Raw genomic sequence first — 43579 nt, 5'->3', positions numbered from 1 at the left:
GCCGCGACGGGCGCGACCGGCTCGGCGCCTGGCGCGTGCCCGCCGGGCGGCGGCGCTGCCGCTGGCGGCGCCTCAGTAGCGGTCAGCGCCGCGACCGGCTGTGCGCCGCCAGGCGCCTGGGGCTCGCGGGTGCCGCAACCCGCGAGCAACGTCGCGCTCGCGAGCGCTGCCGCGAGCCAGCGTGCGGCGGTCGTTAGTCGCCGCACTGGGTCCGCGGTGGCTGCACCGTTAGGCGAAACCGTTGGCCTGCAGCCACTGGAAGCTCTCCGCCACGCTGTCGAGCGGATTCTGATTGCAGCGGTCCTGCTCCACGATCAGCCAATCGACCTTGGCTTCACGTGAGGCGGTAATAACCGCAGGAATGTTGAGATCGCCCTTGCCGATCTCAACCGTATCGATAGCACCTCCGCCAGCGGCTTGCCGGAAGTCCTTCAGATGCAGCAGCGGCAATCGTCCGCTGTACTTCGCGATATAATCAAGCGGGGACAGACCCGCATACTGCACCCAACCCAAGTCCAGCTCAACTTGTAGAGCGCTTGGGCTCGTCTGTGAGAATAGCGCGTCGAACAAATACTCCCCGCCGAGCTTGGATTCGAATTCGAACGCATGATTGTGATAAGCGAAGATCATGCCGTTCTCATTGATTTGACGACCGATTTCCTCGAATTCCGGAATGAGCTTGGCGAACGCTTCGCTGCTGCGGTCGCTGTCGCCCAAGTAAGGACAAATGATATACTTGCTGCCCAAGATCCGGTTGATCTCAATTTCCTCAGCCAGATTGTCCCGCAGTCGTCCCATACCAACATGGCTACCGATTGAGATCATACCAAGCTCGTCCAGCAATCCCTTCAACTCTTCTGCAGCAATGCCGCCATAACCCGCGAACTCCACACCATGATAGCCGATCTCTGCCACACGACGCAGCGATCCCTGGAAATCTTGTGCCATGTTCTCCCGAATCGTATACAGCTGTAATCCAATTTTATCTTGTTTCATTGAAATCCCTCCAAATAGGCTAGTTTTTTCTCCGCTTAAAATTATACAGGGGAGCAAATGGCTAGCAAATGAACCTCTATGAGGAAACCTTGCTTATTTGGCTATCATTTCGCAAACGTTACTTAATCATTCCCTGGCGCTTCAACCAGCGCTCGCAGAGCTGTGTCCACTCGCCTACATCCGGCTGACCTTCGGACAGCCCCAACCCGTGCTTGCCGCTCTCGAACATGTGCAACTCGTGAGATACGCGCTTCGCGGACAGGGCCAACGACATCAACATAGCATTCTCCATCGGGACAGCCTCATCGTCAGCCGTATGCCAGATGAACGCCGGAGGTGTATTCGACGAAACCTGCTTATCAGTTGACAGCCATTCCACAAGCGCTTCGTCTGGTTCCGAACCAAGTAGATTGTGCAATGAACCGCTATGACCTAATTCACCCATCGTGATGACCGGGTAACAGAGCACTTGCGCATCCGGACGGCTGCTGTGGCGATCAATCGGATCGGCCGCTTCCAGCTCCCCGCTGTCATAGTGAACGGCTGTCGTGGAAGCCAGGTGGCCGCCCGCCGAGAAGCCTAATATTCCGACCCGATTCGGGTCGATATTCCATGCACCGGCGTGATGCCGTACGTAACGAATGGCACGCTGTGCATCAAGCAACGCGCATGGATGCTGGTAGGGCGAGACCCGATATCGCAATACGACAGCACTGAGTCCAATCCGGTTCAACCAGCGAGCAATCGGATCAGCCTCATGATCAGCCCGCATCCCGTAGGCCCCACCGGGACAGACGACAACGCAACCCGATGGCTGCTCGTCGGGACGATCCAATAGAAACAACTTCAAGGCCGGACAATCCTCCGCTCCTCCATCACCCTTGCTGAACGGAGCGCCTTGTTCCCATAATGCCAGCCAACTCGTATGTGTCTGTGTAACCAACTTCTCTATACCCCTCTCCAGCATGTTCGCAAACCCACCCTATCTAGCCTCGTCTATAAGGCTGTCGATTAACTGTGGATGGAGGCTAAGACGGCCGTTCCAAGTGAAAAAGGACCCTTAGTCATCCCCTCAAAGTGAAGGAAAGCTCTGTAGTATTTCCGAGTACTTTGTGGGGGCCCCGGGTTTCAAACATCTTGTTTGAACCTCCCTTGATTATATAAGAGATTCCGCGGTATGGAGGTTCAAGCCAAAACTCGCCAGGGTCCTCTTTTTCACTCTCCACTCCTCTTGTTCACAGTTAATCGACAGCCTCGTTTACGTTAGATGCATACACCCTAGTACAATTCGCTTCAGCCTGCGATTCTCCTCCTAGGAGTCTGTCCGACGAAAGCAAATCCGTGAACATAAATTCATTAATAGGGTTATCAACGCCGGACTTTCCGCTCTCCCGCCCGAACAGAAGCTGCTGGCGTGTGTAAGTAAGGATACAACAATATTAACCCGGCCACATACAAAGCGAAGGCGAAATAAGCAGGCAGCAAATGAATGAAATCCGTGTAACCGATAGCCATATGCACACTGAAGCCCGCGGCGAATCCAGGCAATCCGCCGATGAGGAACGTCCACCATAACCACCGCTGTCCTTGCTGGATTCCCCACAGGGCTGCGGCCAATATTGCGATGGCATCCGAGAACAGCGCTCCGCCAAAGCCCGCACGGTCATGCGCAATCAATGAAATCAACTTGGGATTCACTTGATCCAGTTGCTCATGATGCGTGCCCATGAATGTCAAATCTTGCGGAACGAACACCTGCGTGACCCCAACGGTAGCAATCACTATGCCACCAATAGCCAAGGCAAATCCGAGCAGAACGAACATAAGTTGGCCCCATTGCGCGCGGTACCACAATCGGTCATTGCGCAGATTGGGCTGATCCTGCTGCAGTGGACGATTGTCCCGGATGCCGCGCAGAGAGAGCAGAAACATGGGAAATAGAATAATGGCGGCCAATGCGTGCAGTGGATCGAAATACCCGTACCCCAAATATAAGAAAAAGCTGAGAAACCCAACAACTGCTGAAGCAATGACTGCGGTTCTCGCCCAGTGCAAGTTGTACTGCATTCCGTAGGTCGCCAGTTGGGAGTACAGCACACCGATCGAGATCATCGTGCCGGCGAGCGTAATGCGGTCGTGCGACATGAACGGCAGCAGGTGCCCATTATGGCTAGACAGCACTTCGCGCCCCATGTCCAGATATTGCTCATCATAAGGAAGCAGCACGGACGTCGCCGCGATGATCCAGGCAATGATACCACCCACAATCATCCCCATTCCGAGCAAGTGCATCCAACCCCAATTGCGCCAGAACGAATGCGGGGGAGGTTCAGCAACATAACTTAATCGCTCGTGCAAGATCGCTTCGTTGACCCGCTTCGGCAGTCCAGGACCGGCGTACACCAGTCCACTGTGCAATTGTACATAGTTTGCTCCACCATCTCCCATCAACTCCAATGCATCCACCGGCTGATGGACGCCGCCCTTGGCGATAATGCCCAACTCTGCATCATATTCATCACGCAGCCAGCTAATTTTCTCCTTGCATAAGGCCAGGCTATCCCGTCCTACCGTTACCCCGTCTCCTGTACGAACTGAGTCACCTACCACAATGCCCTCGATCTCTTCCACGATCAAATGTAATACCGACTGCATCCACTCGATCGGATAGTCGGCTGGAATGTAGACGAACAAGGGCTTGTCATCACCGCAGATGAATCTGGCCTCTCGTACAACTTGTTCGATATGGGCAGCAGATGCTTCAACCGTCCACAAGTCATCGACGCCATCTATGTAAAATCCGGCCGCATACGGGTTCAATCTCGTGATCAAATCGACCTGTTCCACCAACGCTTGCTCACTATGGGAGCCCGGCATATGCCGGGTGCGGAACAGAAGCGGCAATTCCGAAGAACGTCCGCTACGGTCAGCTTCACTCAACCTAAGCAAATGTCGCTCCACTCCATCGTTGGCATAGGCATCCGGATAAACAATCGATTCTGTCTCGAGATGGCGTACGATCGGCCGCCCTTCCACGATTTCATGAACCGTAACAGGACCGACCTCGATGAACCCGAATCCGATCTGCGACAAAGCTGCTCGACCTGTACCATGGACGTCCAACCCTCCGCTCAATCCGACCGGATATTTGAACCGCACACCCCATCTGGTCGTGTCGAGAGCCGGGAACAGCTCCATATGGCCCATCGTACGGATGATCAACTTTCCTCCAGGAAGCTTGCACAGAGCGCCCATCGCTCCCAATGTCACATCTCTTGCCAGCTTCGCCGGCAGACGGAACAAGATCGGACGAAACAGGCCGTGATACGACCAATCCGGCATATTCGCGCCCCCTTTCATCAATACCGTTATCCACAGATTGGAATACCGTTCCTTCAGTATACCATGACGGATCGCCTCATAAATAAGATTCACACAGCATTCAACCCACAAGAAATAGAGCCTTTGATGAAGGCGGCTAACTAGTACCGCTGCTCCATTCAAAGGCCCTGCCGGGATTACACTATACCCTTACTTCTTGGTCTTGAACAAGGTATACGCTTGCTGATAAATTTCCAGATAGCGCTTGATGTTCATTTTGTCCAACGTGCTCAAGTAGTTGTTCCATTCCTTCTCAACATCGAGATTGCCCRTAACAGCCTTCGCGAAAAATTCAGTTCTATAGTCGGTAATCGTCTTCTCCAGGGTTGCAAGCTCCTCCGCTTGCTCATTGGTGAAGAACAACGGGGGTACGAGTTTGCTTGTGTCCAGCTTGTAAGGCTCATAGTTCCGTTTCGTTTCATCATATAACAGGAATTCAAGTGGATTCTTCGGATCGTTCGCGACGCTCAGACGCCATTCGTTCGTTCGGAGCGATGGACCGGCTTGTGCCCAGTGAATGTTCTGGAGCTTGCCGAATGTCACAATCGGCTTCCATATCGCTTGCTTACCATTGACGCCAAGCTCTCCTTGTGCCGGACGTACCCACTCTAGATCCGGTCGGCCTTGTGTACTGCGCAGCGTAGCCTCTTCCGAGAGCAGCAGATCCGCCATTCGGAACGCCGCAGCCGGGTTCTTCGCCTTGTTCGTGATGACGAATTGGCCATTGGACACCGCATACGGGTTATACGCCGTAGAACGCACTCCCTTAGGTCCTTTGAGCGGTGGCAAAGATACGAAATCCTTGAACCTTGGGTTATCCACATCGACGAATACAGTCTGATTCTGCGACGCTACGACTCCTACGATTGGAATGTCCGGATTCATGCCCATCTGCTTCAATTGGTTTCTATCCTGCGTGAACGTTTGCGGAGCGATCAAGCCATCGGCATACAACTTGTTCATATACTTCAGGGCATCTTTCCACTCCGGTTGGTTGTATGCGACTTGAACCTTGCCGTCCTTCACGAATTTCAAGGCAAAATCCTTCTCCAGGAACGAGCCCGTCAGAAACAGATCAAGCGTGGAGGACGGACCGTTCGTTGCGCCAACAAGCGGGATCTCGTCTGCCTTGCCATTCCCGTTCGGATCCTTCTCCTTAAACGCCTTGAGTACTTCATAGAATTCGTCCGTCGTAGTAGGTACTTTCAAGCCGAGCTTATCCAACCATGGCTTGTATATCCACATTTTTTGGCCGAGCGAGCAGTGATAGCAGTCATTCACCTGAGGGACAGAATAGATCTTGCCATCCGGCAGCGTAATCAAGTCTTTCACATAGCTGACCTGCTGGAACATCTTCTTCATCTCAACGCCGTACTTATCGATATACGAGTTCAGCGGAATGAACACACCATCCTTACCGTAGATCGACTGCTGAATCGGAGAGACACTCATGCTGAGCAATACATCCGGATAGTCGCCACTGGCGAGTGATACGTTGAGCTTCTCCTGGAAAGTCTTCTCCGGAGCGACTTCCCATTCAATATGAATGTTCGTTTTCTCCTCCAGCCATTTCGTGAATTCGTTGGTAGCGAAGTTCTCGACGATGCTGGAGCCTTTGACCATCACTTTGAGCGTCGTCTTTTCTTTCGTAATTGGGAATACGCCGGCTTCCGTCACATTGTCCGTATTACTCGATTCCTTCTTGGCGTCCGTGGCCTGCGGACTGTCCGTTTTACTGCAAGCGCTTGCAAATAAGGCAAGTGAAGTGGTTAGCGCGACTAACACGAGCAAGCTTTTTTTCATGGACGAATTTCCCCTTTATCCCTTTAATGAGCCGATCATCATGCCTTTGACAAAATGCCTTTGTATGAATGGGTAGATGATGAGTACGGGTAATGTGGAAACAACGATCAGCGAAAATTTGAGTAATTCACGTAAGCCGTCTCTCGCCGCTTGATCTGCTACATCGGTAATCATGGACGCGTCGATCTCGTTCTGCACCAGAATATCCCTAAGCACCAGTTGGATCGGATACAGCTCCTGATGTTTCAAATACAGCAGAGCGTTAAAATATTGGTTCCAGTGACCAACAGCATAGAACAAGGCGATCACCGCAATAATCGGCCCTGATAACGGAATGACGATCTTGCGCACAAAGGTAAAGTCGCTGCACCCATCCATCTGCGCAGCTTCCAACAGCTCATCGGGAATGGTCGTCTGGAAGTAGGTCCGGGTAATGATTACGTTCCACACCGCTAGCGCCCCCGGAATAATCAACGACCATCGTGTATCGATCATGCCCAGTTGCTTGACGACCAGATAGGCCGGAATGAGTCCTCCGGAGAACATCATCGTGAACACGAACAACGCCATAATCACGTTGCGGGGCATGAAATCTTTTCTAGCGAGCGGGTATGCCGCCATTAGGGTAAACACTACGTTAATCGCCGTTCCGACCGTCGTATAGAACAAGGAATTCAAGAAACTGGACATGAACAACCGGTGCTTGAATACCGCTTCATAGCCAGCCAGAGTCGGATGTACCGGGAACAACCATACTCGACCGGAGATGACCGCCTTCGAATCACTGAAGGACGCGCTGACAATGTAGATGAGTGGGTATAAAATGGTGATGGTGAAGAGGAGCAAGATCAATGTGTTCACGATCGTAAACAGCCTGTCGTCGGCGCTTTCTCGAATTCGTCCCGTCATGTATGCGCTCTCCTTTCTACCACAGGCTGGATTGCCCCGCTCTTCTGGCTATGTGATTGACGAGCACCAGAAGGATCAGGTTGATAATGGATTTGAATAGTCCGATAGCCGATGAATACGAGTAGTTGATCGCTGTAGAAGCCAACCCAACCTTGTATACGAACGTATCAATGACTTCGGAGGAGCTCATATTCAGTGGGTTTTGCATCAGTAATATTTTCTCAAATCCAATATCAAGCACATGACCCGTGTTCATAATAAGCAGGATGATCGCCACTGGCATAATGCCCGGTAAGTCGACATGCCACATCCGCTTGATTTTATTCGCACCGTCCACTACGGCCGCTTCATGCAGGGCAGGATCAACAGCGGCTAGTGCTGCCAAATAGATGATGCAGGAGAATCCAACATTCTGCCAAAGGCCAGACCAGACATAGATGTGCGAGAACCAGCTCGGATCCCCCATGAAGTTGATCGTAGGCAACCCAACGAATTTCAGAATCGTGTTCACTAGTCCAACGCGCGGATCGAGCATTTGCAATATAATGCCGACCATGACGACGACGGAAATAAAATGCGGTGCGTACGTGATCATCTGGACTGCCTTCTTGAAAAACCGGACATTGACATAATTCAAGCCGAGCGCGAGCACAATCGGAAACGGGAACCCCGCAAGCATACTGTAGAAGCTGAGAAGCAACGTATTCCGAATGATTCGGACGAACTCATACGAATGGAAGAAGCGGTTGAAATGCTTCATGCCTACCCATTCACTGCCCCAGATGCCTTTCGTAGGAATATAGTTTTTGAAGGCAATCAGAGCTCCGTACATCGGGACATACTTGAATACGACCAAATACATAATCGGCAATAGCATAAGCACATACAGCTGCCAGCGGCTCGCCACGTTCTGCCTTAATCTGTTGCCCAAGCTTAACTTCTTGCGAACAGCAGCCGACTCAAGTCTGGCTGGATTAGCCGTTACTCCCATTGACCCCTCCTTCTTTCGAAAGCACTTCTTCGATGTAGTTGATTTTTATGTGTAGCCCTATCATAAGGAACTTGGAGGTACCGAGCATTGCGATGAATTATCCTGCTATGACTTTTTTTGCACTCGAGGCCGGCATTCGAATCGTGACCTTAGTACCGCGTCCCCGCTCGCTGTCCACCAACAATCCGTACTGATCCCCGAACACCATCTGAATCCGGTTATGCACGTTCAACAGGCCTATGCTGCCTTCAACGGACGGCTGTGAACTGACCTTCTCTTCTCGGGAATACTTCAGTCGCTCATTCAAGCGTTGCAGCGTTGTCGGTTCCATGCCGGACCCGTTATCTTGCACCGTAATGTAAAAGTCCGACTCCTGTACCCAACCATCAATTGTGATCGAGTGTGTATTGTTAATCCCTTGCTGGAAGGCATGCTTGAACACATTTTCAACCAGCGGCTGCAGCGTCAAGCGAACCATATGCTTCAATAGCAAATCCGGAGGAATGCGCACATCGATTTCAAAATCACGCTGTATCCGGTACTTCATAATGTCCATGAAATACAGCACATGCCTCAGCTCGTTAACTACGGTAATCTCCTCCAGATCCGTTCGGATGGAGTAACGCAGCATGTAAGAAAGCGAGCGGACAATATCTTTGATTTCGCTGGATTTCTGAATCACCGCGTAGCAAATAATTATCTCCAAGGTGTTGTATAGAAAATGAGGGTTAATCTGCTGCTGCAGCGATTGGAATTCGGCAAGCTGGCGCTTAAGGAAGTTATCCTGATTGCGAAGCTCGGTCTCGTACACGCGTTCGACGAGCTCTTCCAGCCGGGCGACCATCGTATTGTAGCTGTTAATCAGTTGATCCATCTCGTCACGACTTCCGGTCAGCGGCACGCGGGTCCATTGGCCCTTCTCGGTCTGGCGCATTCCGCTCTGCAGCAGACGGACCGGGCGAACAATCGATTGACCGAAACGGTACGCCAGTAAGGAGGCAAGCGCCAAGGTGATGATCCCGATGATGAGCGTCGTTTGCCGCAAGTCCGAGATTGGCTTGCGCTGCTCGCTGATCGACATACTGGCCACGAGCGACCACCCCGAGTAATCGGATTTGCGGCTGAAGAAGACGCGCTCTGGCTCACCGGACAATTCAAAAATTTTGTTCGTGTTCTCCTGCACGGTTTGGTATTGCATGCCGTCCAGTTGTTTACCGACGCGCTCCGGATCGGGGTGGTACAAGATTTTGCCGCGATCATTGACGATGAAGAAATAACCGGACTTGCCCAGCTTGATGCCTTTCCATAACGTGTTCAATTCCCCAATTCGCAGCTCGAAGCCCATAATGCCCTTGAAGGACTTGGACGAAGTGCGATCCCCCAGCTTGCGCACAAGCGTGAGATGTCCATCCAGAAACCCGGAGTCCTGAATCGTCAGTTGTCCATTCAACTCGTTGTCATCCTTCAACTGCTCGACGTATTCCTCGAATCCTTTGTAATTGAACGGAACGATATGAATGTTGAAATCGGTAGCTTGGAAGCCATTGTAGCCCACAATATAAGTCATGGAAATTTCCGGATTATTGATCAGAACCGGCTGGAACACCCCCGTCTTGATCGCATTTTCCGAGATATAGAAGCTCGGTACCGCATTGCGCGGAAGATCCAGCGCTTCCTTCACTAAGGGGGACGTCAGGATCGATACCGTGGCACGCTCATAGTTTTTCAAGAACAAATCGGTCTCGTGTACAACGTTATCGACAATTTGCGTGAGCAGATCCTTGTACTGGTTCTCCAATTCCTTCGAGGATCGCCAATAGCCGGTTATCCCCACAGTCATCAGTGTCAACGTAATAATAATGACGAAGTATACATAAACCTTGCGCCCCAGGCTGTTTTTCATTTGATCCCCAGCAGACCGCGATATTCGGTTGGGGAGTACCCTGTCGCTTTCTTGAATATTCTCGTGAAATGCGGATAACTGTCGTAACCGACCTCAGTCACGATATCGATGATTTTGTGATGCGGAATGGCCAACAGCTGCTTCGCCCGTTCGATTCGTTTGCGCAGCCGGTATTGTACGAAGTTCTCATTCGTCTTCTTCTTGAAATAGTGGCTGAAATACGTTGGCGTCATGCCTAATCGCTCCGCCACTTTATCCAGCGTAAGCTCTTCCTCGAACAGATGCGCATCGATATACTGCAGAGCCGTCTCCAGTACATTGATCCGTTCGTGATTGCGGTATTCGCCCAATTGCTTCATCCATGCAGCGATTTCCGCTTCGAACCATTCGTACGTAATGGTGTGCGCCGCGTACTTCTCTAGCAGCGTCTTCGTCTGAAATTGTTGGATGCTTCTGGCATTCAGCTTGCGGGCCAGCAGCACAATTCCGTCGAACACTCGCTGGCGCAGCTGCACATCCGCTTCACCCGCGAATAACTCCGTCCGCCCCTGTATCAGCAGTTCGTCCGCACGAGCTTGCTCCATCATCCATACCGCTTCTTCCAGTTGATCGATCCATTGCTCGAACCGGGAGAACGATACGACTGGCGCCATTCGCTCTGCCAGCAACTTATCCAGCACGGGATACAGCTCGATCTCCGTGACCGGCTTCAGCAAGTATTCTTTCACTCCGTAGGACATGCTTCGTTGCGCATAAGAGAAATCCGAGTGTCCAGATAGGACCACGACCTTGGTGGACAGCCTATGCTCCTGAATATGGCGGCATAGCTCCAGACCGTCCAAGCGAGGCATGCGAATATCGGTCAGCACGATATCAGGTGGACTTACTATAATGTGCGATAAGGCGACAACACTGTCTGTGAACGTGTGAATCTCGCTGATCCGGTTGTATTCCATAATCAGCGCCTTCAGTCCGATTCCTATAATCGGCTCGTCGTCAACCACGAAGATGCTCGTCATCCTTGTTCCCTCCCCACATGCCTGGCCTTGCTTAGTCTTCATTATGAGGGGGTGCTCCCTCCCTTGAATATCATCAAAACTCGGAATGCCTCATCAATATCGCAAGTATGAATAGCAGTCGCTCTTCCAAGCAGCGACTGCTAATTCAATTCGGGGTAAAGAATCGTATGCAACTCTGTTGTTAATTGATTTTGAGGATTAAAATGTAGACATTCCGTATATCCAGAAGAAGCTGAAGAGGCTTTCTGGGATGATTATCGTTTGCCATTTGATGCACATAGCGGTCATAACTTTTTTACAACAAGCTTATGCTTACGATGTGCGTTTCTTCGAAACGCTTTAGGAGGGCAAAGAGATGAAAACTTTTAACAAAAATGATGAAATCCCAGCCCATATGACCGAAGAAGAAGCGGCTGCATTCTGGGCAACACACACCATGAGTGAGGAATTGCTTGAAAGCTCGGTTATTAAAGATGATCTTCCACGCCGATCCGGTCGAACTAAAACGATTTCCATACGCCTGGAATACGATTTACTGGAACGTATCCAGGAAGTCGCTGCAAAAAAGCATATGGGCTATCAGACACTTTACGGCAAGCCTTATAACTAAACCTATTGATGGGCTCAGCGAGACAGATGTCGCACTCCTGCGTATTTACATATATAGATTAAAAGTGGAGGCGATTGGATGTTACCTTTGTTCGGGTTACTGTTCATCATTATCGGGATCATAGGCGCCGTATCGCCAAGGACAACTTGGTATATGTCGGAAGGGTGGAAATTCAAAAATGCCGAACCATCTGACGCTGTATTAATCCTAAATCGGGTCATGGGTGTAGTGTTCTCGATCATCGGCTTTTTGATATTGACATCACGCTTGATGTAGCCCTCCCTCACACCAGCCCAGTCGAGCCGCGCACGACAAGCTCCGGCAGCAGCAGAACCCGCTGCTTCTGCGTCTTCTTGCCTCGCATCTCCTGAATAATCAGGTCGACGACCCGACGACCGATCTCCTGCATCGGCTGAGCGATCGTCGTAAGCGGCGGGTCGATGATCGTTGCGAGAATCGTGTTGTCGAACCCGATCACCTACAGTCCGCTCGAATAGATCGATTCAATCCAAATAGATCGGGTTCGTCAATGCCGCCATAAGCTTCTGATCAACGATATCGAAGTGCCGCCATATCTCAACGCGCAAAAAGCCTTTCCCCTCCGCAGGCGTAATGCTCAACTCCAGCTTGCCATCCTGCTCGATCGTGACCTCCGACTCCACGCAGCGCGCGCTGATCACCTTGATGTGATCGCCCACCAACAGACGCTCCGCCTGCAGTTGGACGACCCGATCCGTACCGGTGACCGACTCCGGCACCGCATCGCCTACCCCGTAGGAGCCGCAACGCAGCTCCACAAATGGACCATCGGGCGCATACGTCACGACGACGTGACCTTGCCCGATGCCATGCAAGATGCCGTCCACCGTCCGGGACGTCGCCAGCACCCACGTGCACGGCATCGCATGCCGCACGTAAGGATGCGGGCGGTGCACATCGCTGCCGCCCACAGCCACGAGCCGTCGGTCGGAGGCGAGTTGCTCCTGCCACCAAGCGAGCGTGGCCGCGTTCCGATCCGTCCACGGGCCATTCCACACCTCGACCCAGTCATGGTCGACGTCGAAGCCCCATTCCCATGGACAATAATCGCAATGGGGATGGTTCAAGACGATTCGCGCTCCGCGTTCGCGAGCGACACGCAAGCGCTCATGCACGTCTGCGACACCAGTTACCCGGAAGTCATTGCAAGGGTCGGCCACACCCAGGAAGTTGCTGTGGCCGAAGTTCGTCGTGAACTCCATGCCAGGAATCATCACGATATCAGTCGTGCGGGGATACACCAAGTTCTGACTGATCGTATTGTGATCCGTCATAGCGATGAAATCGCACCCTAGCTGTTCCATAATCGCCGCGTTCTCTTCCAATGTGAAACTACCGTCACTATGAACGGTATGCGAATGCAAGTCGCCCTTCAACCAGCGCGGCGTCTCGAATGTCAACGTAATCGTAACAGTCACGGTACAGCCGGAATCCGGTACCTTGTACGCATTGTGCACGACCGCCCAGCTTCCACTCGCCAGCTCGCCCGGCAAGTAACCTGGCGTCGCCTTCTCCCGGCCAATCGTGAAGTTGGTACGGGCACCGCCACTCCAACCACGCAGCCGGTCCCCGTCCCGAACACCGAGGTCGATTACCGCTCGGGGCTTACCCTGAGATTTCACTTTATAATCGACATGCAGCGTCTCGACCCCTGCCGGCATCTCGAACGGAATCTCGATGTATCGGCTTCGCTCCTCCGACCGAATCATGCGTTTGATCGTGATGACTTCATTACTTGCGCTCATTTACTTGTCCCCCTTACTCCTTGTTAGCACCTACCATGATCCCTTTTACAAAATATTTCTGAACATACGGATAAATGATAACAAGTGGAATAAGCGCGATAAGAATGCCCGCCATTCGTACATTCGTCGTCACGACGAATTGCTGGACGTTCCGTCCGAGTCGACGATCAGCGATTTGAGCGCTAGCTGGAGCGTGTACTTCGCTGCCCCATCCATCCGCGCCGACTCGGATATTTCCATCGGAATGCTCAGGAAGAAGTTGCGCATGAGCAGCAGCAGGGTAATATATTTGGGGAATATGAGAAGACCCTCCACCCCCAATAATAGGGATGAAGGGTCTAGAGGCAATTGACATACTCGAGTAATCCTAAGGAACAGTTACTGATATTTGATGTTACCCCAACTGCTCAGCCAGCTTGTTCAAGTTGTTCAAGCTGATCTGCAGGCTGTCCATTGGATTGCCTGGGCAGACGTCCTGCTCCACTGCGTACCACTCCACCCCATTCGCTTCGCCCCATTGCAGGATCGGCGCGAAGTCGATCTGGCCAGTGCCGACTTCAGCATAAGTCTCGTGCTCATCTGCCGACATGTCCTTCAAGTGGATAATCGGCATCCGGTTCGCGTAAGGCTGGATGAAGGTTAACGGATCGAGGCCGCCCTTCTTCACCCAGAACACGTCGATCTCAGCCAGCACCGCATTGTCGACGCTTGGTTCCAGCAAGTACGCCATAGCATTCATTCCGTTCACTTCGGTATCGAATTCGAACGCATGGTTGTGGTAGCTGACCCGGAACCCTTGCGGCGCGATCTTCGCTGCAACCTCATTCAATTCAGCACGAATTGCCGTATAGCCTTCCGCATTCCGTACATTCTCTGGCAAGTAAGGACACACTATATCCTTCGTGTTGAATAGTCTCGCCTCTTCAAGCACGACGTCGAGCTCATCCCGAAGCCGGTCGATGCTGACGTGGATGCCTGCCGTGCCCAGCCCGGTTTCCTTCAATACCGCTGCAATCTCCTGTGCCGTATAGCCTCTTAGCCCTGATATTTGAACACCGGCCCACCCCATTCGCTTCAAATCACGGAGGACACCGGGAAAATCTTTCTCTAATTCATTGCGCAGCGTGTATAGCTGAGCGGCAAATTTCTGCTTCATCTTCATCATACTCCTTCACCGTTGGACTATCTTCTATTGTACGTCCACGGGAAGCGCAGTGCTGAAACCCAGTTGTACAAATCATCCGGCTCATTTATCTGTCGTTGCTGTGGATGATTAGCGAACTTCCCAAGCTAGATGCTCGTTCGGAACGCGCTAGCCGACACCCCTGCCAACTTTTTGAAGATTCGAGAGAAGTATAGCGGATCATCGTATCCCAGCTGGCGCGCGCATTCTTTCACACTTATATCTGTCGTAAGCAGCAGCTTCTTCGCTTCCGCTACCTTCAATCGATGCACATACTCATGAAGCGAATAGCCGGTATGCTTGCTCACTAACCGCCGCAATGTGGGTACAGAAATATGGTTGCGCTCGGCGATCACGGCCGCATTCAACGGTTCGTACAGCCGACTCATCATATCATCCAGCAAGTTATACACCACCCCCTTCCGAGTTGCACCCTTGGCGGATCGGGCTAGCGCCAATTCGAGCAGCAGGGATTCTAACAGCAAGGAAGCCTGGTCCGCTTGATCCGCAATGCCGCTCTCCAGAAGCATGAACATCGTCGCCAACTTATGCTCATAACGCTCGTCCGGGACGACATGCTCCGCATACCCCCTCACGACCAATCCACTCGCAATCCACTCCTCCACACGAGTACCAGCGAACCTGATGTAATATTCCTCCCATGTTCCACCCTCATCCGGACCATAACTGAACTCTGCGCCGGGGTATACGAAGAATATTGCCCCCTCGATCAGCGTTTGCACGGGACCTCCGTCTATGCACAACGTCCCTCGCCCACCGGCAATATACGCGATTGCCCAGCTATCGAATGTCGATCTGCTTCTTCTTATCTTACGTCCCGGCAGATGACCGATCTGCGAAATGTGTAGGCTCGTGATTCGGAGCCTCGAATTATCAACCATCAAGCCAGCGATCCGTAATGGTTGCGAACTGATCGTATAGTCCATCAACTTGGTCACGTTAAACATTTCCACCTTTCCGCATTGTTGCTATAGTTTCAGTATGAATCATCTCACCGAGAGATGAAAGCCTATATTTCATAAGGAGGTCCATGCCATGCAACCGCTGAGCTCTACTGAATGGAAAGTTATTTTCAGAGATGTGAATACCGCAAGCGAAATGATGCGCCGCTACTACCGAATTGTCAAGGAATCCATGAGAGGGATGGCCGGGTATATGGTGAAGATGCAGTCGTGGCCAGCCAAGAAGATGCTGGCGAAGCACATCTGGCTCGATGCTGCTCACGCGGATTGGCTGCGGGCACGAGCGCTTGAGCTCCGTTACCCTCGCGTTGACGTCGACGAGGACTCGGACCGACAACTGATCCGCGTGCTCGACAAGCTGCCAACCGCTGCTTCGGACGGCGAATTCCTTACTTACGTGTACGCCGTCATCAAACCCGCACTCTTGGCGTCTTTCCGCACGTATTTGTTGGAGAGCGATCCATTAGACGACGCACCATCCCATACGTATTTATCCCGAATTGTGCCTGAGTTGGAATTGGAGCTTGCTGAATATGAAGCGGTTGTGTTGGCAACGAATCTCTCATCATCCTCAGAAGAAATGGCTACGATGACCAACCTCATGTCCGCTTGCGGCGGAATCGAAGGACCTGATCATGACCCTGGTACGAGTGGTTTCGAAGCTTACTTCTCCCGTCCTGATTACCATGTTCCATCCGAAGGCGGGCGGGAGCCGTCATGGGAACCTGCCATCATGCAAGTGCCACCTCGATCGCCGAATAATATGATTGAGCGTCGCATCTGGATCGCCATTGATCATGTGAACGAGGTATGGGCAGCGGAGACGCCTTGCGCCCTCATCTGGGAATACAAGAATATGCCCTGGCACCTGTACTTCAATGCAGCCCGCTGGTGCTATGATGAGATGCGCCACGCCATGATGGGCGAGCAACGTCTTGCTTCTATGGGCTTCCGTATCGGAATCGATTATCCGATGGTACCGGACCACTGGAGAACGTACAGTGATCGCGGACTCGGCAGCCTATTACTGCTGCTGCACGGCTTGGAACAGAAAGGACCGCTGAATAAAGCAAGGATGAAGCAGGTGTTGGCAGAGCATAACGACTTCGAGGGGTCCCAGGATTGCGACTACGACTGGGCCGATGAGTCCGGTCACATCTCATTCGGCCTGGCCTGGATCAAGGCGCTCTATCCGGACTGGTCCAAGGAGAAGATCATGTCCGAGACACAGGAGATCGTCGGGGATTGGAGTGCCTGGATTGCCCGTTATCATCAAGAAGGCTTGCATCAGTATGACAAGTTCATGGAACGTATTGAAGCGCGAGTAGAAGTGTTACTGCAACAGGAGTCAGCCTGATCATAAGCTATCCTCTCACCCTCCCCGACATATAGCTTTCGGGGAGCTGAGGCAGCATTTTCAGTTTTCTTTATTAAGAAGAACCCGGCCAGTGGCCGGGTTCTTGGTCGTTGCGTTCAGTTTGGCGCGTGTGGAGGGCAGGCAGAGGGGTTACGACCTCTGTTGAAATCTTGTGCTCTGGATTGGTATTGGTTATGGGTAGCACAATTTTTCAAAGGCGAACGCTGACGCTTCTCCACTCCCTCTATCTGCCCTCTCTTGTTCTTCTTTCCTTCAAGGAGTTACGTCTTCCATGTGGCCTCTTCTTCTAATTCAAGAAAAACTGCCTAGGAGCTTTCGCAACAATTTGGAACTTTCGGAGTCAAAAGGATCAAAAATCCTGTATTTTTGTATTTTTGCAGGATTTGTACGAATGAGCTCTACAACAATCGCCTCCCTGCCCCTACATGTACCACTTCCCGAATCTCGACTGAACCCATTTATTCAGCTCATTCCAGCTTTATTGTGTCCTTCGAGGCAAGCAATTTCCAGACTCCCTAGAACACCGAAAACTTAAACTTTCATATCGCAAGGATAACGCTTAACTGCATCCTTTGACGCCGTGTGTTTATCGAGAAGATGAACAATCAGCGAAGTTATACTTTCTGAATCTTTTAAAGAAACCTGACCGGAAGCACTCCAGTCAGGTCCTTGATGTGTGCATTCAGTTTGGTGCATGGGGCGGGAATGAAAGCAAGATTCCAATTCCTTTCATCTCCAGAACATCCCGCCATCTGATGAATATGCCTGTTGCTCCAGCTTGCTCATCTTCTGCATGTCATATCCTGATCGTCCATCGCGGCTCGGCTATCAAGACTATGGACTGGCTAAGCGAACCAAGTCGCCATGAACCACATACTACCGGCAGTAATCTGCAGCTTCCTTCAAGGCAGGACTATCTACTTTGGCTGCTGCCGTTTTGTCGAAATATTTCGTATTATCAGAGCTTCAAGCGGGAAGAATGAGGGCATAATCTTACGTGCGGATAGCTCACTATAAAATCGGATAGCCCCGAATCTTAAGGCCTGATAGCCCTTTCGGCAAGCCGAAGGTTTCAACTTGAGGGGTTTACATTTAAGGTGAATGTGTGAGATAAAACTTTCTACAGGAGGGTCAACAACTTATGGTGAAAAGAATGAAAGTGCTTACAACATCCGTCCTATCTACCGCGTTGCTCGCAACATTAGTCGCAGGGTGCGGCACGAAAACCGAAACACCGAAAACAACTACAGGCACGCCTGGTGCAGAAGCTACTAAAGATGTGAAGTATCCGGAATCAATCTCATACTGGGTTTCCTTGAACCCGAACGTGGCCGCTACGATGAAGAGCTACAATGAAATCGCCGCTTACAAAGAATTGGAGAAGAAGACTGGAACGAAGGTGGAGTTCCAACACCCGCCAACCGGACAAGAGAAAGATCAATTCAACCTGATGCTCGCTTCCGGCAAGCTGCCGGATGTCATTGAGTATGGTTGGGGCAACGCTCCTAAGGGAGCAGACAGCCTCATTAAGGAGAAGCGGATCATTCGCCTGAACGAGCTGATTGACCAATACGCGCCGAACTTGTCCAAAGTGCTCAAAGAGAAACCGGAATTCCGTAAGATGATCACGACCGACGAAGGCAACATCTATGTAATGCCGTTCTTGTTGGGTGACGAGCAATTATCAAGCGTGAATGGACCCGCTATCCGCAAGGATTGGCTGGACAAGCTCGGACTGAAACCGCCTACAACGATTGCCGAGTGGGAGACGGTGTTGACTGCATTCCGTGATAAAGATCCTAACGGCAACGGCAAGAAGGACGAAATCCCTTACTTGTTCACGATTAAGCCAGACAATGAGATGGATTTGAACTACATGTTCGTGGGCGCTTACGGCATTACAGCTGACTTCTATCAGGAAGGCGGCAAAGTGAAATACGGCCCGCTTGATCCACAATTCAAAGAATATTTGACGACCATGGCCAAATGGTACAAGGATGGGCTCCTGGACAAAGACTACGCCACAACAGACGGCAAGCTGAAGGACGCCAAAGTAACGAACAATCAACTCGGTTCGTTCTCCGCCTATGCAGGAAGCGGTGTAGGACGATACATGTCCTTAATGACACCTGCCGATCCGAAAGTGTCCATTGTGGGGACCACCTATCCGGTGCTGAAAACAGGTGATAAAGCGCTCGGCCAATATACGTATCCGTTCACGGGGGTTGGTGCGGCGATCTCGTCAACGGCTAAGAACCCGGAACAAATTATCAAATGGTTGGATTACAAGTACGGTCAAGAAGGCAGCTTATTGTTCAACTTCGGTGTAGAGGGCCAGAGCTACAAGATGGAGAACGGCTATCCCAAGTATACCGACACCATTCTGAACAATCCGAATAAGCTTCCTATCACGCAGGCGATGGCGCAATACTTCATTGCGAACTGGAGCGGTCCAATCGTGCAAGACAAGCGCTACATTGAGCAATACTTCACATTGCCAGAGCAGCGTGACGCTCAGAAAGCCTGGATGGCCGCTGATCATTCCAAGCAAATGCCGCCAATTACGCTGACTTCCGAAGAGAGCTCCAAGACTTCGTCAATCATGAATGACGTGAAGACGTACCGCGATGAAATGATCAACAAATTCATCATGGGCGCTGAGCCGATCGCGAACTTCGATAAATTCGTACAGACGATCAAAGGTATGGGCATCGACGAAGCTGTGAAAGCACGTCAAGCCGCCCTGGACCGCTATAACGCACGGAAATAAATTCATTCCCCCGGGAATTCACCCCACAAAGTGACGTTAAGCTCCGAAGCATATTCCGATTACTTTACGGAGGCCCCGGGAAAATCAAGGTCGGTCGGCTTGCTCCTGAACAGTATGTTAGGGCAAGCCGCCCCCACCTTTCCGGTTCCGTACATCAAGATGAAACAGACAGACAGGAGGGCTTGTGATGTCCGCAGTGTTGAAGGAAGAGATGAGATCACCGAAGCCTCCGGTAGACAAGAATAGCTTCAAATATCGGACAAAGCGCGATTTCATCCTCAACAAATACGTTTACCTCATGCTGCTGCCAGTTGTGGCATACTATCTTGTGTTCTATTATGCGCCTATGTATGGCTTGCAAATCGCTTTCAAAGACTTTTCGCCAGGGCTAGGTATTGTGGACAGTCCTTGGGTAGGCTTTCATCATTTTACAGAGTTTTTCCATAGCTATTATTTCTGGCGGCTGTTGCGCAACACTTTGCTGCTAAGCTTCTACGACCTTCTGTTCGCTTTTCCAGCATCCATCATACTAGCTCTGCTACTTAACGAATTGCGCAGCGCCATGTTCAAGCGGGCCGTGCAGACGATTACTTACATGCCGCACTTCATCTCCATCGTAGTCATCTCGGGGATGATGATCGATTTTCTCGCAAGAGACGGGCTGATCAACAATGTGTTGTCCTCTGTGTTCGGCGTAGAACCGATCGCATTCTTGCAGGAAAGCGGATGGTTCCGGACACTCTACATCTCCTCCGGGATTTGGCAGAACATCGGTTGGGGTTCGATCATTTATTTGTCAGCCATGTCCAGTATCGATCCTTCGTTGTATGAGGCGGCAAAAGTCGATGGTGCAAGCCGATGGAAGCAGACGTTCCACATCACGCTCCCTGGCATTATGCCTACCGTTATCATTCTGCTCATTCTCCAGATTGGGAATTTCATGACGGTTGGTACAGATAAGATCCTGCTGCTCTACAACAGCACCACCTATGAGACAGCAGACGTTATCGGTACATTCGTTTACCGGAAAGGAATTCTTGAATCGGATTTCAGCTATAGCGCCGCTGTAGGTTTATTCAACGCCATTATTAACTTTACCTTACTCGTGTTAGCAAATGCGATTAGCAGGCGGACAAGCGATACGAAGCTATGGTAGTCTCCGCTTACGCATTCCATGATGCTGCACAAAGTGCTCGAAGGAGGAACGTATAAGATGAACCTAAGAAGCCCTGGAGAACGTCTATTCGACGTCGTGAATATCGTCTTCTTAACCGCTCTTTCCCTAATGACCATCTATCCGTTCCTGTACGTCCTGTTCGCCTCTCTTAGTGATCCGGCCTGGATTGTGCAAGTACGAGGGATGATCTGGTATCCGAAAGGGATTAACTTAGAAGCTTATAAGCTTGTCTTCAACAATCCGTCCATCATCACCGGCTATCTGAACACCCTCATCTATGTAATCGCCGGGACGGCCCTTAACATCCTGATGACTTCTCTGGGGGCGTACGCCTTATCCAGACAAAGCGTCATGTGGAAAAATCATATCATGTTCATGATTGTATTCACGATGTTCTTCAATGGCGGCCTAATTCCGACCTACTTACTCGTATCCAAATTAGGGATGCTCGACTCCCGCTTGGCCTTAATTATTCCGGCGGCGATGAGCGCGTTCAATCTGATTATTATGCGTACCGCCTTCCAAGGCGTGCCGGTCAGTCTGGAGGAATCCGCCAAGCTGGATGGAGCCAACGATTTCACCGTGTTGTTCCGTATTATCCTTCCCCTTTCGATGCCTGTCGTCGCGGTCATGATCTTGTTCTACGGGGTAGGACATTGGAACGCTTGGTTCAACGCACTCATTTATTTGCGAACCCGGGACTTGTACCCGCTGCAGTTGATTCTAAGGGAAATTCTAATTACGAACAGCACCGATTCGATGATGACCGGCGTTGGTGGTGGAGATAAGATGCCGATCGGAGAAACGATCAAATACGCAACGATTATAGTAGCGACCGTTCCGATCCTCTGTTTGTACCCTTTCCTGCAAAAGTATTTTGTCAAAGGGGTCATGATTGGTGCCATTAAGGGCTAAACTCTGATCCCGATGCGAATACTTTTCATGTTGGACCCGTTTACGTTATGATAAAAGAACCCTTCGGTTTGAATCGGACAGGGCCCGACAAGATTATGGAATAAGTAGGTGACAGCATGGTCGGTTGGTTTAAATCCAATAAATGGAAATTAACAACTCGAAGGAGCGTATTTGTTACGCTCCTCCTTTCCTATGTCCTCATTCTGCTTATTCCTCTCGGAATCGGTTCCCTCATCTACAGCCGGATGTCTGGCGCCATGGTCGAACAAGCCAATCGGAGCAACACAGGGCTACTCGAACAAGCCAAGCAAGCGATCGACCAGCGGCTCGCTGAGTTGGATCAATTCAGCGTGCAGGTCGCCTTGAACACAAGGTTGCTCAGTCTGCTTAGCAACGGCCCCGAAAGTCAGCGCAACGAATCGCTGGTCAACTCCGATATTATTAAGGATCTCGGACGACTGCGTGCCACCAGCAGCTTCATTGATGAAATGTACGTGTACGTTTCCCGCACCAACTCCATTCTTACCAGCTCCATGAGAACTGATGCGGAATCATTCTTTTCCTGGTTTCAACCTGTCGCCGAGCCCAATTATGTTGATAAAATGAAACAATTTTTGTCTGAGCCGCATTATAAGGAATTTTTGCTGCCAGACTCGAACGCATCTCATCAGAAGCGGATGATTTCCTACGTTCAATCACTGCCGATCGAGGAACGGGAGTCCGTCCGGGGCTCCCTTGTGATTCAATTCGAAGAGAACAAGTTGCTGCAAGTACTCAAGCAGATCGAGTGGGTAAACCGCGGTGATATTGTTATTCTCGATAATAAAGGGGGCGTCATCATGTCGACCACCCCGGATCGGCCGGAATGGGCCGAACTGGGCGGTCGGTTGACTCAAGAGGGCGAATCGCTCGAGATGCCGCTTGGGAAAGAACAGATGATGGTGACGTACACAACGTCCAGCGTGAACGGATGGAAGTTCGTATCGGTCGTGCCGAAAGCGACTGTGATGCAGCGCGTGGAGGAGACGAAGACAGCTGCTACCGTTGCTCTCTTAATCTGCTTGTTGGCTGGAGCGGCAGCATGCTGGTACATGGCGAATCGCAACTACTATCCGATTCGTCATATCCTCGATACACTGCTGGAAGGCAAACTCATCGCGGACCGACCGAAAACGAACGAATACGATCTCATTCGCCATACTTTGGTCAGCTCGCTCACGGAGGAGCGGCAGCTTCGCCAGAAGCTGTATACACAGCTCCCTGTCATGCAGACGAACTTCATCGCACGGCTGCTGCGCGGGCAAGTCGACAGTCAAGCATTGAACAATGAGTCGCTGTCGTTCATGAATGTCGAGTTCTTGTCGGAGCAATTCGCCGTCATCCTCATCGATATCGACGACTCCTCTCGATTCATTAAGGCCGATACCGAACAGGAATGGGCGCTCGTCCGGTTCACGATTGCGAACCTCAGCCATGAGATGCCTTACGGTCGCTGCTTCCCGGTGGAATTGGAGCGTAGCCGAATGGCCTTATTGTTCAATCCAGCACCGGTTCCGGACGGAGTTGAGGATAGCATACCTATTCAGGAGGAGCAGCTGGCTCAGCTGTCACAACTGCTGAAGGAAACAGCCGCCCATACGTTCCGTCTGAAGCTGTCGCTCGGCATCAGCACGATCCACGAAGGGCTGGAAGCGATTAAGCCTGCCTATACCGAAGCGGTGCTTGCTCTTGAGTTCAAGGTCATCAAGGGCGAAGGCACGATGACCGATTACCGTGAAGTAGCCGGTCTGCAGCAACACTACTACCATTATCCGCTCGAAACCGAAGCCCAGATTATGAACTTCGCCAAGAGCGGCGACATCGAAAGTATCGAGCGGCAGCTAGATGATTTGTATGAGCGGCATTTTGTAACCAATCGGCTATCTGTGCAGATGGGCAGGTGCCTGTTCATCGATATGCTCGGAACACCGCTCAAGCTGCTCAACAGCTTGTACGCCTCTGATCCGGGTAATGCCCAACGGGAGGTTGAGCGTGTAGAGGCGATTCTTCGCAGTACGACTGCGGAGGATATGCTCGAACAGACGAAGAACTGGTACCGGCAAATATGCGTCAATGTGAAGTCCGAGCGGTCAGACCATAGTGATCGGCTCTACCAGCTTATCGTTCAGTATGTGGAGCGGCATTACGGGGAAAGCTTCTTCAGCATGACACATCTGGCCGACGAGTTAGGGCTCACACCGCAGTACTTGTCCTCCTTCTTCAAGAAGCATACTGGACAGAACTTGACGGATTATGTGACGGCATTCCGCGTTCAGCAAGCGAAGGAATTGCTGCGCACGTCGTCCTTGACGATTACACAGATCGCCCATACGATCGGCTATGCCAACGATGTCGGATTGATCCGCGTGTTCAAGAAATCTGAAGGCATCACACCTGGAAAATTCCGCGAGAACCTGAGCGGCGGTCATGGACAGGAGTAGGCAAATAATCGGGCCTCCTTCAGCGTCTATTCAACATTCATTCAGCCTCCTTTCAGTTCTTCCCCTTATACTTGGCTAAATTAGCTTTTATTGTCCAAGGAGGGGAACGAAGATGAGTTATTTGCTGGAAAACATGCATTTTATTTTCATCCATGTTCCGATCGCCATGCTTCTGTTCAGTTTCATCTTTGATGGTGTGGCGGTATTCCTGAAGCGGAAAGATTGGCACACCGCCGGCCTGCTTTGTCTAGTGATCGGTACACTCGGCTCGATTGCATCCGTGTTGACCGGACCGGAGGAGGCACGCAACCCGCTGTTCCCACGTCATGAGTTGTTCGGGAAGCTGACGATGTTCTTCTTTATCGCCTTAACGCTTATAAGGGTTGGGCTGCTGGTGTGGAGGAAGTTGGAATCCGGGAGAAAGATCATTTATCTGGCGGCCGCCTTCATTGGTGTACTGCTCGTAACCTACACAGGCCATCTTGGCGGGCAAATGGTTCACCCGGATCGCAGCCAAATGCCGCAAATGGGCCCAGGAGGCGGACAACCTGGTCAAGGACCTAGCGGCCAGCAGGGGCAAAGGCCGCAGGGCCGGGTTGGCGGGCAAGGCGCCGGCGGACAGCCGCAGGGCGCAAGCGGGCTGCGCTAGGCGAGGCCGGTGGGCAGGGCGCGGAGTTAGACGGTTTTTCCGCCTATTTCGGCTTCACGACTGTACATTACATACACCAAATTCCGCACCACAACTAACATCACAATCGCACCCCTTGCAAGCCCACTTCGCATATCTAATACTAGGACTCCAATCCTTCCGTTAAATCTCTATACACGGAAGAGTTGGAGTTTTCTATTTCCATGGTTATCGTCTGGTAGCAAATGCGGAGTACACTTCATAGGCTATCGTATATAGCTGATGTTGAAAGTAGGTGTACACATGACTTTCTTGAGCGATCAGGTTCTCAAGACATTCGCATCCCAGATTGAATATTTACACAGCGCAGGCAGTGACTCTTATGATCGGTTTTACGCCTACCGGCAGACACCCGTGCTAGCCATTGGCTCAGGTCCCATTCTTCTCGCCCTTGTTGCGGCATTGTTCGAGTCCGGATTATCCCGATTCCACATATTGATCACTGACACAATACCGACTGAACGGCAACAATTGGCGAATTTGACAGAGCGCGCTCGCCGGGTGGACTCCGCTGCGGGTATCGAAGAGGTCACTTGCCGGAACACGGAAGGCCCTCGCTGGCGTGAAGCCATACGACCGTTCCATACGATTCTGTACGTCTCCCCAGCCGGCGAGATCGAGGAACTTCGAGCGCTTCATGCTGCATGCAGGCTGGAGAAGAAGATTCTCATCCCTGCCCTGTTCGTCAACCAGACCGGTCTAGCCGGTCCGTTGGTCCATCCCGATTCGGATGCAGACTGGGAGTCAGCCTGGCGCCGTATACACCGGACCGCGCTTGGTCAGGATTCACAGCTACCTCCCTTCTACTCCTCCACCGCAGGGGCACTGCTGGCCAATGTGGTCGTCTCTGAACATTTCAAGACGGTTACCGGAATGACCGGAACGGAATCGAATCAACAACAATATTGGCTTAACGCCCAGACATATGAAGGAGACTGGCATTCGTTCATTCCCCATCCCTTGGTGACCGGACAAGCGACAGCCGAGCGGATCACGGACATTCCGGCACGGCTTGAACACGATTCCGGCAACCTAACGGAACAATGGTTCGACTACTTCAAGCGTTTAACATCGGAACGATTGGGGATTTTCCATACTTGGGAAGAGGGCGACTTGAACCAGCTTCCCCTCTCGCAGTGCCGCGTACAGGTAGCCGACCTACTAACAGACGGACCGACCGGACTACTGCCGGACATCATCATAGCGGAGCTCACCCATGAGAAGGCCAGACGGGAAGCAGGCTTAGCTGGAATAGAAGCTCACGTAGCACGCATAGCCCACCAGCTCATCGTTTCCTCCGACTCATCTTCGGACCCAGAGGTTCGTGAACTAACTCAACAAGATCACTTCGGAATCGGGGCAGGACACTCCATGGCTGAGGGTATTTGCCGCGGCTTGCTTATGTATCTGAACAAAAAGCTCGGCAGGCAGCTGTTGACTCAAAAGCCATCTGTTCAACGGGCGCAATTGACAGTAGTGGAGGATGAATGCTGCCGCTTCTATGTGCATGCCCTGACCTTGCTGCAAGGAACACCCGAGATCGGGTTGGGCGAGGATGTAGCCGGCTTCCCCGTTATGTGGGTAGGCTCCGGCGGTCATTGGCACGGAAGTATCGGTTTGAATCGTGCGTCAGCCTTACGACGAGCACTGGTACAGGCTCTGCAACAAGCTCAGAACAAACAAACTTGCTCCTGTACGCATGAGGATGAGCAAGGGCATGGTCGTAGGCTTCAGTTACACGTCCCGTCTGTCCATCAGATTGAACAGACTCCCATCACACTTGAGATCCCCCACTTAGACGAAACCCCTCCCGTTGAAATCCTGAAGTCCATCCTACAGGTTCTGGAACAAAACCGGAAGCGTCTACTCGTCTACCAACTGATCCTGGAACCTTTTCTGAAAAATGAGCCGATCTTAGTGTTCGGCGTGCTGCTGCGAGAGGAGATGTCGCTATGAGCGTTGTAGTTGTCGGAGAAGGTTTTTTGGCTGAGCTCTTGTATGAAGAGCTGTCTGCTCACTACGAAACGGAACTCCGAAATGATCTCACAACAGATTTCCTGAAAGGAATAGAGCTTGTGTTAGTAGTATCCGATGATGGGCATCCCCCCACCTATCTCCAGGCTGAGGAGGTACTGCATGGGGCCGGCGTCCCTTGGTTAAGCGGCTTCGTCACATACGGCGAGGGAGTGGTCGGTCCATTCGTTCGGCCTGCTACTCCAGGATGCTCCAAGTGTGCCGATCAACGACGGCACATGGCCAGACGCAATTCCCCCGAGGAGCTCGAGGAAATCATGAATCGGCTGCTATCGCCAGATGAACCTACTTCCAGCAAGGGCAATGGACTGCCACGGACGGGCCTGATGCAGATGGTTCACCTGCTAACCGCAGAAGCGGACAGAGTGCTGCAAGATCTTCAGTCTCACTTAGAAGAGCATGTGTATTTGATCCATTTAGCTACACTGAAGACGTCTCTCCACTTTTTTTTACCTGATCCATTATGTCCCGTATGTAGCCTATTGCTCGACGATTCACCCGAAGCCGCCCGCCTATCGCTTAAGCCGAATCCCAAGCCCCATATTGATCATTACCGTGCTCGCCCACTTGATGAACTGGAAAGAGTTTTAACAAAGGACTATATGGATCCCCGCACCGGTCTGTTTAACGATAAATGGCATCATTTCGTATCGCCTTTTACAAATGTTAGTGTCAACCTGCCAACACTCGTGGGGAGTGAAATAACGGGAGGCCGTTCGCATTCCTTTGCAGAGAGCGAGTTGATCGCCATTCTGGAGGGGCTGGAACGATACTGCGGGATGAACCCCCTTGGCAAACGAACCGTGATTCACGACAGCTTCCGCAATGTGGCGGAACAAGCACTAGACCCTCTCAAGGTGGGAGTATACTCAGCCGAGCAGTATGCGTTGTCCGATTTTCCCTTCGAACCATTTGACCCCGATCACAAGATCGACTGGGTATGGGGGTATTCGTTAGGGGAGGAGCGCCCCATTCTTGTTCCGCAGCAGCTAGCCTACTATAGTTGGGGGCACGAAACCAGTTTTGTCAAAGAAACGTCCAATGGGTGTGCTTTAGGTGGAAGCATGGAAGAAGCTATCCTGTACGGTATTCTGGAGGTGGTTGAGCGCGACTCGTTCCTCATGACGTGGTATGCGAAGCTGCCGGTCCCGCAACTCGACCCTTTTACCGCTCAGGACCTGGAGCTCAAACTAATGCTCGAACGCTTGCAGACGGTCGCTGGATACGATGTGCTATTGTTCAATACGACTACAGAGAACGGAATTCCGAGCATCTGGGCGCTTGCCCTTAACAGGAAGCCCACCGGTCCGAATCTCGTCTGTGCGGCTGGAGCCCATCTTGATCCGGTACGGGCGGTTAAAAGCGCGATCCACGAGTTATCCAACACGATTCTGATGCTTCACGGAAAATATGAGGATGGCTATGAGGAATGCGAGGCTATGTACAAGGATCCGTACCTCGTCCAACAGCTCGAAGATCATTCTATGCTGTATGGGTTGCCACAAGCAGAGGAACGCCTGCAATTTTTGCTGGGTGGCGATCGCCCGATACGGTCGTTTAGCGAGGAATTCGAGCCTCCAAGCCGACATGCCGATCTGACAGATGATCTGAAGGATGTCCTTCGAACCTTTCGCCGACTGGGACACGATGTGATTGTAGTCGATCAGACATCACCGGAGACGCGACGAAACGGGCTGTATTGTGTAAAAGTGCTGATCCCTGGTATGCTGCCCATCACGTTCGGTCACCATCTTGTCCGATTGACAGGATTGGAGAGAGTATACCGAATACCGGTGGAACTCGGGTATGCGGATCAGCCGCTTACGGCCGAACAGTTGAACCCGTATCCACATCCTTTCCCATAGGCTGCTGCCGGGAACCAGTTGTCATTCGAGTATAGTTATCATACTTGTGCTTTTGACCCCCGCTATTCACCTATACAGAAAGGCTCCCTCCTTCATACATTACAATATTGCGGGGGATTCACTAGCATCGGAATCATTCTTGTGCTCTTCATACTTTTAGTCATAGTTCTGCGCGGTATATTTATCTAATACCGTACATTCAGTCGGCGATCATTCCGATGCCTACCGGAGAATGATCACCTACCTTTACCGAGCTCTGTCAATCCCTCTATTAAGAGGGAGCGATAGAGCTCGTTTTGGGTTGTGATAGGTCATTAATAACGCGCTACAGTCCGATACACGTACTCGACCAATACGTTCCCAAACGCACTACCCCCACAAACGAAATTTTATTAATGGGGGGTCTTTGAAACTAGAAGCTGATGCTTCTGCCTGAATAATATCTTTGCTTCTAAATTGGATCTCTGCTTCACCAAAACCTTTATTCAATTGTTCACTGAAGTTCTCCTCAGTACAGCCAGTTGAAATAACAGCCATTAAGAAAATTATTATAAATAGCTTTTTCATGTTTTCACCTATTCATTTAATCCAAATGACTACCACTCAATATTATCCGTAATTTCCCATAAGAGAATAGTCTAAAAGAACCGTCTACTCAGCAATTCTGCCCGTTAGAGCAAATATTTTACGACCAAAAAAGTCCCAGCAAATATGTTTACAAAAGAAAGCAAAGTTGAAGAAATTGCGGTTTGTCCGTATCTTACGAATTTACAATCAGAGGTGTTTAGCCATGGATTCAGAACATTACTTTTCAATATCAAGGATAAATCACCTAAGAAGAAAAGCTCAGAAAGCCTCCACATTAGTGGCAGCTGATTTTGAGTCACAGGGCTGGTGCGAATCGGATTTTGAAGCGAAGAAACTTTTGGATGTGTTTCAGCCATTTGCCAAACCTCAAATGAATGTTGATCCGTTCTCTCCACCTTTACCACAAGGGTGTCTGGAAAACCTGATGAGCGGAATAGGAGGGGATGAATCATCCTGGTCATATATGTGCGCTTCGTTGTTTTCGAGGCAAGCAGAAGAATTCGGTGCATTGTGGCATGGTGTCAGTTGGGGTACACATGAACTGTACTCGGCAGATTTAAAGACAAGCGATAAAGCCATATTTAACCCAAACAAGATCGGGGAAGATGGAATGGGATATATTTTTTAAAGTTCTTTTCTGATCAAAACAATTTGTAATAAGGGGGGCGCACATGAATCTAACCGAATTATTAAAGATGAGAAGGTTTGACACCACACAAAAGATAAAGCTGATTAAGCATCAAGATCCGAATTATGATACGAACTACTTATATAAACATGGAATGCTGGAATTTTATCAAAGCATTCAAAGCAATGATGTTTTTCGTGATTGTGATTACATATTGTCTTTTATTGGCGACGAGCGAACCAAAGCGACATTTATCGGGGCTTACAGAAAAATTGGCAGCGGTCGTTTCGATCGAAGTACAGTTGCCGTTCCTGCAGACTTCCCTTATATGGAGATTTTAGAACAACCTTTGATGCACTATAACTTTGAACGAATCCCCCTTCTTGATGATCTTGTTGATAGGCTTGTTATTGATTGGGGGACTTCACGGAACTCCAATATGCTTCTGTGTTAAGTAAATCTGTCCGTTAACGTAACAAGGCCGCCGATCATCGCGGCAGCCTTGTCCATGGTGTAATTATTGCGCTCTCGTTCCCGTCTAGCAACCAACACAAAAAAAACGGATTCATTCTGATGGACTATACTGCAGTCACGATAATTGGCTGATTCTTTGTAACTATAATGGTGTGCTCATGTTGTGCCACAAAGCTATTGTCGGGTACACATAAAGTCCATCCATCCGTTTGCTCTACGACATACCCTGCACCTGTAGATAAAAAGGGCTCGATTGTAATTACCAAGCCCTCTTTCAATACCCTTTTATCGTGCTTGTTATAAACGGGTAGAATCTCTTTTGGGGTCTCGTGCAGAGATTTTCCAATACCGTGGCTACACAGATTCTTAATTACATTATAACCGCCTTTTTTAGCCTCGATTTCAATAATCCTTCCGATTTCGTTCAATTTTACTCCATGCTTAAGTGAAGAGATTACTTTCATCATCGTATTGTGTGTATATTGACACAGACGCATTAATGATGGCATGTATGGAGGGATCGGAAAAGAATGTCCCGCATCCGCATAATAGCCTCCCAATTCTGCCGAAACATCGATGTTTATTAAATCGCCCGGTTGAATGATTCGATTTCCCGGTATTCCGTGGGCAACTTCATGGTTAATACTAATACATGTGTTGCCAGGGAAATTGTAAGTTGTCTTAGGTGCCGGCACAGCCCCATGCCTTTTCAAAAACTGCCCTCCAATATCATCCAGTTCCTTAGTTGTAATTCCTACACGTGCGTGACGTTTCATTTCACTAATCGTCAATGCAACGATTTTTCCAATTTCCTTCAGACCATCAATATCGTTTTGTGATCCTATTGTCATAAAAGCTCCTCCATTTTCCATATGGATTTATTATAACACAATATGGAATATTCCATTATTCTGCCCGTTCGTTGCGAGATTGATTTTTGGAATAAAATACAATATACCTTGACAGGTATATTCCAATACAGGTATATTAAAGCCATGAAGTTGAGACACGCGTGCTGAACTCAAAAAATCATGATGAGGTGACCCAAACGATGGCTTACAAAGCAAACTATACGTACGTAAACTTGCCGGTGAAAGATTTAAACCGGACGAAGAATTTTTTCAGCCGCATCGGTTTCGAGTTCAACACCCAGTTCTCGGACGATAATTCTGCTTGCCTGGTGATCAACGACAATACGTTCGTTCAATTGCTCGAGGAGTCGTATTTCCGGACGTTTATTAACAAGCCGGTGGCCGATGTCGCAAGCGCCGCTGGAGGGATTATCGCGCTCTCCGCCGACAGCAGGGAGCATGTGAACGAACTGGCGGACAAGGCGTTGTCCGCGGGAGGCAAGCAGTTCAAAGAGCCGGCGGACCATGGCTTCATGTACGTGAGAAGCTTCGAGGACCTGGACGGGCATCTGTGGGAAATTGCCTATATGGACATGAGCGCTTTGCCTCAGGAGTAAGATCGTACACGCTTATGTTAAAAGGCTAAGTGATTGTTTCACTTAGCCTTTTAACATCTTGTATCGCAGACTTGTTAGCGTTATCCGTCCCCACAGCGTTACGATTTCCGCCTTCCGATTGCCGGACCGATTTAGCCGGGGATTACTCTTCTGGCAAACAAATAATGCTCGTACCAATACTCCCCTTCCTTCTGGTCTTTATGGATATTGCTGATGATGACGCCGATTCCTTGCTCGTAAGTATGCAGTATTTTTCCGTCCCCCATATAAATTCCGACGTGTCGTACTTTATTTAGGCCGGTCTCGTTCGGGAAGTCTTCGTCAGAAAAAAACATGATATCCCCTTTACGTAAATTGATAAACGGTATTTCTTTTCCTTGAACAGCCTGCTCTCTCGAGTTATACCCCAGCTCGATCCCCTGCTTGCCGTACAAAAACTGTACATAGGAAGAACAATCGAACGTCTTGTCGTTAAATCGTTCCGCGCCGAAAACGTACGGCACTCCCAGATAACTAACCCCCTGGGTAATAATCGCGTCGGCTGTCTTTTCCCATTCGGGTGCATCCGCAGCTTCGTTTATTTTGAATGGTTTCCTATCTTGCACCGCGTAAGGCCCGATCCCGTCCTTTCCATTGTCTCGTGGCTCATTCTTGTACTGACAAGCTGATAAGACGCCAAAACCGCATGCGATAACGAGAAGCCAAACGGATGCACACTTGTACAATTTACCTTTCATTCCTGTCGCCTCCCGTCGCAATAATTGTTTATTTTGCGTCAGAATTTGCGAAATATTCATGCATGCTCACGACGGCTGCGACAGGGCGAAAACGCCGAATATGTCAAAACCTTCGGGTTGGAAACGCCAATGAAACGTGCGGGCAACCGTTCGAACTTGCGCCAACCTACATTTATTTGGCCTCAGATGATTCCTCTTTTGTTACTGGACAGCTGCTTCAAGTTAACGGAGGATAATGACGGAAACATAAAGGAGAACGGGTATTCTATCGTTCCCTTTTTATTTTGATATAAAAGTAATAACCATTCAAAAAAATGCTTAAGCATAACAAAGGGAACCCTTACAGAGTAAGGGTTCCAGAGTTTCAAACTATGATGCGGTCGGCGGGATTTGAACCCGCACACCCTATGGGCACTACCCCCTCAAGATAGCGTGTCTGCCGTTCCACCACGACCGCATATATGTTGCTTATCTCTCACCATTCTTGAGGAGAAATGGTGGTGAGCCATGTAGGACTCGAACCTACGACACCCTGATTAAAAGTCAGGTGCTCTACCAACTGAGCTAATGGCTCTCAACGTAGGGTTGTTCCGTAGGATTTACTCTTCATTTCATTCCGAGACTGCGAAGTCTTAGCATACGATGAAGGGTTCCATCGACCCTGAACCTACAAAAGTGGAAATGGTGACCCGTAGGGGATTCGAACCCCTGTAACCTCCGTGAAAGGGAGGTGTCTTAACCGCTTGACCAACGGGCCACATGTGTATGCCGTTTTTAGCGACATGTGTTATTATAGCGGAAATCCACACAGAAGACAAGTTCTATTTTGAGCCAGTCCTGAAGAAGTTCTCAAGTCGTTTTTCCAGAATCACTATGGTAAAATTTGCAGCATATGCGATTCGTTCGAAAGGAAGGCCCTGCCCTATGCTTCTGTATAGTAGAAAGACCGACACCACCTCCGAAGTCGACTCCAGATTACCTGGTGAGGATGAGGTTGCCTGGATTCACATGACCGGTCCGTCTCAGGACGACATCCGACATGTGTTAGTGGATCTGTTCCACTGTCACCCCTTACTTGTAGAGGATTGTATCAAAATGAATCAACGGCCAAAGATGGACCGTTATAAGAATAATATTTTCATCGCCTTTTATGCGTTGTTGCCCGATATGAAGGTGCAAGAAATCGCCATTGTCATCGGCCCCAACTATGTCCTGTCGATATCCAAACTCGGGCTACCCTATCTTGATGAGTTACATTCGGAGTGCCTGAAGGTGGACAATCGACTGGAGCACCCAGGACAAATATTGTACCATATCCTAGATCGCTGCGTGGATGAATATACCGAACGTGTGAACGTTGCCGACGATCGAATCGACAAAATGGAGCGTACCATCTTCCGCAATCCCCACGTGAAAATCGCCCATGAAATATTCAAAACCAAGCGAACTTTGCACTTATTACGGCGTATTTTCGTTGAGGAACGTACCGTTCTCGGCTCGATTAGTCACCAAACCTTCCCTTACACTCGTCAGGAAGCGGACGTTTACTTTGTTGATATTTATGATCACCTTTCACGTGTTATTGATACGTTGGATATTTTTAGAGAATCGTTGAACGGCCTGCTGGAGTTGCAGATGAATATGAAGTCCGACCGAATGAACGAGATTATGAAGACGTTGACGGTTGTCAGTACGATCTTCATGCCGCTCACATTCATTGTCGGGATCTACGGTATGAACTTCCGGATCATGCCCGAGTTGGACTGGCCGTACGGATATTTGTTCGTATGGGGTGTTATGGTTGCCGTCTCCATCGGCATGTGGATGTACTACAAGTCTAAGAAGTGGCTATAGGTCTTCGGGAAATACCGGGGCCACAGTCTTATCGTATGCCTACCTGGCCTGTCCCTGCATCATGATTAACCTGTTGGGGTCCACGGCTCCGCCACCTACGAACGTTTCCACGCGCAAAAAAAAGACCGTATTGTCTACGGTCCTTCTACTTACGGAGAGAAAGGGATTCGAACCCTTGCGGCTGTTACACCCTAACGCTTTAGCAAAGCGCCCCCTTCGGCCTCTTGGGTATCTCTCCTCGTTAACCCACAAAAGTGACGTATCCCTTCGAAGGATATTCCGATTACTTTTGCGGGGCCCATATACAAAGTGGCTCCCCGAACAGGACTCGAACCTGTGACAACTCGATTAACAGTCGAGTGCTCTACCAACTGAGCTATCAGGGAAAGTACATGATCAATTTATCAGAATCATCATGAATAGTCAAGCGGAACCAGCCCACGTGTCACCCGCCTACAAGACTGACCGATTTCACGTACCCAGCACAAGCAGCCTCAGCTTCCCCCGGCATCTGCCACAAGCATATTTACTCGGATCCATCTTACGTTTCCGCAAATAATGCATGCCGCATGCCCCACACTCCAGCTTGTACCGATAAGGTGTCGCCTTCCGAGGTGCCAACGCTTTACAGAACCGCGTCCCGCCCACTTCCTGCAACAACTGCTTGAAGTCCGGATCGCTATGCTTGTACCCTTTTCGCTGTAGATGCAGGTGGTAGTGGCACAGCTCWTGCTTAATGATTTTTTCCACTTCTGCCGGGCCAAACGTCTCATACTGCTGCCAACTGATGTCGATATTGTGAGACTTGGTGAAATACCGCCCCCCAGTAGACTTCAGCCTCCGGTTGAAATTTGCCTTATGTTGGAACGGCAGCCGGAAAGACTCCAGCGATATCCGTTCGATCCAAGCTTGAAGTTGCTGATCGTCCACTCCCGTTCCTCCTCCGTTCCATTGACTTTTTCAGGCCGCTTCACTTGAATTTGTACCCTACATTAGCTACACTGTCAAGTAGAATCAATCAAGCCGTATCTGCGTCATTCAAGACGCCGCTATCCAGGAGAGGAGCGTTTGCGACCAGCATGCCCAAGATGAAATATGCCTTACTACAACTGAACAATCAGGTGGATTTCGTAGAAATGCCCGCCTCCCACGTATACCAATTGACGGCCCTCAACCGCAGGCTTCACAAGGAACTGGACAAACTCACCGCAGGCAACGTCCCGCAGCTTGGCCACATATTGGCCGAATGCGAACAAGTGGAGGTCGTAGCCGGACAATGCCAGATCATCCATGGCCTGACCTATGTGAATGAACTGGAGCAGTCGTTCGCAGCGGTTCAGGAAAAGTCATACCCCTTGATCTCCTTGTTAACCGAAATCCGGGCTCTCCAGGCTCAACTGGAACAATGGTACGAGGATGAGGAAGAATCGGCAGTGGAGTAATGCGGACCTGCACCTAAGCCCTCTTGTTCCCATATGCTAGTAGGAGCTAACAAACGACTACGATGCGTAGGGCCGATACCTATGGAATGGCCTCAGGGAAAGGGGATGCGACAATGCCGCAATGGCTTTGCCATCAATTAGAACGGGCTTTTATGAAAAAAGATCTCCGGCAAATTCGACTCTTGAACGATTGCTGGTACTTTTACCGCACCAAAACCACCTCCGATTCGAAAGAATCCGTTCCTATATCGCGACCTTGACTCCATAAGTCAACAGCCCGTACAAGATGGCAGAGGCATCGATCCTCGTCCAACCTTGTCGGGCTGTTTTTTCGCTATCCAGTGACCTAGTTCACCTGCTGTTACTGCTGCTTGGGAGCTTTCATTGTCAGGCTCACACGGCCCTTTTTCTCATCCACGCCCATCACCCATACGGTAACCGTATCGCCAACGGACACGACATCCATCGGATGCTTGACGAACCGATCGCTCAGCTGCGAGATATGGACGAGTCCGTCATTCTTGATCCCAATGTCAACAAAGGCGCCAAAATCAATAACATTACGCACAGTTCCCTGCAACTGCATGCCCGGCGTCAAATCTTCCATCTGCAAGACGTCCGTCCGGAAAATAGGCAGGGGCAGTTCCTCCCGAGGGTCGCGCCCTGGGCGCTGGAGGCTTTCGAGAATGTCCCGCAACGTCGGCAAGCCTACATCCAACTGCTGGGCCAACTGCTCCGGAATGAACTGCTGCAGCTTATCCTTCAGCTCCTGAGTACCGATTGATTTCTTGGCCAACTTCTGCTCCTTGAACAGCTTGTCCACCACCTCATAGGACTCAGGGTGAATCGGTGTGTTGTCCAACGGATTATCCCCGTCGCTGATCCGCATAAAGCCGATGCACTGCTCATACGTCTTCGCGCCTAGCCGTGGCACCTTCTGCAGCTGTTTCCGGCTAGTGAACTTCCCATTCTCTTCTCGAAACTTCACAATGTTCTTGGCGATCGTCCCGTTCACCCCGGACACATACGACAGGAGCGACGGAGAGGCCGTATTCAGGTCGACTCCGACGTGGTTAACCGCTGACTCTACCACGACCTTCAAGCTCTCCTCGAGCCGCTTCTGGGCCACGTCGTGCTGGTACTGCCCGACGCCGATTGCTTTCGGCTCGATCTTGACGAGCTCGGCGAGCGGGTCCTGCATCCGCCGCGCAATCGAGATCGCGCTGCGTTCCGCCACGTCCAGCTCGGGGAACTCCTCCTGCGCCAGCTTGGAGGCCGAGTACACGCTCGCGCCCGCTTCGCTCACGATCATATACTGCAGCTGCTGCGTCCCTCGCAGCTGCTTGATCAGATCGGCGATGAATTGCTCCGTCTCCCGCGAAGCCGTCCCATTGCCGATCACAATCAATTCTACGCCGTACTTCACAATCATCGCCTTGATCTTGCTTTCCGCTTCGGCGACCTTGTTGTTCGGCGGCGTTGGGTACACAACGGCAATCTCCAGCGTCTTGCCTGTCTCATCGACCAAGGCCAGCTTGCAGCCGGTCCGGTAGGCTGGGTCAACGCCGAGCACAATCTTTCCTTTGATCGGCGGCTGCAGCAGCAAATTCCGCAGATTTTCCGCGAAAATCGTAATCGCCTGCTCCTCCGCCTTATCCGTCAACTCGTTGCGGATTTCGCGTTCGATGGATGGCGCGATCAAGCGCTTGTACGCATCTTCCACCGTTAGCCGCAGCGTCTCCTTCACAATCGATTCGCCACGTATCACTTGGCGCGCCATGTAGTCGTGAATCTTGTCCGCCGGCACATCCAAGGACACCTTCAGCAGTTCTTCCCGCTCACCCCGGTTAATCGCCAATGTGCGATGAGGAGGCAGCTTGCGTATCGGCTCCCGGTAGTCGTAGTACATCTCGTACACCGACTCCTGCTTCGCATCCTTCGCTTCCGTGACGATCCCCCCTTGCTCGCGGGTATAGCTGCGCGCCCAGGTGCGGATCTTGGCATCGTCGGCGATATTCTCGGCGATGATATCCATGGCGCCCTGGAGCGCCTCCTCAGCCGTTGTGACCTGCTTGTCCACATCTATGTATTTCGCAGCTTCCTGCATCACAGAGCCTTGCCGAGGCTGCGTCAGGATCCACAGAGCCAACGGCTCGAGTCCCCGCTCCTTCGCCACACTCGCACGTGTCTTCCGCTTTTGCCGGTACGGCCGGTATAAGTCCTCCACCTCTTGCAGCTTCGCCGACCGCTCGATCGATACCCGCAGCTCGTCCGTCAGCTTCCCCTGCTCGTCAATGAGACGTAGCACCTCCAGCTTACGGTCCTCCAGATTGCGCAAGTAATGCACCCTTTCTTCAATATCTCGAAGCTGCACTTCGTCCAGCTCCCCAGTCATCTCTTTGCGATAGCGGGCGATAAACGGGATCGTGTTGCCATCATCCAGCAACTCCACCGTCACCTTGACCTTCGACATCGGCAGTTGCAGCTCCGTCGTGATTTGCTTCAAGATGCGTTCTTGCATCTGCGCTTTTTGCTGAGGCGTCAGCTTGTGCTTGTCCGTTTGTACATCATCTACTGCATGCTCTTGTGCCACTAGAATCCCATCCTCTATATGCTAGAATAAGTGCAATCCTCATGGAAAACCAAAAAACGAGGGAGTCACAAACACCCTCGTCTTCAAGTCCACCTAAAACTCGATCAATCCCACACTGATCTGCAAAGAATCGTCCACCTTACGCATCGTTTCGTCGTCCAAATGCGTAATCTTATCCGTCAGCCGCTGCTTGTCGATCGTTCGGATCTGCTCCATCAGAATGACAGAATCCCGGTCAAACCCATGCGTCTCCGCATCGATCTCCACATGAGTCGGCAGCTTCGCCTTTTGAATCTGGGCCGTAATCGCTGCTACAATAACCGTCGGACTGAACCGATTACCTATATCGTTCTGAATGACTAGAACCGGCCTGACGCCGCCCTGCTCCGATCCAACGACCGGAGAGAGATCCGCAAAAAATACATCTCCACGTTTTACAATCAAGCTCTACACCCCGCTAACTAAGCGATCGAGGGTACTATCCGCGTCTTCCTCCGCCTGAAATGCCTCTGCTGCCATGTGAAGATTGATTTTCGCCATCTCCATGTACCCGCGCTGCATCATTTCGCGAAGATGCCGCTTCTTCCGTTCCAAGAGGTACAGCTTCATTGCTTGACGAATGAACTCGCTGCGGTTGGAGTTTTCCTTCTCCACAATCCCGTCCACCTCTTGCAACAAATGATCCGGCAAACTAATCATAATCCGTTTGGTGTTATGCACATTGGCCACCGATTTCGCACCCCCAAAACATTCCCAAACCCATATTACCATTATGTCGTTAACGAATCCATTTTATACAATTCAAATATATGCGGACGATGTAGCAATTATGCTATACCAACCCACAAGCGGGACTCCGGCTAATCCTAAATAAATTCGCTAAAAATGGCCGAACTCCTTCTTTTTCCCGGTGGTAAGTGTTTCCTAAGCTTTCACGACAGGACCAGACATCCTCAACCCTTGCGCGTCATGCTGCCTGCAAATGTATTACGCCGGCCTGCCTATAGTGCGATCCTTGCAGACTCCCCCCTCATCTCAGCGAATGAGCGGATTGGATACCTTGACACGTTGTCCATTCCTCACATACACCCGAGGCACCCGATGTGAAATCATACAAGTGATCTCATAGTTGATCGTCCCAAGGCGTTCCGCCAATTCTTCAGCAGAAATAGTCTCTGTGCCTTGTCGCCCCATCAATACGACCTCATCCTCCAAAGTCAGATCCGTTAGCCCTGTTACTTGAATCATGCACTGGTCCATGCAAATCCGTCCTATCACTGGCACCCGTTGCCCCTGCACAAGCGTCTCCACATGACCGGAAAGCATCCGGCTGTAGCCGTCCGCGTAACCCACAGGCAGCGTTGCAATCGTTTCCTCCCCTTGCGTCCGATAAGTAACCCCATAACTGATCCCCGTATTCGGGGGGACCCGCTTGATCATCACCGGCCGAGTAACCAAACTCATCACGGGCTGAAGCTCAATCCGCTCCCGCTGAACCTCTTCCGAAGGATACAAGCCGTACATGCTGATCCCCAGGCGGACCATATTATAGGAAAGCTCAGGTGAATCGATAGCCGCTGCACTATTCCCGGTATGCACGTAGGGGAACCGAATGTTTTTTTGCTCAAAATAGGAAATCACACTTTCAAATCGTCTGTGCTGCATGAGTGTATAGTCTTTCGTACGCTCATCCGCGCTGGCGAAATGCGTATATACACCTTCAACTACCACATTCGACAAACTCCTAGCTTCTTCAATAAAAGCAATCGCTTGCTCAGGGTCAGCCAAACCCAGACGTCCCATCCCCGTGTCCAGTTTGACATGGATCTTCAGTTGCTGGTGTGCATTAGCAGTTTTCGCGGCAGCATGCAACACCTCTTCGCTAAACACCGTCAACGTAATGTCGTGCTCCAGCGCAGCATGAATCGCTTCCGGAGGCGTATAGCCCAGCACCAGAATCGGAACCGTAATGCCAGCATGTCGCAATTCAATCGCTTCATCCAGAAAAGCAACACCAGCATAATCCGCTCCCGCTTCGAATGCTTCCTTAACGACCTCAACGGCCCCATGACCGTAAGCATCTGCTTTCACTACCGCCATCAAGCTCATTGTTTCGGGCAGCAGTTTGCGGAAGGAACTGACATTGTGATGCAATGCATCGAGAGACACCTCCACCCAAGTCGGGCGATAAAACGTGTCCATCTGATTCACCTTCTCTTCTTATAGACACATAAAACCATGTTAAACGCTACCCAATCCAGATGTCAAATGGGAATGGTTCCATCTTGTAAGCAAAAAGGAAATACCCGAGAGACTCGCCAACGGTGCATTATTGAGCTTCCACAGGCTCCGCCCTTATCGGAACAGATCATGAAAATCGATCATTAGCCTCAGTATTTTGACTACTTTTTCCCAAAAAATGACTATTATCTCGTTTCCTATTCCCAGCCCCAGCCTTACCATGATTGTGCATAGCCCCGACTCTAATGAAAGAGACCACTAAAATGCTAGGGGGGATACCCTTGCACGATAGTGGCCTTATTTGTTACTTTACCCGCACATTAGTCTGCACAGCTTATTCTGAACAATCGTTATAAATTCATTACTTCCCGACTTGCCCTTGTACCGATTGTGCGATTAGAATCATTTCCGTTTGTGGAAGATCACTTGTTGACAAGCGGTACTCCATCCCGTCATACGTCCAAGTCAATGTACGCAGCCCTTTTGTTTCGCCAGTTACAACACCCAACGTATATCCCAGGTCCAAGATGTCGCCCGGCAAGGAAGTGACCGTCACCGTCCGCGGCTGGGACTCCGTCAACGTGTAGTTGTACTTACCCGAGTAGCGGAACAAAATCGCCTGCTCTTCACCGACTTTGACTTGCTTCACATCTTGCTTGATCACATTCTTAGGCGTGTATTCCGGCTCCACAATGCCTAGCAGTTGCTGCATCGCTTCGTTGTTGCTGCTGGAAGTGGCTCCTGCTATCGCACCGGAAGCAGCTCCTGGAGTTGATGAAGTCGGTTGAGACTTACCGGTGCTAGCGCCAGTAATTGTTGCAGCTCCCGCGCTAGATGAAGGTTGAGTAGCCGTTCCGGACTTGCTGCCGCTTGTTGCAGACGAGGTTGCCCCAGTCTTGGCGTCTGTGGACGTTCCGGCCTTCGCATCAGTGCCGGCCTTTGCATCTGTCGACGTCTTCGCATCCGTCGAAACTGCTCCCGACTTCGCGGCATCAGTCGAATTACCTGCCTTCGATCCTGTGCTGGTACCTGTTCCAGTAGCGCCGGTACCAGTTCCTGTTGCTCCGGTGGTTGAGCCACTGACTGATCCTGTTACAGTACCCGCGGTTCCTGTAGTTGATCCAGTTGTACCTGTGCCAGTAGTTGCACCAGTTGCTGTTCCAGTAGCTGTACTCGTGCCCTGCGTACCACTCGTTCCTGTGGAAGCCTTACTCGTTCCAGCAGTTCCCGACTCAGGCGTCCCGGCCTTCGTATTCGTGCTAGTCCCTCCCGTTGCCGTAGTAGGCATCGTCTTCAGGTTCCAGCTCGTCATGTTACGCTGCATGTCAAACGAATCCTTTTCGAACTTCTTACCAAACTCGAATTGAGTAAAATCCACAACAACCATTACATTGTTCCGCTCATCCGACACTTCCACATGCTGAGGGGCGAGCGTCTTCTTGTTCAGCCAGATCTTCTGGCGTGCCAGAAGGCCGTTCTGGTAGTTTGCGGCTACGTCGAAGACATAAGCATCCTTCTCCGCGTTAAACTGCCGCTCCGTGTCCGTCACAATGCTCTGGACGAGCGATTGATATAGATAGACCTGTCCGGAATTTTCCGGCCAGTCGCTCTGGAACCGGAACATCTTATTCAGATGCGGGGTGAGCACGAACACCCCTTCATCGTTGCGCAGCACGATTTGAGTAACATCCTTAGACTCATTCGTCAGGGAGATCCGGTAGAAATGGGGAGCCTGGTACCAAACCTCCACATCATACTTCTGCGGCTGTTGCCCGGTTTGCAGAATCATCTGCCCCGTTCCCTGATAACTGTCCAGTTTGCTGACCACATGATCCAAATCGTTTACTACTTGCCCTGCATTCCTTGTTCCACAACCGGCTGCAACCAGTGCTATGCCCATCACGATGGCCAATATCCATGTGATCCGACGCATTGCATCATCCCCTCTTCACGTGTTAATGAACTACTTGTACATGTGTATGAGGGGGGTTGTTCGATTATGCAGACAAGAGTGACAAGTTGTTTAAAAGGAAGACCGAGTTCTATAAAAGGAAAGACCGCCGAGCCCCAAGCATGCTCCAGCGGTCTTCCATCCCTAAATATAATAGATAAGATCAACCAACATTGCTAACTGCTTCTTCCGCTTCAGTTACATCATCAGCATTCTCATCATCGGCTGTTTGGCGAAGGATCGGTTTCTTGAGATCCACAACCAACAACCCTTGAGTTTCATCCCATTCCGCTGCAAAACGGGTCGTATGCTCTAATTCAAGTTCTGGAATCTTCGACTCGATATAACTGATCAATTCTTTGCTGCTCACCCGCGTTTGGCCATTCTTCTGTTCCTTTTCCGCATACGGAAAACTCAGTTTTTCAAGCGCAGCGTCAATTTCATTCACCGGCTTTACAAAAAGGATACGTTTTTTCATATCAAGACCGATCTGCACCCGTTTGGGATTCCCAATCTCGTCAGAAGCTACTTTATTAAAAGTAACTCCATAATTGGCTATGGAAATATACGATACTCCTGCATTCGGGTTATACCATTGAATATTATATGTTGACATTATTCCACCTCCATTTATGGTAAATGTTTCTATTATGCAATTTAGTATATTTGATACGTAATGTATTGTCAAATGATATGTTATTAAGTTTTCTTTATTAACACTCAGACAATTTATT

Annotated in this window: 39 protein-coding genes, 5 tRNA genes and 2 pseudogenes; 18 read left to right on the top strand and 28 right to left on the bottom strand. The window is 50.6% G+C overall.

The features are described 5' to 3' along the window. Positions 1 to 228: 228 nt before the first annotated feature. The 8 genes from AC1DWB_RS21265 to AC1DWB_RS21230 form a co-directional block, all read right to left on the bottom strand. Positions 229 to 996 (bottom strand): sugar phosphate isomerase/epimerase family protein, encoded by a 768-nt coding sequence (locus AC1DWB_RS21265; RefSeq protein ID WP_477543093.1) that lies wholly within the window; start codon positions 994 to 996, stop codon positions 229 to 231. 118 nt (positions 997 to 1114) lie between these two features. Continuing rightward, positions 1115 to 1963, bottom strand: coding sequence for an alpha/beta hydrolase (locus tag AC1DWB_RS21260; RefSeq protein WP_477543092.1), 849 nt, complete (start codon positions 1961 to 1963; stop codon positions 1115 to 1117). Between the two features lie 401 nt (positions 1964 to 2364). After that, positions 2365 to 4431 (bottom strand): dihydroorotate dehydrogenase, encoded by a 2067-nt coding sequence (locus AC1DWB_RS21255; protein ID WP_477543091.1) that lies wholly within the window; start codon positions 4429 to 4431, stop codon positions 2365 to 2367. A gap of 96 nt (positions 4432 to 4527) precedes the next feature. Next, complete coding sequence (locus AC1DWB_RS21250) at positions 4528 to 6180, bottom strand: ABC transporter substrate-binding protein (RefSeq protein WP_477543090.1); 1653 nt, start codon at positions 6178 to 6180, stop codon at positions 4528 to 4530. A gap of 15 nt (positions 6181 to 6195) precedes the next feature. After that, positions 6196 to 7089, bottom strand: a complete 894-nt coding sequence (locus AC1DWB_RS21245; RefSeq protein ID WP_477543089.1) for a carbohydrate ABC transporter permease — start codon at positions 7087 to 7089, stop codon at positions 6196 to 6198. 16 nt (positions 7090 to 7105) lie between these two features. Beyond that, positions 7106 to 8080, bottom strand: a complete 975-nt coding sequence (locus AC1DWB_RS21240; protein ID WP_477543088.1) for an ABC transporter permease — start codon at positions 8078 to 8080, stop codon at positions 7106 to 7108. A 97-nt stretch (positions 8081 to 8177) separates the two neighbouring features. Continuing rightward, complete coding sequence (locus tag AC1DWB_RS21235) at positions 8178 to 9983, bottom strand: cache domain-containing sensor histidine kinase (RefSeq protein WP_477543087.1); 1806 nt, start codon at positions 9981 to 9983, stop codon at positions 8178 to 8180. Continuing rightward, positions 9980 to 11002 (bottom strand): response regulator, encoded by a 1023-nt coding sequence (locus tag AC1DWB_RS21230; protein ID WP_477543086.1) that lies wholly within the window; start codon positions 11000 to 11002, stop codon positions 9980 to 9982. The genes AC1DWB_RS21235 and AC1DWB_RS21230 overlap by 4 nt, the downstream gene beginning before the upstream one ends. A 355-nt stretch (positions 11003 to 11357) precedes the next feature. Here AC1DWB_RS21230 and AC1DWB_RS21225 point away from each other — a divergent pair, with 355 nt between their 5' ends. Next, positions 11358 to 11612: a CopG family antitoxin gene (locus AC1DWB_RS21225; protein WP_477543085.1), complete on the top strand. Its 255-nt coding sequence runs from the start codon at positions 11358 to 11360 to the stop codon at positions 11610 to 11612. Between the two features lie 78 nt (positions 11613 to 11690). Then, on the top strand, positions 11691 to 11888 hold the full coding sequence (locus AC1DWB_RS21220) for a DUF6199 family natural product biosynthesis protein (protein ID WP_477543084.1): 198 nt from the start codon (positions 11691 to 11693) through the stop codon (positions 11886 to 11888). 7 nt (positions 11889 to 11895) lie between these two features. On the opposite strand, the pseudogene AC1DWB_RS21215 reads toward AC1DWB_RS21220, so the two are convergent. The 5 genes and pseudogenes from AC1DWB_RS21215 to AC1DWB_RS21195 all read right to left on the bottom strand — a co-directional run. Then, positions 11896 to 12090, bottom strand: a pseudogene (locus AC1DWB_RS21215) (substrate-binding domain-containing protein); the annotation flags it as partial. A 25-nt stretch (positions 12091 to 12115) separates the two neighbouring features. Beyond that, entirely contained in the window at positions 12116 to 13396 is a 1281-nt protein-coding gene (locus tag AC1DWB_RS21210) for a CehA/McbA family metallohydrolase (RefSeq protein WP_477543083.1), read from the bottom strand. 13 nt (positions 13397 to 13409) lie between these two features. After that, the gene (locus AC1DWB_RS21205; RefSeq protein WP_477543082.1) at positions 13410 to 13751 is read right to left on the bottom strand and encodes a hypothetical protein; all 342 of its coding nucleotides are present in this window, start codon (positions 13749 to 13751) and stop codon (positions 13410 to 13412) included. Positions 13752 to 13790: 39 nt separating this feature from the next. Then, the gene (locus tag AC1DWB_RS21200; protein ID WP_477543081.1) at positions 13791 to 14552 is read right to left on the bottom strand and encodes a sugar phosphate isomerase/epimerase family protein; all 762 of its coding nucleotides are present in this window, start codon (positions 14550 to 14552) and stop codon (positions 13791 to 13793) included. A gap of 134 nt (positions 14553 to 14686) precedes the next feature. Then, positions 14687 to 15538 carry a helix-turn-helix transcriptional regulator gene (locus tag AC1DWB_RS21195; RefSeq protein ID WP_477543080.1) on the bottom strand — a complete coding sequence of 284 codons (852 nt, stop codon included), beginning with the start codon at positions 15536 to 15538 and terminating at the stop codon, positions 14687 to 14689. A gap of 97 nt (positions 15539 to 15635) precedes the next feature. On the opposite strand from AC1DWB_RS21195, the gene AC1DWB_RS21190 reads away from it, so the two are divergent. From AC1DWB_RS21190 to AC1DWB_RS21150, 9 genes and pseudogenes are all read left to right on the top strand, one after another. Next, complete coding sequence (locus AC1DWB_RS21190) at positions 15636 to 16919, top strand: hypothetical protein (protein ID WP_477543079.1); 1284 nt, start codon at positions 15636 to 15638, stop codon at positions 16917 to 16919. 1162 nt (positions 16920 to 18081) lie between these two features. Beyond that, a complete protein-coding gene (locus AC1DWB_RS21185; protein ID WP_477543078.1) occupies positions 18082 to 19710 on the top strand; it encodes an extracellular solute-binding protein in 1629 nt (542 codons plus the stop codon). A 187-nt stretch (positions 19711 to 19897) separates the two neighbouring features. Further along, the gene (locus tag AC1DWB_RS21180) at positions 19898 to 20866 is read left to right on the top strand and encodes an ABC transporter permease (RefSeq protein ID WP_477543077.1); all 969 of its coding nucleotides are present in this window, start codon (positions 19898 to 19900) and stop codon (positions 20864 to 20866) included. 57 nt (positions 20867 to 20923) lie between these two features. Then, positions 20924 to 21802 carry a carbohydrate ABC transporter permease gene (locus AC1DWB_RS21175; protein WP_477543076.1) on the top strand — a complete coding sequence of 293 codons (879 nt, stop codon included), beginning with the start codon at positions 20924 to 20926 and terminating at the stop codon, positions 21800 to 21802. A 116-nt stretch (positions 21803 to 21918) separates the two neighbouring features. Continuing rightward, the gene (locus tag AC1DWB_RS21170; protein ID WP_477543075.1) at positions 21919 to 24282 is read left to right on the top strand and encodes a helix-turn-helix domain-containing protein; all 2364 of its coding nucleotides are present in this window, start codon (positions 21919 to 21921) and stop codon (positions 24280 to 24282) included. A 112-nt stretch (positions 24283 to 24394) separates the two neighbouring features. After that, on the top strand, positions 24395 to 24931 hold the full coding sequence (locus tag AC1DWB_RS21165; protein WP_477543074.1) for a DUF2231 domain-containing protein: 537 nt from the start codon (positions 24395 to 24397) through the stop codon (positions 24929 to 24931). 282 nt (positions 24932 to 25213) lie between these two features. Then, positions 25214 to 26926 (top strand): bacteriocin maturation protein, encoded by a 1713-nt coding sequence (locus AC1DWB_RS21160; RefSeq protein WP_477543073.1) that lies wholly within the window; start codon positions 25214 to 25216, stop codon positions 26924 to 26926. Then, positions 26923 to 28869 (top strand): TOMM precursor leader peptide-binding protein, encoded by a 1947-nt coding sequence (locus AC1DWB_RS21155; RefSeq protein WP_477543072.1) that lies wholly within the window; start codon positions 26923 to 26925, stop codon positions 28867 to 28869. Before AC1DWB_RS21160 ends, AC1DWB_RS21155 begins: the two co-directional genes overlap by 4 nt. 108 nt (positions 28870 to 28977) lie before the next feature. Beyond that, a pseudogene (locus tag AC1DWB_RS21150) lies at positions 28978 to 29058 on the top strand (sporulation protein YjcZ); the annotation flags it as partial. Positions 29059 to 29238: 180 nt separating this feature from the next. Here the strand turns inward: AC1DWB_RS21150 and AC1DWB_RS21145 are convergent. Then, positions 29239 to 29436, bottom strand: a complete 198-nt coding sequence (locus AC1DWB_RS21145) for a hypothetical protein (RefSeq protein ID WP_477543071.1) — start codon at positions 29434 to 29436, stop codon at positions 29239 to 29241. 223 nt (positions 29437 to 29659) lie between these two features. Here AC1DWB_RS21145 and AC1DWB_RS21140 point away from each other — a divergent pair, with 223 nt between their 5' ends. Both AC1DWB_RS21140 and AC1DWB_RS21135 read left to right on the top strand, forming a co-directional pair. Continuing rightward, on the top strand, positions 29660 to 30085 hold the full coding sequence (locus AC1DWB_RS21140) for a hypothetical protein (protein ID WP_477543070.1): 426 nt from the start codon (positions 29660 to 29662) through the stop codon (positions 30083 to 30085). Positions 30086 to 30128: 43 nt separating this feature from the next. After that, on the top strand, positions 30129 to 30539 hold the full coding sequence (locus tag AC1DWB_RS21135) for a hypothetical protein (protein WP_477543069.1): 411 nt from the start codon (positions 30129 to 30131) through the stop codon (positions 30537 to 30539). 124 nt (positions 30540 to 30663) lie between these two features. Here the strand turns inward: AC1DWB_RS21135 and map are convergent, their stop codons facing one another. Further along, complete coding sequence (gene map, locus AC1DWB_RS21130; RefSeq protein ID WP_477543068.1) at positions 30664 to 31410, bottom strand: type I methionyl aminopeptidase; 747 nt, start codon at positions 31408 to 31410, stop codon at positions 30664 to 30666. Positions 31411 to 31610: 200 nt separating this feature from the next. Between map and AC1DWB_RS21125 the strand changes: the two genes are divergently transcribed. Continuing rightward, positions 31611 to 32027, top strand: a complete 417-nt coding sequence (locus AC1DWB_RS21125) for a VOC family protein (RefSeq protein ID WP_477543067.1) — start codon at positions 31611 to 31613, stop codon at positions 32025 to 32027. A 131-nt stretch (positions 32028 to 32158) separates the two neighbouring features. Here the strand turns inward: AC1DWB_RS21125 and AC1DWB_RS21120 are convergent, their stop codons facing one another. Continuing rightward, positions 32159 to 32764: a C40 family peptidase gene (locus AC1DWB_RS21120; RefSeq protein WP_477543066.1), complete on the bottom strand. Its 606-nt coding sequence runs from the start codon at positions 32762 to 32764 to the stop codon at positions 32159 to 32161. Here AC1DWB_RS21120 and AC1DWB_RS21115 point away from each other — a divergent pair. After that, positions 32737 to 33000, top strand: coding sequence for an SDR family oxidoreductase (locus tag AC1DWB_RS21115; RefSeq protein ID WP_477543065.1), 264 nt, complete (start codon positions 32737 to 32739; stop codon positions 32998 to 33000). The genes AC1DWB_RS21120 and AC1DWB_RS21115 overlap by 28 nt on opposite strands. A 139-nt stretch (positions 33001 to 33139) precedes the next feature. Here AC1DWB_RS21115 and AC1DWB_RS21110 read toward each other — a convergent pair. From AC1DWB_RS21110 to AC1DWB_RS21100, 3 genes are all read right to left on the bottom strand, one after another. Further along, a tRNA-Leu gene (locus AC1DWB_RS21110) sits at positions 33140 to 33221 on the bottom strand. 41 nt (positions 33222 to 33262) lie between these two features. After that, positions 33263 to 33338: transfer RNA gene (locus AC1DWB_RS21105), tRNA-Lys, on the bottom strand. 108 nt (positions 33339 to 33446) lie between these two features. Then, positions 33447 to 33521 (bottom strand) — tRNA-Glu (locus AC1DWB_RS21100). A gap of 167 nt (positions 33522 to 33688) precedes the next feature. Here AC1DWB_RS21100 and corA point away from each other — a divergent pair. Continuing rightward, complete coding sequence (gene corA / locus AC1DWB_RS21095) at positions 33689 to 34618, top strand: magnesium/cobalt transporter CorA (RefSeq protein WP_477543064.1); 930 nt, start codon at positions 33689 to 33691, stop codon at positions 34616 to 34618. 152 nt (positions 34619 to 34770) lie between these two features. Here corA and AC1DWB_RS21090 read toward each other — a convergent pair. From AC1DWB_RS21090 to AC1DWB_RS21080, 3 genes are all read right to left on the bottom strand, one after another. After that, positions 34771 to 34856: transfer RNA gene (locus tag AC1DWB_RS21090), tRNA-Ser, on the bottom strand. 72 nt (positions 34857 to 34928) lie between these two features. After that, positions 34929 to 35004 (bottom strand) — tRNA-Asn (locus tag AC1DWB_RS21085). Between the two features lie 85 nt (positions 35005 to 35089). After that, positions 35090 to 35548, bottom strand: a complete 459-nt coding sequence (locus AC1DWB_RS21080; RefSeq protein ID WP_477543063.1) for a SprT family protein — start codon at positions 35546 to 35548, stop codon at positions 35090 to 35092. 149 nt (positions 35549 to 35697) lie between these two features. On the opposite strand from AC1DWB_RS21080, the gene AC1DWB_RS21075 reads away from it, so the two are divergent. Together AC1DWB_RS21075 and cmpA are read left to right on the top strand one after the other, a co-directional pair. After that, on the top strand, positions 35698 to 36060 hold the full coding sequence (locus AC1DWB_RS21075; RefSeq protein ID WP_477543062.1) for a hydrolase/acyltransferase: 363 nt from the start codon (positions 35698 to 35700) through the stop codon (positions 36058 to 36060). Between the two features lie 113 nt (positions 36061 to 36173). Further along, the gene (gene cmpA / locus AC1DWB_RS21070; protein WP_477543061.1) at positions 36174 to 36320 is read left to right on the top strand and encodes a cortex morphogenetic protein CmpA; all 147 of its coding nucleotides are present in this window, start codon (positions 36174 to 36176) and stop codon (positions 36318 to 36320) included. 101 nt (positions 36321 to 36421) lie between these two features. Here cmpA and AC1DWB_RS21065 read toward each other — a convergent pair whose 3' ends face one another. The 6 genes from AC1DWB_RS21065 to AC1DWB_RS21040 all read right to left on the bottom strand — a co-directional run bounded on the left by AC1DWB_RS21065 (position 36422) and on the right by AC1DWB_RS21040 (position 43461). Next, positions 36422 to 38581: a Tex family protein gene (locus AC1DWB_RS21065; RefSeq protein ID WP_477543094.1), complete on the bottom strand. Its 2160-nt coding sequence runs from the start codon at positions 38579 to 38581 to the stop codon at positions 36422 to 36424. Between the two features lie 165 nt (positions 38582 to 38746). Then, the gene (locus AC1DWB_RS21060) at positions 38747 to 39097 is read right to left on the bottom strand and encodes a type II toxin-antitoxin system PemK/MazF family toxin (RefSeq protein ID WP_127579914.1); all 351 of its coding nucleotides are present in this window, start codon (positions 39095 to 39097) and stop codon (positions 38747 to 38749) included. A 3-nt stretch (positions 39098 to 39100) separates the two neighbouring features. Further along, on the bottom strand, positions 39101 to 39382 hold the full coding sequence (locus AC1DWB_RS21055; RefSeq protein WP_127579915.1) for a CopG family ribbon-helix-helix protein: 282 nt from the start codon (positions 39380 to 39382) through the stop codon (positions 39101 to 39103). 306 nt (positions 39383 to 39688) lie between these two features. Further along, entirely contained in the window at positions 39689 to 40855 is a 1167-nt protein-coding gene (gene alr / locus AC1DWB_RS21050; protein WP_477543060.1) for an alanine racemase, read from the bottom strand. A gap of 400 nt (positions 40856 to 41255) precedes the next feature. Next, entirely contained in the window at positions 41256 to 42827 is a 1572-nt protein-coding gene (locus AC1DWB_RS21045; RefSeq protein ID WP_477543059.1) for a LolA family protein, read from the bottom strand. 181 nt (positions 42828 to 43008) lie between these two features. Continuing rightward, positions 43009 to 43461: a hypothetical protein gene (locus AC1DWB_RS21040; protein WP_477543058.1), complete on the bottom strand. Its 453-nt coding sequence runs from the start codon at positions 43459 to 43461 to the stop codon at positions 43009 to 43011. Positions 43462 to 43579: the final 118 nt, after the last annotated feature.

The sequence above is a fragment of the Paenibacillus sp. P4_E11 genome, assembly GCF_056401635.1.
Note: the sequence above shows the minus strand (reverse complement) of the source record. Positions and strands in the feature narration are given on the sequence as shown.

Excerpts from the sequence above, each read along its gene's own strand:
- AC1DWB_RS21265 (WP_477543093.1), bottom strand. The coding sequence starts at position 996 with ATGAAACAAGATAAAATTGGATTACAGCTGTATACGATTCGGGAGAAC.
- AC1DWB_RS21260 (WP_477543092.1), bottom strand. The coding sequence starts at position 1,963 with ATGCTGGAGAGGGGTATAGAGAAGTTGGTTACACAGACACATACGAGT.
- AC1DWB_RS21245 (WP_477543089.1), bottom strand. The coding sequence starts at position 7,089 with ATGACGGGACGAATTCGAGAAAGCGCCGACGACAGGCTGTTTACGATC.
- AC1DWB_RS21240 (WP_477543088.1), bottom strand. The coding sequence starts at position 8,080 with ATGGGAGTAACGGCTAATCCAGCCAGACTTGAGTCGGCTGCTGTTCGC.
- AC1DWB_RS21235 (WP_477543087.1), bottom strand. The coding sequence starts at position 9,983 with ATGAAAAACAGCCTGGGGCGCAAGGTTTATGTATACTTCGTCATTATT.
- AC1DWB_RS21230 (WP_477543086.1), bottom strand. The coding sequence starts at position 11,002 with ATGACGAGCATCTTCGTGGTTGACGACGAGCCGATTATAGGAATCGGA.
- AC1DWB_RS21225 (WP_477543085.1), top strand. The coding sequence starts at position 11,358 with ATGAAAACTTTTAACAAAAATGATGAAATCCCAGCCCATATGACCGAA.
- AC1DWB_RS21220 (WP_477543084.1), top strand. The coding sequence starts at position 11,691 with ATGTTACCTTTGTTCGGGTTACTGTTCATCATTATCGGGATCATAGGC.
- AC1DWB_RS21210 (WP_477543083.1), bottom strand. The coding sequence starts at position 13,396 with ATGAGCGCAAGTAATGAAGTCATCACGATCAAACGCATGATTCGGTCG.
- AC1DWB_RS21205 (WP_477543082.1), bottom strand. The coding sequence starts at position 13,751 with ATGTCAATTGCCTCTAGACCCTTCATCCCTATTATTGGGGGTGGAGGG.
- AC1DWB_RS21200 (WP_477543081.1), bottom strand. The coding sequence starts at position 14,552 with ATGAAGCAGAAATTTGCCGCTCAGCTATACACGCTGCGCAATGAATTA.
- AC1DWB_RS21190 (WP_477543079.1), top strand. The coding sequence starts at position 15,636 with ATGCAACCGCTGAGCTCTACTGAATGGAAAGTTATTTTCAGAGATGTG.
- AC1DWB_RS21185 (WP_477543078.1), top strand. The coding sequence starts at position 18,082 with ATGGTGAAAAGAATGAAAGTGCTTACAACATCCGTCCTATCTACCGCG.
- AC1DWB_RS21180 (WP_477543077.1), top strand. The coding sequence starts at position 19,898 with ATGTCCGCAGTGTTGAAGGAAGAGATGAGATCACCGAAGCCTCCGGTA.
- AC1DWB_RS21175 (WP_477543076.1), top strand. The coding sequence starts at position 20,924 with ATGAACCTAAGAAGCCCTGGAGAACGTCTATTCGACGTCGTGAATATC.
- AC1DWB_RS21170 (WP_477543075.1), top strand. The coding sequence starts at position 21,919 with ATGGTCGGTTGGTTTAAATCCAATAAATGGAAATTAACAACTCGAAGG.
- AC1DWB_RS21165 (WP_477543074.1), top strand. The coding sequence starts at position 24,395 with ATGAGTTATTTGCTGGAAAACATGCATTTTATTTTCATCCATGTTCCG.
- AC1DWB_RS21160 (WP_477543073.1), top strand. The coding sequence starts at position 25,214 with ATGACTTTCTTGAGCGATCAGGTTCTCAAGACATTCGCATCCCAGATT.
- AC1DWB_RS21155 (WP_477543072.1), top strand. The coding sequence starts at position 26,923 with ATGAGCGTTGTAGTTGTCGGAGAAGGTTTTTTGGCTGAGCTCTTGTAT.
- AC1DWB_RS21145 (WP_477543071.1), bottom strand. The coding sequence starts at position 29,436 with ATGAAAAAGCTATTTATAATAATTTTCTTAATGGCTGTTATTTCAACT.
- AC1DWB_RS21140 (WP_477543070.1), top strand. The coding sequence starts at position 29,660 with ATGGATTCAGAACATTACTTTTCAATATCAAGGATAAATCACCTAAGA.
- AC1DWB_RS21135 (WP_477543069.1), top strand. The coding sequence starts at position 30,129 with ATGAATCTAACCGAATTATTAAAGATGAGAAGGTTTGACACCACACAA.
- map (WP_477543068.1), bottom strand. The coding sequence starts at position 31,410 with ATGACAATAGGATCACAAAACGATATTGATGGTCTGAAGGAAATTGGA.
- AC1DWB_RS21125 (WP_477543067.1), top strand. The coding sequence starts at position 31,611 with ATGGCTTACAAAGCAAACTATACGTACGTAAACTTGCCGGTGAAAGAT.
- AC1DWB_RS21115 (WP_477543065.1), top strand. The coding sequence starts at position 32,737 with ATGCACACTTGTACAATTTACCTTTCATTCCTGTCGCCTCCCGTCGCA.
- AC1DWB_RS21120 (WP_477543066.1), bottom strand. The coding sequence starts at position 32,764 with ATGAAAGGTAAATTGTACAAGTGTGCATCCGTTTGGCTTCTCGTTATC.
- corA (WP_477543064.1), top strand. The coding sequence starts at position 33,689 with ATGCTTCTGTATAGTAGAAAGACCGACACCACCTCCGAAGTCGACTCC.
- AC1DWB_RS21075 (WP_477543062.1), top strand. The coding sequence starts at position 35,698 with ATGCCCAAGATGAAATATGCCTTACTACAACTGAACAATCAGGTGGAT.
- cmpA (WP_477543061.1), top strand. The coding sequence starts at position 36,174 with ATGCCGCAATGGCTTTGCCATCAATTAGAACGGGCTTTTATGAAAAAA.
- AC1DWB_RS21065 (WP_477543094.1), bottom strand. The coding sequence starts at position 38,581 with ATGCAAGAACGCATCTTGAAGCAAATCACGACGGAGCTGCAACTGCCG.
- alr (WP_477543060.1), bottom strand. The coding sequence starts at position 40,855 with ATGGACACGTTTTATCGCCCGACTTGGGTGGAGGTGTCTCTCGATGCA.
- AC1DWB_RS21045 (WP_477543059.1), bottom strand. The coding sequence starts at position 42,827 with ATGCGTCGGATCACATGGATATTGGCCATCGTGATGGGCATAGCACTG.
- AC1DWB_RS21040 (WP_477543058.1), bottom strand. The coding sequence starts at position 43,461 with ATGTCAACATATAATATTCAATGGTATAACCCGAATGCAGGAGTATCG.